The 54,846-nt window shown below is 68.2% G+C and carries 57 protein-coding genes and 1 tRNA gene (2 of these 58 only partly in view); 27 read left to right on the plus strand and 31 right to left on the minus strand.

The window, feature by feature from the left end; genetic code table 11:
* Positions 1–282, plus strand: partial view of an Lrp/AsnC family transcriptional regulator gene (locus G6N47_RS01300; protein WP_083129854.1) — the final stretch only. The gene continues 786 nt to the left of window position 1, outside the view; the window shows 282 of its 1,068 coding nt (coding positions 787–1,068); the start codon falls outside the window, past its left edge; it ends in the stop codon at positions 280–282.
* 78 nt (positions 283–360) lie between these two features.
* On the opposite strand, the gene G6N47_RS01305 is transcribed toward G6N47_RS01300, so the two are convergent.
* The gene (locus tag G6N47_RS01305) at positions 361–969 is read right to left on the minus strand and encodes a hypothetical protein (protein ID WP_083129855.1); all 609 of its coding nucleotides are present in this window, start codon (positions 967–969) and stop codon (positions 361–363) included.
* A 746-nt stretch (positions 970–1,715) separates the two neighbouring features.
* Between G6N47_RS01305 and G6N47_RS01310 the strand changes: the two genes are divergently transcribed.
* The gene (locus tag G6N47_RS01310) at positions 1,716–2,597 is read left to right on the plus strand and encodes an SDR family NAD(P)-dependent oxidoreductase (RefSeq protein ID WP_083129857.1); all 882 of its coding nucleotides are present in this window, start codon (positions 1,716–1,718) and stop codon (positions 2,595–2,597) included.
* A gap of 111 nt (positions 2,598–2,708) precedes the next feature.
* Here the strand turns inward: G6N47_RS01310 and G6N47_RS01315 are convergent.
* The 3 genes from G6N47_RS01315 to G6N47_RS01325 all read right to left on the minus strand — a co-directional run bounded on the left by G6N47_RS01315 (position 2,709) and on the right by G6N47_RS01325 (position 6,988).
* Positions 2,709–2,782 (minus strand) — tRNA-Met (locus G6N47_RS01315).
* A 140-nt stretch (positions 2,783–2,922) separates the two neighbouring features.
* Positions 2,923–5,907: a UPF0182 family protein gene (locus G6N47_RS01320; RefSeq protein ID WP_083129858.1), complete on the minus strand. Its 2,985-nt coding sequence runs from the start codon at positions 5,905–5,907 to the stop codon at positions 2,923–2,925.
* Between the two features lie 58 nt (positions 5,908–5,965).
* The gene (locus tag G6N47_RS01325; protein ID WP_083129859.1) at positions 5,966–6,988 is read right to left on the minus strand and encodes a YlbL family protein; all 1,023 of its coding nucleotides are present in this window, start codon (positions 6,986–6,988) and stop codon (positions 5,966–5,968) included.
* A gap of 64 nt (positions 6,989–7,052) precedes the next feature.
* On the opposite strand from G6N47_RS01325, the gene G6N47_RS01330 reads away from it, so the two are divergent.
* The 3 genes from G6N47_RS01330 (at position 7,053) to G6N47_RS01340 (ending at position 10,659) form a co-directional block, all read left to right on the plus strand.
* Complete coding sequence (locus tag G6N47_RS01330; RefSeq protein WP_083129860.1) at positions 7,053–8,417, plus strand: zinc-dependent metalloprotease; 1,365 nt, start codon at positions 7,053–7,055, stop codon at positions 8,415–8,417.
* A 69-nt stretch (positions 8,418–8,486) separates the two neighbouring features.
* Entirely contained in the window at positions 8,487–9,272 is a 786-nt protein-coding gene (locus G6N47_RS01335) for a cyclodehydratase (protein ID WP_083130461.1), read from the plus strand.
* Positions 9,273–9,315: 43 nt separating this feature from the next.
* Positions 9,316–10,659, plus strand: coding sequence for a macrolide-binding ATPase MABP-1 (locus tag G6N47_RS01340; protein WP_083129861.1), 1,344 nt, complete (start codon positions 9,316–9,318; stop codon positions 10,657–10,659).
* 69 nt (positions 10,660–10,728) lie between these two features.
* On the opposite strand, the gene G6N47_RS01345 is transcribed toward G6N47_RS01340, so the two are convergent.
* The 3 genes from G6N47_RS01345 to G6N47_RS01350 form a co-directional block, all read right to left on the minus strand.
* Positions 10,729–10,971, minus strand: a complete 243-nt coding sequence (locus G6N47_RS01345) for a WhiB family transcriptional regulator (RefSeq protein WP_083129862.1) — start codon at positions 10,969–10,971, stop codon at positions 10,729–10,731.
* 136 nt (positions 10,972–11,107) lie between these two features.
* Positions 11,108–11,248: a hypothetical protein gene (locus tag G6N47_RS29115; protein ID WP_169717231.1), complete on the minus strand. Its 141-nt coding sequence runs from the start codon at positions 11,246–11,248 to the stop codon at positions 11,108–11,110.
* Positions 11,249–11,343: 95 nt separating this feature from the next.
* Positions 11,344–13,422: an ATP-dependent DNA helicase UvrD2 gene (locus G6N47_RS01350; RefSeq protein ID WP_163659516.1), complete on the minus strand. Its 2,079-nt coding sequence runs from the start codon at positions 13,420–13,422 to the stop codon at positions 11,344–11,346.
* A 50-nt stretch (positions 13,423–13,472) separates the two neighbouring features.
* Here G6N47_RS01350 and mrx1 point away from each other — a divergent pair, with 50 nt between their 5' ends.
* Positions 13,473–13,715 (plus strand): mycoredoxin Mrx1, encoded by a 243-nt coding sequence (gene mrx1, locus G6N47_RS01355; protein WP_083129864.1) that lies wholly within the window; start codon positions 13,473–13,475, stop codon positions 13,713–13,715.
* 5 nt (positions 13,716–13,720) lie between these two features.
* On the opposite strand, the gene nudC is transcribed toward mrx1, so the two are convergent.
* Together nudC and G6N47_RS01365 are read right to left on the minus strand one after the other, a co-directional pair.
* Positions 13,721–14,638 carry an NAD(+) diphosphatase gene (nudC, locus tag G6N47_RS01360; protein WP_083129865.1) on the minus strand — a complete coding sequence of 306 codons (918 nt, stop codon included), beginning with the start codon at positions 14,636–14,638 and terminating at the stop codon, positions 13,721–13,723.
* Positions 14,639–14,640: 2 nt separating this feature from the next.
* Positions 14,641–15,714, minus strand: coding sequence for a potassium channel family protein (locus tag G6N47_RS01365; protein ID WP_083129866.1), 1,074 nt, complete (start codon positions 15,712–15,714; stop codon positions 14,641–14,643).
* Between the two features lie 33 nt (positions 15,715–15,747).
* Between G6N47_RS01365 and G6N47_RS01370 the strand changes: the two genes are divergently transcribed.
* Positions 15,748–16,137, plus strand: a complete 390-nt coding sequence (locus tag G6N47_RS01370; RefSeq protein ID WP_083129867.1) for a DoxX family protein — start codon at positions 15,748–15,750, stop codon at positions 16,135–16,137.
* Here the strand turns inward: G6N47_RS01370 and G6N47_RS01375 are convergent.
* The 4 genes from G6N47_RS01375 to G6N47_RS01390 are packed head-to-tail and all read right to left on the minus strand — an operon-like array spanning position 16,121 to position 24,323.
* Positions 16,121–19,327 (minus strand): ATP-dependent helicase, encoded by a 3,207-nt coding sequence (locus G6N47_RS01375; protein ID WP_083129868.1) that lies wholly within the window; start codon positions 19,325–19,327, stop codon positions 16,121–16,123. The two genes, G6N47_RS01370 and G6N47_RS01375, sit on opposite strands and share 17 nt — an antisense overlap.
* Entirely contained in the window at positions 19,324–22,407 is a 3,084-nt protein-coding gene (locus G6N47_RS01380; RefSeq protein WP_083129869.1) for an ATP-dependent helicase, read from the minus strand. Before G6N47_RS01380 ends, G6N47_RS01375 begins: the two co-directional genes overlap by 4 nt.
* 54 nt (positions 22,408–22,461) lie before the next feature.
* Entirely contained in the window at positions 22,462–23,154 is a 693-nt protein-coding gene (locus G6N47_RS01385) for a hypothetical protein (RefSeq protein ID WP_139799304.1), read from the minus strand.
* 38 nt (positions 23,155–23,192) lie between these two features.
* A complete protein-coding gene (locus tag G6N47_RS01390) occupies positions 23,193–24,323 on the minus strand; it encodes a hypothetical protein (protein ID WP_139799305.1) in 1,131 nt (376 codons plus the stop codon).
* 119 nt (positions 24,324–24,442) lie between these two features.
* Between G6N47_RS01390 and G6N47_RS01395 the strand changes: the two genes are divergently transcribed.
* On the plus strand, positions 24,443–25,231 hold the full coding sequence (locus tag G6N47_RS01395; RefSeq protein WP_372517513.1) for an alpha/beta fold hydrolase: 789 nt from the start codon (positions 24,443–24,445) through the stop codon (positions 25,229–25,231).
* A gap of 2 nt (positions 25,232–25,233) precedes the next feature.
* Positions 25,234–25,575, plus strand: coding sequence for an MGMT family protein (locus G6N47_RS01400; protein WP_083129874.1), 342 nt, complete (start codon positions 25,234–25,236; stop codon positions 25,573–25,575).
* A gap of 14 nt (positions 25,576–25,589) precedes the next feature.
* On the opposite strand, the gene G6N47_RS01405 is transcribed toward G6N47_RS01400, so the two are convergent.
* The 3 genes from G6N47_RS01405 to G6N47_RS01415 all read right to left on the minus strand — a co-directional run bounded on the left by G6N47_RS01405 (position 25,590) and on the right by G6N47_RS01415 (position 28,805).
* Complete coding sequence (locus G6N47_RS01405; RefSeq protein WP_083129875.1) at positions 25,590–26,444, minus strand: TIGR02569 family protein; 855 nt, start codon at positions 26,442–26,444, stop codon at positions 25,590–25,592.
* Positions 26,445–26,480: 36 nt separating this feature from the next.
* On the minus strand, positions 26,481–27,659 hold the full coding sequence (gene moeZ, locus G6N47_RS01410; protein ID WP_083129876.1) for an adenylyltransferase/sulfurtransferase MoeZ: 1,179 nt from the start codon (positions 27,657–27,659) through the stop codon (positions 26,481–26,483).
* A gap of 93 nt (positions 27,660–27,752) precedes the next feature.
* Positions 27,753–28,805 carry a DUF3152 domain-containing protein gene (locus G6N47_RS01415; RefSeq protein WP_372517492.1) on the minus strand — a complete coding sequence of 351 codons (1,053 nt, stop codon included), beginning with the start codon at positions 28,803–28,805 and terminating at the stop codon, positions 27,753–27,755.
* A 151-nt stretch (positions 28,806–28,956) separates the two neighbouring features.
* On the opposite strand from G6N47_RS01415, the gene G6N47_RS01420 reads away from it, so the two are divergent.
* Positions 28,957–29,613 carry a TetR/AcrR family transcriptional regulator gene (locus G6N47_RS01420; protein WP_083130462.1) on the plus strand — a complete coding sequence of 219 codons (657 nt, stop codon included), beginning with the start codon at positions 28,957–28,959 and terminating at the stop codon, positions 29,611–29,613.
* Here G6N47_RS01420 and G6N47_RS01425 read toward each other — a convergent pair.
* The gene (locus G6N47_RS01425; protein ID WP_083129878.1) at positions 29,600–29,842 is read right to left on the minus strand and encodes a DUF3107 domain-containing protein; all 243 of its coding nucleotides are present in this window, start codon (positions 29,840–29,842) and stop codon (positions 29,600–29,602) included. The two genes, G6N47_RS01420 and G6N47_RS01425, sit on opposite strands and share 14 nt — an antisense overlap.
* A gap of 180 nt (positions 29,843–30,022) precedes the next feature.
* On the opposite strand from G6N47_RS01425, the gene G6N47_RS01430 reads away from it, so the two are divergent.
* Positions 30,023–30,682, plus strand: coding sequence for an MmpS family transport accessory protein (locus G6N47_RS01430; protein WP_083129879.1), 660 nt, complete (start codon positions 30,023–30,025; stop codon positions 30,680–30,682).
* Between the two features lie 9 nt (positions 30,683–30,691).
* Here G6N47_RS01430 and G6N47_RS01435 read toward each other — a convergent pair whose 3' ends face one another.
* Positions 30,692–31,387 carry a ferritin-like fold-containing protein gene (locus G6N47_RS01435; RefSeq protein WP_083129880.1) on the minus strand — a complete coding sequence of 232 codons (696 nt, stop codon included), beginning with the start codon at positions 31,385–31,387 and terminating at the stop codon, positions 30,692–30,694.
* 313 nt (positions 31,388–31,700) lie between these two features.
* On the opposite strand from G6N47_RS01435, the gene G6N47_RS01440 reads away from it, so the two are divergent.
* The gene (locus G6N47_RS01440; protein ID WP_083129881.1) at positions 31,701–33,176 is read left to right on the plus strand and encodes a DEAD/DEAH box helicase; all 1,476 of its coding nucleotides are present in this window, start codon (positions 31,701–31,703) and stop codon (positions 33,174–33,176) included.
* Positions 33,177–33,199: 23 nt separating this feature from the next.
* Positions 33,200–34,414, plus strand: coding sequence for an Rv3212 family protein (locus tag G6N47_RS01445; protein WP_083129882.1), 1,215 nt, complete (start codon positions 33,200–33,202; stop codon positions 34,412–34,414).
* On the opposite strand, the gene G6N47_RS01450 is transcribed toward G6N47_RS01445, so the two are convergent.
* Positions 34,411–35,211 (minus strand): ParA family protein, encoded by an 801-nt coding sequence (locus G6N47_RS01450; RefSeq protein ID WP_083129883.1) that lies wholly within the window; start codon positions 35,209–35,211, stop codon positions 34,411–34,413. The genes G6N47_RS01445 and G6N47_RS01450 overlap by 4 nt on opposite strands.
* 119 nt (positions 35,212–35,330) lie before the next feature.
* On the opposite strand from G6N47_RS01450, the gene G6N47_RS01455 reads away from it, so the two are divergent.
* The 3 genes from G6N47_RS01455 to G6N47_RS01465 are packed head-to-tail and all read left to right on the plus strand — an operon-like array spanning position 35,331 to position 37,494.
* Complete coding sequence (locus G6N47_RS01455; protein WP_083129884.1) at positions 35,331–35,921, plus strand: acid phosphatase; 591 nt, start codon at positions 35,331–35,333, stop codon at positions 35,919–35,921.
* Positions 35,918–37,015, plus strand: coding sequence for an isochorismate synthase (locus G6N47_RS01460; RefSeq protein WP_083129885.1), 1,098 nt, complete (start codon positions 35,918–35,920; stop codon positions 37,013–37,015). Before G6N47_RS01455 ends, G6N47_RS01460 begins: the two co-directional genes overlap by 4 nt.
* Positions 37,012–37,494, plus strand: a complete 483-nt coding sequence (locus tag G6N47_RS01465; protein ID WP_083129886.1) for a GNAT family N-acetyltransferase — start codon at positions 37,012–37,014, stop codon at positions 37,492–37,494. Before G6N47_RS01460 ends, G6N47_RS01465 begins: the two co-directional genes overlap by 4 nt.
* On the opposite strand, the gene G6N47_RS01470 is transcribed toward G6N47_RS01465, so the two are convergent.
* Positions 37,446–37,868, minus strand: coding sequence for a hypothetical protein (locus G6N47_RS01470; RefSeq protein ID WP_232080095.1), 423 nt, complete (start codon positions 37,866–37,868; stop codon positions 37,446–37,448). The genes G6N47_RS01465 and G6N47_RS01470 overlap by 49 nt on opposite strands.
* 40 nt (positions 37,869–37,908) lie before the next feature.
* Between G6N47_RS01470 and G6N47_RS01475 the strand changes: the two genes are divergently transcribed.
* A complete protein-coding gene (locus tag G6N47_RS01475) occupies positions 37,909–38,883 on the plus strand; it encodes a diacylglycerol/lipid kinase family protein (RefSeq protein WP_083129888.1) in 975 nt (324 codons plus the stop codon).
* A gap of 237 nt (positions 38,884–39,120) precedes the next feature.
* The gene (gene whiB1 / locus G6N47_RS01480) at positions 39,121–39,375 is read left to right on the plus strand and encodes a transcriptional regulator WhiB1 (protein ID WP_023371700.1); all 255 of its coding nucleotides are present in this window, start codon (positions 39,121–39,123) and stop codon (positions 39,373–39,375) included.
* Between the two features lie 74 nt (positions 39,376–39,449).
* Here the strand turns inward: whiB1 and G6N47_RS01485 are convergent, their stop codons facing one another.
* A complete protein-coding gene (locus G6N47_RS01485; RefSeq protein WP_083129889.1) occupies positions 39,450–40,949 on the minus strand; it encodes a sensor histidine kinase in 1,500 nt (499 codons plus the stop codon).
* 26 nt (positions 40,950–40,975) lie between these two features.
* The gene (locus G6N47_RS01490) at positions 40,976–41,191 is read right to left on the minus strand and encodes a biotin/lipoyl-binding carrier protein (protein ID WP_045383610.1); all 216 of its coding nucleotides are present in this window, start codon (positions 41,189–41,191) and stop codon (positions 40,976–40,978) included.
* Positions 41,192–41,719: 528 nt separating this feature from the next.
* Here G6N47_RS01490 and G6N47_RS01495 point away from each other — a divergent pair.
* Positions 41,720–42,106 (plus strand): hypothetical protein, encoded by a 387-nt coding sequence (locus G6N47_RS01495; protein ID WP_163659518.1) that lies wholly within the window; start codon positions 41,720–41,722, stop codon positions 42,104–42,106.
* A 69-nt stretch (positions 42,107–42,175) separates the two neighbouring features.
* The gene (locus G6N47_RS30255) at positions 42,176–42,250 is read left to right on the plus strand and encodes a 50S ribosomal protein bL37 (protein WP_085976515.1); all 75 of its coding nucleotides are present in this window, start codon (positions 42,176–42,178) and stop codon (positions 42,248–42,250) included.
* Here G6N47_RS30255 and rsrA read toward each other — a convergent pair.
* Together rsrA and G6N47_RS01505 are read right to left on the minus strand one after the other, a co-directional pair.
* Complete coding sequence (rsrA, locus tag G6N47_RS01500) at positions 42,247–42,537, minus strand: mycothiol system anti-sigma-R factor (RefSeq protein ID WP_083129891.1); 291 nt, start codon at positions 42,535–42,537, stop codon at positions 42,247–42,249. The two genes, G6N47_RS30255 and rsrA, sit on opposite strands and share 4 nt — an antisense overlap.
* Complete coding sequence (locus G6N47_RS01505; RefSeq protein ID WP_163659757.1) at positions 42,534–43,184, minus strand: sigma-70 family RNA polymerase sigma factor; 651 nt, start codon at positions 43,182–43,184, stop codon at positions 42,534–42,536. Before G6N47_RS01505 ends, rsrA begins: the two co-directional genes overlap by 4 nt.
* 272 nt (positions 43,185–43,456) lie before the next feature.
* On the opposite strand from G6N47_RS01505, the gene G6N47_RS01510 reads away from it, so the two are divergent.
* Complete coding sequence (locus G6N47_RS01510; protein WP_083129893.1) at positions 43,457–44,305, plus strand: SDR family oxidoreductase; 849 nt, start codon at positions 43,457–43,459, stop codon at positions 44,303–44,305.
* Complete coding sequence (locus G6N47_RS01515) at positions 44,292–44,783, plus strand: YbaK/EbsC family protein (RefSeq protein WP_083129894.1); 492 nt, start codon at positions 44,292–44,294, stop codon at positions 44,781–44,783. Before G6N47_RS01510 ends, G6N47_RS01515 begins: the two co-directional genes overlap by 14 nt.
* On the opposite strand, the gene G6N47_RS01520 is transcribed toward G6N47_RS01515, so the two are convergent.
* The 3 genes from G6N47_RS01520 to G6N47_RS01530 are packed head-to-tail and all read right to left on the minus strand — an operon-like array spanning position 44,774 to position 46,925.
* On the minus strand, positions 44,774–45,526 hold the full coding sequence (locus tag G6N47_RS01520; protein ID WP_232080096.1) for a class I SAM-dependent methyltransferase: 753 nt from the start codon (positions 45,524–45,526) through the stop codon (positions 44,774–44,776). The genes G6N47_RS01515 and G6N47_RS01520 overlap by 10 nt on opposite strands.
* Entirely contained in the window at positions 45,523–46,329 is an 807-nt protein-coding gene (locus tag G6N47_RS01525) for an enoyl-CoA hydratase/isomerase family protein (RefSeq protein WP_276036674.1), read from the minus strand. Before G6N47_RS01525 ends, G6N47_RS01520 begins: the two co-directional genes overlap by 4 nt.
* A gap of 20 nt (positions 46,330–46,349) precedes the next feature.
* Complete coding sequence (locus G6N47_RS01530) at positions 46,350–46,925, minus strand: TetR/AcrR family transcriptional regulator (RefSeq protein WP_083129896.1); 576 nt, start codon at positions 46,923–46,925, stop codon at positions 46,350–46,352.
* A gap of 151 nt (positions 46,926–47,076) precedes the next feature.
* On the opposite strand from G6N47_RS01530, the gene G6N47_RS01535 reads away from it, so the two are divergent.
* Genes G6N47_RS01535 through G6N47_RS01545 form a run of 3 tightly spaced genes read left to right on the plus strand, consistent with a single transcriptional unit; the run spans position 47,077 to position 48,649 of the window.
* Positions 47,077–48,297, plus strand: coding sequence for an alkane 1-monooxygenase (locus G6N47_RS01535; RefSeq protein WP_083129897.1), 1,221 nt, complete (start codon positions 47,077–47,079; stop codon positions 48,295–48,297).
* Positions 48,297–48,470 carry a rubredoxin gene (locus G6N47_RS01540; RefSeq protein ID WP_083129898.1) on the plus strand — a complete coding sequence of 58 codons (174 nt, stop codon included), beginning with the start codon at positions 48,297–48,299 and terminating at the stop codon, positions 48,468–48,470. Before G6N47_RS01535 ends, G6N47_RS01540 begins: the two co-directional genes overlap by 1 nt.
* Entirely contained in the window at positions 48,467–48,649 is a 183-nt protein-coding gene (locus G6N47_RS01545; protein WP_083129899.1) for a rubredoxin, read from the plus strand. Before G6N47_RS01540 ends, G6N47_RS01545 begins: the two co-directional genes overlap by 4 nt.
* A 69-nt stretch (positions 48,650–48,718) precedes the next feature.
* Here G6N47_RS01545 and G6N47_RS01550 read toward each other — a convergent pair whose 3' ends face one another.
* The 3 genes from G6N47_RS01550 to G6N47_RS01560 form a co-directional block, all read right to left on the minus strand.
* Positions 48,719–49,882, minus strand: coding sequence for an NDMA-dependent alcohol dehydrogenase (locus tag G6N47_RS01550; RefSeq protein WP_139799307.1), 1,164 nt, complete (start codon positions 49,880–49,882; stop codon positions 48,719–48,721).
* On the minus strand, positions 49,879–51,426 hold the full coding sequence (locus tag G6N47_RS01555; protein ID WP_083130465.1) for an aldehyde dehydrogenase family protein: 1,548 nt from the start codon (positions 51,424–51,426) through the stop codon (positions 49,879–49,881). Before G6N47_RS01555 ends, G6N47_RS01550 begins: the two co-directional genes overlap by 4 nt.
* Before the next feature lie 67 nt (positions 51,427–51,493).
* Entirely contained in the window at positions 51,494–52,243 is a 750-nt protein-coding gene (locus G6N47_RS01560) for an SOS response-associated peptidase (RefSeq protein WP_083129900.1), read from the minus strand.
* Between the two features lie 87 nt (positions 52,244–52,330).
* Here G6N47_RS01560 and aroA point away from each other — a divergent pair, with 87 nt between their 5' ends.
* Together aroA and rsgA are read left to right on the plus strand one after the other, a co-directional pair.
* Positions 52,331–53,605: a 3-phosphoshikimate 1-carboxyvinyltransferase gene (gene aroA, locus G6N47_RS01565; RefSeq protein WP_083130467.1), complete on the plus strand. Its 1,275-nt coding sequence runs from the start codon at positions 52,331–52,333 to the stop codon at positions 53,603–53,605.
* Positions 53,602–54,582: a ribosome small subunit-dependent GTPase A gene (gene rsgA, locus G6N47_RS01570; protein ID WP_083130466.1), complete on the plus strand. Its 981-nt coding sequence runs from the start codon at positions 53,602–53,604 to the stop codon at positions 54,580–54,582. The genes aroA and rsgA overlap by 4 nt, the downstream gene beginning before the upstream one ends.
* On the opposite strand, the gene G6N47_RS01575 is transcribed toward rsgA, so the two are convergent.
* Positions 54,579–54,846, minus strand: the 3' portion of a protein-coding gene (locus tag G6N47_RS01575) for a type II toxin-antitoxin system death-on-curing family toxin (RefSeq protein WP_083129901.1). It continues 116 nt past the right edge of the window; only the last 268 of its 384 coding nucleotides appear in the window; its start codon lies beyond the right edge, outside the window; the stop codon is at positions 54,579–54,581. The genes rsgA and G6N47_RS01575 overlap by 4 nt on opposite strands.

Genomic DNA, 54,846 nt, shown 5'->3' on the forward strand with positions numbered 1-54,846 from the left:
GTAGCCGCCATTATCATGCTCCACGCCGAACGCGCGCGGATCGACGCCATCGTCAAGGAATTCACGGCGATGCCCAACGTGACGTTTGTCGCGGTCTGCCTCGGTAACTGGGATCTTCACGTCGGGGTTTTCGCCGCCGACGCCGCAGAGCTCATGGAAATCGTGGGTTCTCGCGTCCAAGCGGTCGACGGCGTACTCGCCGCGGACACACTGCTTCTCGTCGATATCGTTCGGATCAACCCGTGCCTGAAGCGCGTCAGCCCGTTCGACTCGATGGTCTAACCGCGCAGGCTCCTACTCACGGGGGCTGACGTCGAACACGACTGGTCAGAAGGCACTGAGCCGCAACGGATTTAGCCGCTAGTCACAAACGTGCGACCGTTCGATCTTGCTGCCCCAATGTTTGACTCGTTGCTGCGAAGGACCGTATATCCAGGCAGTGTTGCGGGCCCGGATGCCAACTCCAACGTTGGACAGTTCTTGCCATAACCGGTAAAAGGACTCGCCTTGGTAGAGCGGGAAGTACATGTCGCCGGCGTAATCCTGACTTATCGTGAGAGCCTGCGCGCGCGGGGTGAGGAAAGCGACGGCCTGCTCGACGTTCGTGGCCACGTTGTCGGCCTGCGCCTGGATGGTGCCGACCGTCCAGTCGTTGTTGGCCTGCAAGAGATTGAACCCGAATTGGTCCATCTGGTTCCGCAGGTCGCGGTATTGCGCATTGAACCACTGACACATTTCCCGCTCTGCGTTGACGTCGGCGGAGGTGACGTTCTTGCGCGTTTCGTCATAGGGATACGGGAACTGGGGAGAAAAGTTGCTGGCGGTCGGGACAAACTCGGGCAACAGCGGAGGAGGTGGATCTGACGGATCTGCACCTGCTCGACTCCCCACCGCGACGCACATCGCTGCCAGGACAGCGAGGCAGGAAAGCCCTAGGGACGCGCGGCGGGTTGCGTCGAGCCGCGTCATAGCTGGCCCCATTCGTAACCTCCGAAATCGACCTGCGCTAGCTGCAAGCGGCCGTGGGTAACTTGGTGTTCCAGCACGACCCAGCCTGGATGTCGAAACGGTTGTGGCGAAATCGATTTCATCCCCGTGCGACCAGCCTCCGTGCCACGTACGTCTGGGATCCGCCGAGAATCATCGGCAGGGCCTGAGAAGTTGGCAACGCAAGTCCGAGACCGCCGTCGTCGACGTAACGCGCCTGGGCGCCGTATGGTCCGACCGTCAATGCGAGCGTGCCGCCAGAGCCGCCCTCGCTCCGCTCAGACGGCTCCCGAAAGCACCACGTCCATGTGCCCGCGTCGGTCGCAAAGCACAACTCGATGAAGTCCGACCGAGCTGGACATCGGTGGAAGGACTGGAGGCTGGCCAGGACGAACGACCCGTCCTCCAAGCGTGAACCTGTGAAGCACTGGGGTTTCGTCATGCCTCACTCACTTCCTATTAGTAGCCGGTTCTTCACGCACGCTGTACGCGCGAACACGGCATCCGCTGGTCGTAAGGCACCGTCCAAATTGACATTCAGACATGTCAGATTATGTTCCTCGGCAAGTTCGCATGTCAAGCACATGACCCAGTCTGCTCTTTGCATCGCCCTATCCCGTCTGTAGGTCTGCGTTACCTCGCCGCCCCTGGCGTGGACGGGCCTGTGGGCCGGGATGGCACCCAACATCTGACACTATCTACTGTCAGATTGCTATATTGTGTCCGCTATGACAACGAACTGGCCAGCAGGACAAGCAGCTTTCGTTACCGGAGCGGCGTCAGGAATCGGACTCGGCATCGCGCGTGCGCTCGTCGCCGCAGGCGCGAAGGTGGCACTCGCCGACATCGACGGCGCACGGCTCGCCGACGTCGCCAAAGAATTGACGGATGCCGGCGGCACCGTGCTGGGCGTGCAACTCGACGTCAGTGACGCCGACCAGTGGTCGGCTGCGGCCGATCAGGCCGAGAAAGCACTCGGGCCAATCTCGATACTTTGCAACAACGCCGGCGTGAACGGAGGCGGACTCATCGATGAGACACCACTGGAGGTTTGGCGCTGGGTCTTCAAGATCAACACCGAGGCGCAGTTCATCGGCGTCTCGACCTTCCTTCCGCGCTTTAAAAGCCGCGGTGGTCGTGCCCACATCGTGAACACCGCTTCGATGGCAGGCATTGTGCCGATGACCCGCGTCGGCGCCTACTCCTCGTCGAAGTTCGCCGGCGTCGGGTTTTCGATGGTGCTCCGCGATGAGCTTCTCGGCACCGATGTCGGAGTCTCTGTGCTGTGCCCCGGAACGGTGGCCACTCGAATCAACGTGACCGCCGGAGAGGCGGAGGCCAAGCTCCTCGGCCAAGAGATAAACAGAGCCGCATTGGAGGGCAACGGCGCACTGCTGGGCCAGGGGGCGGATCCCGACCGTGTTGGCGAGCAGGTGGTCGAAGCCATGCAGCAACGGCAATTCCTGATCATCACCCATCGCGACTGGGAACCGCTCGTCGCCCGCGTGCACGGCGAGATCCGGCGCGCATACAGCGAGTTCGATGACCGCCACGGCCCGGACTACACCGCGCAGATCCTGACCCAAGGTACGAGCCCGGTGACGACGTAGCGGCAGCCCTGCTGCGGCGCACTACATGACTCCACTCACCCCGAAAACAAACTCGAGGTGTAAACCATGTCTCGGGACACCTGTCAACGATGTCCCGAGACATGACACTAGTAGCGGGGACAGGATTCGAACCTGCGACCTCTGGGTTATGAGCCCAGCGAGCTACCGAGCTGCTCCACCCCGCGACGGGTAAATGCAAGGTTACCGAACACTGGCGGCGGCCACCAAATCGCGGGTCAAGATGCCGCGAGCGTGCGCAAACCCGGCGATTTGGCCGGCGTGTCGCCCGGGGCCGCGCACACTCGCGGGGAAGGCAACCGCCCGCTTACTTGGCGTTGTTGAACTTGGTGATCGCGTCGTCGACCCGCTGGAGCGCAGCGCCGTACGCGGCGAAGTCGCCCTTCTTCTGGGCATCGCGCGCCGCGGCGATGGCCGCCTGGATCTCCTTCATCGCTGCCGCCTTGGCCGGCGACAACGCCCCGTTCGGCGACGGCGGAACCGCCGCGGCCGGCGGCGCGGGTGATGCCGGCACTGAGTCGGCGGCCGGCGGCGGCGTTCCCGCCGGCGGGCTGGCCGGCGCACCGGCATCGGTCGGCGCGATCTCCGTCGCGGTAGCACCCGCACCGGGCCCGAACAGACCCGTCAACGCATCACTGACGGTGGGCCCATAGCCGATCTTGTCGTTGTACATCATCGCGACCCGGATCAGCCGCGGGTACGACGACGCCGCATCACTGGAACCCGGTGAGGCATACACCGGTTCGACGTAGAGCAGCCCGCCCTGCGCCACCGGCAGCGTCAGCAGATTGCCCCAGCGGATGCGGTTCTGGTTGTCCCGGCCGATCACACCGAGGTCCTGGGACACCGCGGTATCGGTGGTGATCGCATTGTTGGCCAGTTTGGGCCCGTTGACCTGACCCGGGATGGTCAGCACCGTGATCTTGCCGTACGTCGCGGGATCCGAGCTGGCGCTGATGTAGGCGGCCAAATAGTCACGCTTGAACCTGTTCATCGCGCTGGTCAGCTGATACGACGCCGAATTGTCGCCTTTGGCAAGGTTTTTCGCGACGATGTAGTAGGGCGGCTGGTAGCTGCTGGCGGTCGGGTTGGGGTCCAGCGGCACATCCCAGAAATCCGACGTCGAGAAGAACGTCACCGGGTCGTTGACGTGGTATTTGGCCAGCAGCATCCGCTGCACCTTGAACAGGTCCTCCGGATAGCGCAGATGCTCGGCCAGCTCGGGAGTGATGTCGCTCTTGGGTTTGACCGTGCCCGGGAACACCTTCATCCACGCCTTGAGCACCGGGTCGGCCTCGTCCTGGGCATAGAGCGTGACGGTTCCGTCGTAGGCGTCGACGGTGGCCTTCACCGAGTTGCGGATGTAGGAGACCTGCTTGTCGGGCGCGAGCCGGTTGAACGCCACCTCGTTGGAGTCGGCGGTGGCCGACGACAACGACGTCAGCTCGGAATACGGGTAGTTGTCCAGCGTGGTGTAGCCGTCGATGATCCACACCAGCCGCTTGTTGACGATCGCCGGGTACACCGCGCTGTCGGTGGTCAGCCAGGGCGCCACCGCCTCGACCCGCTGCGCCGGATCCCGGTTAAACAGGATCTTGCTGTTGGAGCCGATCACGTTGGAGAACAAAAAGTTTCGTTCAGCGAACTTCGCGGCGAACACACTGCGCGACACCCAGCTGCCGATCGGCACGCCGCCGGCGCCGGTGTAGGTGTAGTTCTTGGTTTCGGTGTTGGTCTCGTAGTCGTATTCGCGGTCGTTGCCGTTCTTGCCGACGATCGCGTAGTCGGCCGGGGTGTTGGCGATGACCGGCCCGAAATAGACGCGCGGCTGATCCAGCGGTGCCGGACCGTCGGACACCACACCGCCGTTGGCGCCGACGACGTTGACCAGAAACTCCGGGTAGCCGCCGTTCTGGTTGGGGTCGTTGGCAATTCCGCGCACCGTGTTGGCCGGCGAGGCGATGAACCCGTTGCCGTGGGTGTAGACGGTGTGCCGGTTGATCCAGTCCCGCTGGTTGTCGATCAACCGGTCCGGGTTGAGTTCCCGCGCGGCGACGACGTAGTCGCGCAGGTTCCCGTCGCGGTCGAGGTAGCGGTCGATGGAGAGCTGGTCGGGGAAGAAGTAGAAGTTCTTGCCCTGCTGAAACTGCGTGAACGCCGGGCTGACGATCGTCGGGTCGAGCAGCCGGATGTTCGACGTGGTGGCACGGTCGGAGGCCACCTGCTCGGCGGTGGCGCGACCGTCGCCGCTGTAGTTGCGGTAGCTGACCACGTCGTCGGTCAGCCCGTAGGCTTGGCGGGTCGCGGTGATGCTCCGGCTGATGTATTCGCTTTCCTTTTGCGCCGCATTGGGTTTGACGCTGATCTGCTCGACGATCAGCGGCCAGCCGGCACCCACGATCAGCGACGACAACAACAGCAGCACCAAGCCGATCGCCGGAATCCGCAAGTCCCGCAAGACGATTGCGGAGAACACGGCCGCGGCGCAAATCAGCGCGATCGCGAGCAGGATCAGTTTGGCGGGCAGCACGGCGTTGATGTCGGTGTATCCGGCACCGGTGAACGGTTTGCCGGCCCGGGTGTGCGACAGCAGCTCGTAGCGGTCCAGCCAGTAGGCCACCGCCTTGAGCAGCACCAGCGCGCCCACCAGGCTGATCAATTGGATGCGCGCCGAACGGCTCAGCGCGCCCGTACGCCCGGACAGCCGGATGCCGCCGAAGATGTAGTGCGCCACCAGGTTCGCCACGAACGCCAAGAACAGCGCCACGAACAAGTAGCCGACCACCAGCCGGTAGAACGGCAGATCGAAGGCGTAGAAGCCGAGATCCTTGCCGAATTGCGGATCCCTGATGCCGAAGACGCCGCCGTGCAGGAACAGCTGGATACGCACCCAGTAGGTCTGCGCGATGATGCCGGCCAGCAGGCCGATCATCGCCGGGATTCCGATTCCGATCAGCCGCAGCCGCGAGAGCACCACGGTGCGATACCGCGCCACCGGATCGTTGCCGTTGCTGGGCACGAACACCGGACGAGTCCGATAGGCCATGGCCAGCCCGCCGAACACAATGCCGCCGACCAGCAGCCCGACCACCAAGAACACCACGAAGCGGGTCAGCAGCACGGTGCTGAAGACCGATCGGTAGCCCAGTTCGCCGAACCACAGCCAGTCGACGTAGGCGTCGATCAGTCGCGGCCCGACCAACAGCAGCACGATCACTATCAGTGCGATCGCGATCAGAATCCGGCTGCGCCGAGTAAGCTTCGGCATTCTCGCCGTGGGCCGCATTCCCACTACTTACGCTCCCTGGCCGTCCTCATTTGTATCGACGGTCACAACTGTACGCAGGGCGTCAGCAACTCGGCGGCTGCCCACCCGACGTCACCGCATGCAGCGCATCCACTGCCTGCCCGAGGGTGTCGACCTTCACCAACTGCAGTCCGGGCAGCTTGTCCGAACTGGCCTCGTAGCAGTTCTTGGCCGGCACCAAAAACACCGTGGCCCCGGCCGCGCGGGCGGCGTTCATCTTGTGCACGATGCCGCCGATGGGGCCCACCTTTCCCTCGGCGGTGATGGTGCCGGTGCCCGCGACGAACTTGGAGCCGGCCAGATCACCGGTGGTGAGTTTGTCGACGACGGCGAGGCTGAACATCAGTCCGGCGGAGGGGCCGCCGACGTTGGCGAGGTTGAAGTCGATGGCGAACGGCGCCCACGGCGCATCCAGCACCGATACTCCTAAAAAGCCGTAGCCGCGATCGGGGTTGGCGCCCAGCGTAATTCGCGCATTACCGGGCGGGGCGTTCTTGCGCCGGAAGTCGATGGTGACCGACTGACCGGGTTTGGTTTTCTTCAGCAGCGACGTGAACTGCTCCACATTCGCGACCGGCGTGCCGTCGACCGCGTCGAGCGCGTCGCCGTCGCGCAGCTTGCCCTTCGACGGGCCGGGGTCGCTCACCGCCGCAACGGTGACCGCCTGCGGGTACTTCAGATACCCGAGGGCGGCGTACTCCGCGCTGTCCTCCGACTGGCGGAAATCGGCGTTATTGGCCTTGTCGACCTCGTCCCGCGACTTGCCCGGCGGATAGACCAGGTCGCGCGGCACCAGCTGCTCCTGCCCGGACAGCCACAGCGTCAGCGCCTCCCCCAGGCTCAGGCCGTCGCGCTGCGACACCGTCGTCATGTTCAGATGACCCGTCGTGGGATGCGTCTGGGTGCCCTCGATGTCGACCACCTGTTTGCCGTCGACCTCGCCGAGCGTGTCGAACGTCGGACCCGGACCCAAAGACACGTATGGCACCGTCACCACCGCGAGCAGCACGCCGAAGGCCACAATCGGCACCAGCGCGACGATCAGCGTCAGAATCCGCCTGTTCACGTCGCCTACCCTAAGGTCCCGTTCACCCTCAGCGTGACGGCGGATCACCCGTCGCACTTCCCCGGTGAGTACCGTTGGGGGTATGGCTGACCTGCCTTTCGGCTTCTCCGCCGGAGACGATCCCGAGCGCGACAAGCCGGGCAAAGACGACTCGGGCTCCACCGACCCATTCGGAATGGGCGGCAATTTCGACATGGCCGACCTGGGGCAGATCTTCACGCGTCTCGGGCAGATGTTCAGCGGCGCCGGCACCGCGATGGCGTCGGGCAAGCCCTCCGGCCCGGTGAACTACGAACTGGCGCGTCAGCTGGCATCCAGTTCGATCGGTTTCGTGCCGCCGATCCCGGCTGCCACCAGTTCGGCGATCAGCGATGCCGTGCACCTTGCCGAGACCTGGCTGGATGGGGCGACCGCACTGCCGGCGGGCACCGCCAAGGCCGTCGCCTGGAGCCCGACCGACTGGGTCGACAACACGCTGGAAACCTGGAAACGGTTGTGCGATCCGATGGCTCAGCAGATCGCCACGGTGTGGGCGGCGGCGCTGCCCGAAGAGGCCAAGAACATGGCCGGCCCGCTGCTGTCGATGATGTCGCAGATGGGCGGTATGGCGTTCGGTTCGCAGCTGGGCCAGGCGCTTGGCCGGCTGTCCCGCGAGGTGCTGACGTCTACCGATATCGGTTTGCCGTTGGGCCCCAAGGGAATTGCCGCGCTGTTGCCGGCTGCGGTGGAATCCTTCGCCGACGGGCTGGAGCAACCGCGCAGCGAGATCGTGACCTACCTGGCGGCTCGTGAGGCTGCCCACCACCGGCTGTTCAGCCATGTGCCCTGGCTAGCCAGTCAGCTGCTCGGCGCCGTGGAAGCCTACGCCAAGGGCATGAAGATCGATATGGCCGGAATCGAGGAGCTCGCAAGGGATTTCAACCCGGCATCGCTGAGCGATCCGGCCGCGGTGGAAGACCTGTTGACGCAGGGCGTGTTCGAGCCCAAGGCGACGCCGGAGCAGACCCAGGCGCTCGAACGGCTGGAGACACTGCTGGCGTTGATCGAAGGCTGGGTGCATACCGTGGTGACCGCGGCGCTGGGCGACCGCATCCCGAGTGCGGCCGCGCTCGCCGAGACGCTGCGACGGCGCCGGGCCACCGGCGGGCCCGCCGAGCAGACATTCGCCACGCTGGTGGGTTTGGAGCTGCGTCCGCGCAAACTGCGCGAAGCCGCGGTGCTGTGGGAGCGCCTGACTCAGGCCGTCGGCGTGGACGCCCGAGACGCGGTGTGGCAGCACCCCGACCTGCTGCCCGAGGCCGAGGATCTCGACGAGCCGGCCGGCTTCATCGACCGGGTCATCGGCGGCGACACCAGCGGTATCGACGAGGCGATCGCCGAATTCGAACGCGGCGCCGACCCTGGCGACGACGGTTCTGTGGATAGCTGAGCGGGGCGTCGCGCCCGGCGTGGCACAGTCGCGACTGTGCCGAGCACGCTGTACGCGCTTGATCCGGCGATGCCGGTGCTGGTGCGTCCCGACGGCGCCGTCCAGGTGGGTTGGGATCCGCGCCGCGCCGTCTTGGTCCAGCCGCCGCGGGGCTTGACCGCGGTCGAGCTGGCGGCGCTGCTGCGCGGCATGCAGTCGCCGCTGCCGATCAGTGAGCTGCACCGGCAGGCGGGCGCGGTTTCCGCGCAGGACCTCGACGAGCTCGTCGCGCAATTGGTCGACGCCGGCGTTGCCACCCGCACTCGCCAGCTGCCCGGCCGGTCGGCGTCGATCCGGGTGCATGGCCGCGGACCGCTGTCGGACCTGCTGCTCGGGGCGCTGCGCTGCTCGGGGGCCCGGATCAAGCACAGCAGCCAACCGCATGCCGCGGTCACCGCCGACCTGGTGGTGCTGTCGGACTACCTGGTCGTCGACCCGCGGATGGTGCGCGAACTGCACAGCCAGCGCGTCGCTCATCTCCCGGTACGCGTCCGCGACGGCACGGGCCTGGTCGGACCGCTCGTGATCCCGGGGGTGACAAGCTGCTTGGGGTGTGCCGATCTTCATCGCCGTGACCGAGATGCCGCCTGGCCGGCCGTCGCCGCCCAGCTGCGAGATGCCGTCGGCACCGCCGACCGGGCGACGCTGCTGGCGACGGCGGCGCTGGCGCTCAGCCAGGTCAACCGGGTGATCGGGGCGGTGCGGGGCGCGGATGCGGACCCGCCGGCGGCGCTGGATGCCACCCTCGAATTCGACGTCCACGCCGGCTCGATCGTGGCGCGGCACTGGTCCCGCCACCCACTGTGTTCTTGTTGACATCACTTGTTGCCATATCGATGCGGGCGACCGCGGGGCCGTCATGGATGATGGTGATGTGACAGACATCAAACGGGGCCGCGCGTCGCGCAATGCGAAGCTGGCCGGGCTGTCGGTGAATATCGCGGGCCGGACAGCGCTCGGATTCGGCAAGCGACTGACCGGCAAGTCGCGAGACGAAGTCAATGCCGAGCTGATGGAGAAGGCCGCCCATCAGCTGTTCACCGTTCTCGGTGAGCTCAAGGGCGGCGCGATGAAAGTCGGCCAGGCGCTGTCGGTGATGGAAGCCGCCATTCCCGAGGAGTTCGGCGAGCCGTACCGCGAAGCGCTGACCAAGCTGCAAAAGGATGCCCCGCCGCTGGCGGCGCACAAGGTGCACCGGGTGCTCGACGCGCAGCTCGGCACCAAGTGGCGCCAGCGCTTCGTCGAGTTCGACGACACGCCCGTCGCCTCGGCCAGCATCGGTCAGGTCCACAAGGCGGTGTGGCACGACGGGCGCGAGGTCGCCGTCAAGATTCAGTACCCGGGGGCCGACGAGGCCCTGCGCGCCGACCTGAAGACCATGCAGCGCATGGTCGGCGTGCTCAAGCAACTCTCGCCCGGAGCCGACATACAGGGCGTCGTCGACGAGCTGATTGAACGCACCGAGATGGAGCTCGACTACCGGCTGGAGGCCGACAACCAGCGCGCGTTCGCCAAGGCCTACCAAGACCACCCGCACTTCGTGGTGCCGCATGTCGTGGCCAGCGCGCCGAAGGTGGTCATCCAGGAATGGATCGAGGGTGTGCCGATGTCGGAGATCATCCGCAACGGCACCACCGAACAGCGTGACCTAATGGGAACTCGGCTGGCGGAGCTCACGTTTGACGCGCCGCGGCGGCTGGAGATGATCCACGGCGACGCCCACCCCGGCAATTTCATGCTGTTGTCCGACGGGCGGATGGGGGTCATCGACTTCGGCGCTGTGGCTCCGCTGCCCGGGGGCTTTCCCATCGAGCTGGGGATGTCGATTCGGCTGGCGCGGGACAAGAACTACGACCTGCTGCTGCCGACGATGGAAAAAGCCGGCCTGATCCAGAAGGGCCAGCAGGTGTCGGTCCGCGACATCGATGACATGCTGCGCCAGCACGTCGAGCCCATCGAAGTGGAAGTGTTCCACTACAACCGCAAATGGCTGCAACGGGCGGCCGCGCACCGGATCGACCGGTCGATGGCGCAGATGAGGACAGTGCGGCAGCTGGATCTGCCGGCCAAGCTGGCGATGCCGATGCGAGTGCTTGCGTCGGTGGGTGCGATTCTGTGTCAGCTCGACGCGCATGTACCGATGAAGGCGCTGTCCGAGGAGTTGATCCCCGGCTTCGCCGAACCCGATACGGCGGTCGTCTAAGACGCCGCCAGAGTGCAACTAGCGACGCCGTCTCTCGGGAAATGCGTTGCCAGTTGCACTTTCGCGGGCCTAGGCAGCGACGCCGTCCTTGCGCGGACGTCCGCGGGGCCGCTTGCGGCTCACAATCGAGCCACGGTCGAGGATTTCACCGCCCCACACTCCCCATGGCTCTGCGCGTTCCAGCGCCGCGGCCAGACACTGGCTGCGGATTGGGCAGTCGGCGCACAGTGCTTTCGCGCGCTCCAAGTCGGCCGGGCTGTCGGCGAACCATAGGTCGGGCTCGCGATTACACGGCAGCTCCAGAGTCGACATGTGCTGGTCACCTGCTTCCTGGTCTGGGGGCGGTCTTTTCGAAAAGATCCGGACCAGGTGGCGGGATGCCGACCCGAAAACTATGGCCACGGATCTTGTTTCGAGTCCGTGGCCATCGGGGGGTGTTTCCTAGAACCTAGGTGGAGCCCCGATCCACGGACGCGTTGGTAGCGGCGGCGATACGGCGATGACGCGGCGCCGCCGATGCGGCCGCCGCAGCGGCATGGCGGGAACCAGCGTCGGCCAGGCCTACGCCGAACGCGTTCATGGTGATCATCGTGGCTCCCTCCTTCCGTGCGCTGCCGTAAGAATTGCGGTTCGAGGCTAGATCGTAGCAGGCAGGCGCGGCAAGCGATTTTCTGACCTGCAATTTCAGCCGCGGCTGCGAACCAGCTCCAGCACGTCCGGGCCGAACTGCTCGAGCTTGCGGGCGCCGATGCCCGGGATCGCGACCAACGCGGCGTCGTCGGCGGGCAGCATCTCCGCGATCGCGATCAGCGTGTTGTCGGTGAACACCACATAGGCGGGCACGTTGAGCTCTTTGGCGGTGCGCAGCCGCCAATCCTTGAGCCGCAGCAACAACTCGTCGTCGATGTCGGCGGCGCACGTCTCGCAGCGACGCAACATGATCGCCGCCGGGGTGGTCAGCGCCTTGTCGCAAATGCGGCACCGCGATGCAGTTCCGCGGTTGCGCCGCGGCTTGGCGGGCGCCGGACCGGGTTCCGTCTGCGGGGCGATCCCGTTGAGGAACCTCGACGGCTTACGGCTCTGCCGCCCGCCCGGCGTCCGCGACAACGCCCAACTGAGCGCCAAATGCGTTCGTGCCCTGGTGATTCCGACGTAGAGCAGCCGGCGCTCCTCTTCGACGGCTTCGCTGTCGGCGCCGTGCGCCAGCGCGTGGCTGATGGGCAGCGTGCCGTCGGCCAGGCCGACGAGAAACACCGCGTCCCACTCCAGCCCCTTGGCAGCGTGCAGCGAAGCCAGCGTCACACCCTGCACCACCGGCGGGTGGCGGGCGTCGGCGCGCACCCGCAACTCGGCGAGCAGACCGGGCAGATCCAGCGCCGGGCGGTGCGCCACCTCCTCGTCGACCAGTTCGGCCAAGGCGCTCAACGCCTCCCAGCGCTCGCGGGCCCGGGTGCCCGCCGGCGGCTGCGCGGTCAAACCCAGCGGTTCGAGCAACCCGCGCACCACGTCGGGCAACTCACCGTCGATGTCGCGACCGGCCGCCCGCTGCAATACCAGTAGCGCTTGTCGGATCTCCTGACGGCTGAAAAACCCCTCGCCGCCGCGCACCTGATACGGAATGCCGGCCTCGGTCAGCGCCTCCTCGTACACCTCGGACTGGGCGTTGATGCGGTAGAGCACGGCGATCTCGGCCGGCGGGGTGCCCGCCGCGACCAGCTTCGCGATGGCCTTGGCCACCGCAGTGGCCTCGGCGACCTCGTCGGGATGCTCGTGAAAGCTGGGCGCCGGGCCCGGGTCGCGCTGGCCCACCAGATGGAGCTTGCTGCCGGCCACCCGGCCGCGCGCGGCCGCGATCACCCGGTTGGCCAGCGACACCACCTGCGGGGTGGAGCGGTAGTCGCGTTCTAGGCGCACCACGGTGGCGTCGGGAAAACGTCGGGAGAAGTCGAGCAGGAAGCGCGGCGAGGCGCCGGTGAACGAGTAGATGGTCTGGTTGGCGTCGCCGACGACGGTCAGGTCGTCGCGCTCCCCCAGCCATGCCGAGAGCACTCGCTGTTGCAGCGGGGTGACGTCCTGGTATTCGTCGACGACGAAACAGCGGTACCGGTCCCGGAATTCCTCGGCGACCGCGGCGTCGTTTTCGATCGCGGCCGCGGTGTGCAACAGCAGGTCGTCGAAGTCGAGCAGCGCGGGTCCGTCACTGCGGGCCTTGAGCGACTCGTAGCCGGCGTACACCGCGGCGACCCGGGCGGCGTCCAACGGGATGTCGCGGCCGGCCTGGGCGACCGCCTCCGGATACTGCTCCGGCGAGATCAGCGACGCCTTCGCCCACTCGATTTCGCCCGCCAGATCCCGCACGTCGTCGGTTGAGAGCTGCTGGCCGGTCCGATTGGCGGCACGCGCGACGACGGCGAACTTGGTGTCCAGCAGTTGCCAGCCGGTGTCGCCGACCACCCGCGGCCAGAAGTAGCGCAGCTGGCGGTGTGCGGCCGCATGAAAGGTCATCGCCTGGACCCTGCCGATGCCCAGCGCACGCAGCCGGGCGCGCATCTCGCCGGCCGCGCGCTGGGTGAACGTCACCGCCAGCACCTGCCCGGCGGCGACGTGCCCGGCGGCCACCAGCGAAGCGATGCGATGCGTGATGGTGCGGGTCTTGCCGGTCCCGGCCCCGGCCAGTACGCAGACCGGCCCGCGTGGCGCCAGCACGGCCTCGCGCTGCTCCTCGTCGAGATCGGCAAGCAAGGCGTCCGCGATCACCGGCATGCCGTCCATCTTGGCAGTGGCCGCCGACAGACGCCGTATATAAACGACGTATGACCGCTGCGCTCACGATGTACACGACGCCCTGGTGTGGCTATTGCCATCGACTCAAGACGATGCTGAAGGCCGCCGGTATCTCCTACGACGAGGTCAACATCGAACAGGACGCCGCGGCCGCGGAGTTCGTCAGTTCCGTCAACGGCGGCAACCGAACCGTCCCGACCGTGAAGTTCGCCGATGGCTCGACTTTGACTAATCCCAGCGCCAACGAGATCAAGGCGAAGCTGGCCGGGTAAGCGGTTCAGCCGGCCGCCGCCCAGGATTCGATGATCACCCGGGCGATCGAAACCGAGCCTGGCAGAAGCAATTTCGAGTCGGAGCTGCTGCCCCAGTCACCGGCCGCCAGCGCGGCGCGGACCTCGTCGCGGGTGAACCAGGCCGCCTCGGCGATCTCGCCGTCGTTGAAGGAGAACTCCTGATCCGGGTCGGCCACGGCGTGGAAGCCGACCATCAGCGAGCGCGGGAACGGCCACGGCTGGCTGCCGAGGTAGCGCACGTCGCGCACCGTCAGGCCGATTTCCTCCCGGATTTCCCGGGCGACACAGGTTTCGAACGATTCACCGGCCTCGACAAAGCCGGCCAGTAGCGAGAACAACCGCATGGGCCACACGGTCTGCCGGGCCAGCACCGCGCGGTCGCCGCCGTCGTGGACAAGGCAGATCACCGCGGGGTCGATCCGCGGGAATTCCTCGTGCCCGGTCAGCGGGTTGACCCGCGCCCAACCCGCGCGGATCGGTTTGGTGGGCGCGCCGTCGACAGCCGAAAACCGCGCGCTGTCATGCCAATTCAGCAACGCCATGGCCGACGACACCAGCTGCGCGCTGACGTCGTCGAACAGTTGGCCGGCCCGGCGAAGATCGGCCACCTGAGCCGAACCGCCCTCGGGGGCTTCCAACGGGCCGCGGACGGCCCACACGTGCCGGCCGTCCTCGAGGCGGCCCAAAAACACGGCGTCCGAGGGAGGTTTGTCGGCCAGCGTGCGCGCCGCGCCGAGCACCACCCGGCCGTCGGCGACCAGCACCTGGTTGCGGTGGTCCACCCGCAGCAGCGCCGCGTCGGCCCAGCCGGCGGCGGCCGCGTCGACGTCGGTGCGCAGCTGGTCGGCGCGGTCGGCGCCGATGCGCGACAGTAGCGGGAGGCTTTGCAGCTGAAAATCCATTGCTAGCGGCCTACGTTGCGGATGTAGAGCAACCGGTCGTTGGCCTCGATGGCGTCGACCTCCGGCGCGTCGACCCGCAGCAGGTTGCCGTCGCGCACCACGCCCAGCACGATGTCGCTCAGGTGTCGCGGCGACCCACCGACTTCCGTCTGCTCCACCTCGCGTTCGGCGATGGCGAACCCGGCGTCGGGGGTCAGCAGATCCTCGATCATCTCCACCACGCTCGGGGTCGTGGTGGCGATGCCGAGCAATCGGCCGGCGGTCTCCGAGGACACCACGACCGAGTCGGCGCCCGATTGCCGCAGCAGGTGCTGGTTTTCGGCTTCCCGGATGGACGCGACGATCTTGGCTTTCGGCGCGATTTCGCGGGCGGTCAGCGTGACCAGCACCGCGGTGTCGTCGCGGCTGGTGGCGACGACGATCGACGCGGCATGCTGCGCACCGGCCAGCCGCAGCACGTCGGATCGGCTGGCGTCGCCGTGCACGGTGACCAGCCCGGCTGCGGCGGCGTGGTCCAACGCGGCCTGGTCGGTGTCGACGACGACGATGTCGCCGGCCGGTACCTCGTCGCTCAGCATCGCGGTGACCGCCGTCTTGCCTTTGGTGCCGTAGCCGACGACCACGGTGTGATTCCGCACTCTGCTCCTCCAACGCTGGATCTTCAGTGCCTGACGCGACGTTTCGGTGAGGACCTCCAGCGTCGTCCCGACCAGCACGATCAGGAACGCGACCCGCAGTGGGGTGATGATCGCGACATTAACCAGGCGCGCGGTTTCGGTGTACGGGGTGATGTCGCCGTACCCGGTCGTCGACAGCGACACCGCCGAGTAGTACAGGCAATCCACGAACGTGAGCGGATGATGGCCGTTCGCGTCGTGGTACCCGCCGCGGTCGAGGTAGACGATCACGGTCGCGACGAACAGCGCCACCGTGGCGATGGTCACCCGGCGGGTGATGACGCGGACGGGGCTGGCTTCGCTCCCGGGGATGCGCAGCACCCCGACAAGTGCGTAACTGGGCTGGGCGGTGAGCGTCTCGTCGAGACCTCTCCACCGCCGCCAGCTAGCGCTGGCCACGGTTCATCGGCTGGCGCACGACACAATGTAACCATGACCGCTACCACAGCTCACCCCGACGCCAGCGCGGCTCCCGCCTACCGCATGGGTGCCCTGCTCATCGGGACGGGTATCACGCATTTTCTGGCGCCCAAACCCTTCGACACCATCGTCCCGGTGGAACTGCCGGGCAGCCAGCGGTTCTACACCTACGCCTCCGGAGTGGCCGAGGTGGCGACCGGCGGGCTGCTGCTGGCCAGGAGCACCCGCCGGTTGGGCGCGCTGGCGGCGGCGGTGCTGTTCGTCGCCGTGTTTCCGGCCAACGTCAACATGGTGCGGCTGTGGTGGGCCAGGCCGTGGCCGCTGCGGCTGGTCGCGTTGGCCCGGTTGCCGTTGCAGATCCCGATGATCACCTCCGCTCTCAAGATCAGGCGGACTGCTTAGCCAGCAGCGCCGCCAGTTCGTCGTGCCCCGGCAAGGCGTCCGGGACGACGGTGACGCCGCTGCGTACGTAGTGAAAAGCGGTGCGCACCAACGACTCCGGGCAACCGGACAGTCCCGCCCAGGCCAGCCGGTAGACGCCCAGCTGGATCGCGGCGTGTCGCGCGGCCTCCGGGCCCCGCGGCGGCTCGCCGGTCTTCCAGTCGACGACGGTGGCGCCGCCGTCCGGTTCGGCGAACACCGCGTCGATGCGCCCACGCACCACGGTGTCGCCGACGGCCATCTCGAACGGCACCTCGACGGCGACAGGGGTGCGTGACGCCCAGGGTGAGGCGAGGAAAGCCGCCTGCAGCGCGGCCAGTTCCTCGGCGTCGGTCTGCGCGGTCTCGGTGTCGGCGGCACCGGGCAGGTCGGCGAGGTCGAATAGCCGCTCGGCGCCGTAGAGCCGCTGCACCCACTCATGAAACGCGTTGCCCAGCAAGGCATGCGGCTCGGGGCGGGTGGGCAGCCGGCGCGTCAACCGCTGCATCGCGGTGCCCGGGTCGCGGGACAGGTCGACGAGGCTGCTGACCGACAGCTGGTCGGGCAGGCTCGGTGGCGGTGGCGTCGCGGCGCGCGACCGTTCGGCCAGCAACGCGTCGACGTCGGGATCGGCGGGCGCCGGCTCCGCCGTTGCCATGGCGGCGGTCACCAGCGCCGCGCCGCGCTCCACGTCGGCACGTCGCGCACCCAGCGGGTCTACGGGCCAGACAGCTTTTATTGCTTTGTCGCGCAATGGGTTTGGTTCACCGTCGGCAGGCGCCGGCGCCCAGTGTTCGACCTTGCCGCAGCCGTGGCCTTCGATGACGTCCTTGAGCTCGCACAGGAAATCGGACGGGCCGCGCGGTTTGATCCCGGTAGCACCCCAGTGGTGGCCGGACAGCAGCAGCGTGTCCTCGGCGCGGGTGATGGCCACGTAGAGCAGCCGACGCTCCTCGTCCATGCGGCGTTGCTCGAGCTGGCGGCGATGCGCAGAGATGGTGTCCGACAGCTGTTTTCGATTGGTGACCGCCGAGGTGTCCAGGACCGGGACGCCGTGCGCGCCCAACGAGGCGCGATCGCCACGCAGCAGCGGCGGGAGTTCGGCGGCATCGGTCAACCAGGTGCGGGCCGACCCCGTCGACGGGAACACGCCGCCCGACAGATGGGGAACGGCCACCACCTGCCACTCCAGCCCCTTGGCGGCATGCACGGTGAGCACCTGGACCCGATCCCGGGCGACGGTGATTTGCGCCGGCGGCAAACCGTTTTCGACGTCGGCTGCGGCATCCAGGTAGGCCAGCAGACCCTCGGCCGACGGGTTACCGGCCCGCTCGGCGTAGCCCGCGACCACGTCGGCGAAGGCGTCGAGGTGTTCGGTACCGGTGCACCCAGAGATGACCGGCTGCGCGGCACGCACCTCGCAGTCGACGCCCAGCACCCGGCGTACCTCGGCGACCAGGTCGGGCAGCGTGTGGCCGAGATGTCCACGCAGCATGGTCAACTCGTCGGCAAGTGCGGTGATGCGCCGATACCCGGCCGGCGAATACTCGCTTTCCGGGCCGGGGTCGTCGATGGCGTCGGCCAGGCTGGCGGTGTCGGCGTCCGGGCCGGCCGACGCGGCGATCTGTTCGACGGAATTCGCCTGGCGTGCACCACCATCCAGGGCGACGGCACGTCGCCACAGCGCGGCGATGTCGCGGCCGCCGAGCCGCCAGCGCGGGCCGGTGAGCACCCGCATGGCCGCCGCACCGGCGGCCGGGTCGGCCACCAGCCGCAGCATCGCCACCACCTCGGCGACCTCCGGGACGGACAGCAGGCCGGCCAGCCCCACCACTTCCACCGGGATGCCGCGGGCCCGCAACGCCGCGGCCATCGGCGCGGCGTCGGCGTTGCGGCGCACCAGGACTGCGGCGGTCGGCGGCGCGACACCCGCCGCGCGGGCCCGCTCATAGTGTTGGTGCAGGTGCTCGGCGACCCACTCCCGTTCTGCGCATACGTCGGGCAGCAGCGCGCAGGCCACGGTCCCCGGCGCGGCGTTGGGCCGGGCCCGCAGCGGCCTTACCGCCACCGATCGTCGCCGAGCTTCGGCCGAGACCGCGTTAGCCACCTGCAAGGTCCGCGGCGGGTTGCGCCAGCTGGTGCGCAGCTCCAGCATGGGCGCCGGCGTGCCGTCCGGCCGGGGGAAATCGGTGGTGAACCGCGGCAGGTTGGTGGCCGAGGCGCCGCGCCAGCCGTAGATCGACTGGATCGGGTCGCCGACCGCGGTCAACGCCAGATCGTCGTCGACGCCGCCGCCGAACAGCGACGACAACACGACGCGCTGGGCGTGTCCGGTGTCCTGATACTCGTCGAGCAGCACCACCCGGTAGCGGCTCCGCAACTCCTGCCCGACCTGGCCGAACGTCGTCACCAGCCGTGCGGCCGCGGCCATTTGCATGCCGAAGTCCATCACCTTCTCGGCCCGCATCCGCGCATGCAGCTCCTCGATCAGCGGCACGAGCTCGGCGCGCTCGGTCTGGGTGGCCAGCATCCGCAGCAGCCACTGGCTGGGGCCGCGCTCTCGCTGGTACGGGCCGGCCGGCAGCGCGTGCACCAGCCGTTCCAGTTCGACGTGGGTGTCGCGCAGCTGCGCGGTGTCGACGAGATGCTCGGCGAGCTGGCCGGACAGCCGCAGCACCATCGAGGTGACCGCGGCCGGAGTCTTGTCGGTGCGCAGCTCGCCGCGGTAGCCGTTGACCACCTCGAACGCCAGCTGCCACAGCTCGGTCTCGGACAGCAGCCGGGTGTCCGGCTCGACACCGAGCAGCAGGCCGTGGTCGCGCAGCAGCTGCCCGGCGAACGCGTGGTAGGTGCTGACCACCGGTGCACCCGGGGGTTCGCCGGTGATCAGTCCGGCACCGGCCAGCCGGCCAAGCCGGGACCGGACCCGCCGCAGCAGCTGCCCGGCCGCCTTGCGGGTGAACGTCAAGCCGAGCACCTGGTCGGGTCGCGCGTAACCGTTGGCGACCAGCCACACCACCCGCGCGGCCATGGTCTCGGTCTTGCCGGCGCCGGCGCCGGCGATGACCACCAGCGGCCCCGGCGGCGCGGCGATGACCGCGGCCTGCTCCTCGGTCGGTTCGAAAAGCCCGAGGCTGCAGGCTAATTCGGCAGGGGTGTAGCGGGGTGTCATGTCGCGATCCCGTCTGTGTGGGCCGGGCAGCTGGGCCGCAGCGGGCAGTGCGGGCAGCCGTCGTTGACGCGGGCGACGAACTGCGGCCCGGCGGTGGCGGCGGCCGCCTGCCGGATCAGGTTGCGCCACTCTTCGCCCGCTGCCGGTGTCAGCGGGTCCTGCTCGCGTTCGGTGGCTCCCCCGGCCGTCGTCCTACCGGGGTACACCAGCCGGGCGCCGCCGGGCTCGTCGCCGTGCGGCAGCAGGCCCCCGGCCACCGCCAACTGGTAGGCCGCCAGCTGGGCGTGCCGCTGCGCGTCGTCCTTGCTGACCGGTGTCTTGCCTGTCTTGACGTCGACGATGACCAGCCGGCCCGCCGCGTCGCGCTCGAGCCGGTCGACCCGGCCGCGCAGTCGCACGCCGTCGACCACCCCGTCGACCTCGACCTCGACGCCCACCTCGGTGAGCGCGTGCCGGGTCTGGGCCCGCCATTGCAGAAACGTCTGCAGCATCGCGCGGTGACGGGCCAGCTCGTTGGCCGCATACCAGCGCGATCCGAACGGCAGATGTTCCCAGGCCCGGTCCAGCGCGGCCATCAGCTGCGGCTCGCTGGCGGCCGACTCGGCGATCAGCGCGTGCACCACCGAGCCGATGGCCGACGGCAGGTCGCGGGGGTCGGTTCCGCCGTGGCGTTCGGCCAGCCAGCGCAGGGGGCAGTCGGTCAGCGTCTGCAGGCTCGACGGCGTCAGCGTGACCACGTGGTCGTCGCCGCTCCACAGTGGCTCGGCGGTGCTGACCGGGGTCATGCCGTACCAGTCGGTCGGGTCGGCGCCCGGCACACCGGCCTTTGCGAGCCGTGCCAATTGCGTTGCTGCGCTTGCTCTTTCGGTCTCACTCACCGTGCCGTCGGCTGCGCAGACCGCGCCGCGCAGCCGGCCCACCACCGCGGCCGCCGACAACACCCGCGGCGCGGTGATCGGGGGCAGCGGTTCAGCGTCGGTGGCCCACTGCGCGATCTCGGCGAAGAACGGGGACGGCAGCGCGCTGTCGCAGCCGGTCTGGCCGCCGTCCCCGTCGACGGCAGTGACCAGCAGCCGCTTGCGAGCCCGCCCCATCGCCGCGACCAACAGGCGTCGTTCCTCGGCAAGCAGCGGCGCCCGTAGTGACACATCTTCGCCGACCCCGTCGAGGACGTCGAGCAACCGCTGGGTATTCAGCACTCCGCCACGCGGAATTGTGTTGGGCCACAACCCTTCCTGCAGGCCGGCGATGACCACCAGGTCCCACTCATGGCCGAGTGCGGCGTGCGCGCTGAGCACGCTGACCTGTTCGGCTATGCCCGGCTCGGGGCGTGTCGCGGGCAGCTGCAGCGCACCGACGTGGTCGAGTAGCCCGCGCAGCGATGCACCGGCGGTGCGCGACACGTATTGGTCGGTGACCTCGAACAGCGTCGTCACCGCGTCGAGGTCGCGGTCGGCCTGGGCACCGGCCGCGCCGCCGCGCTCAGCCGCCGCCAGCAAGCGACGCTGCAGACCCGAGCGCTGCCACGCCGCCCACAGCGTGTCGCGCGGATCCTGGCCGTCGCGATGGCAGCGGGCGGCGGCGTCGAGTACCGCGCGGACCCGTCGCAGCGGGCGGGCCTGCGCCGCGGACAGTGCCGGCAGATCCCCGGTCAGCGCCGACACCAGCAGGTCGTCGACGTCGCGCTCGGGTGCGCTGCGGCGCAGCGCCCGGCGCAGTTGGCGAAGCGTCACCGGGTCGACCCGGCCGATCGGCCCGGTCAGCAACGCCAGTGCGTGCCCGCCGTCCAGCCCGTCGACGGTGGCTGCCAGCACGGTCAGCAGCGCCCGCGCCGCGGGCTGTTGCCACAGCAGGCCGCCGGAAGTCGGCATGGCCACCGGGACGCCGGCCCGGGTCAGCGCATGCGCCAGCCCCGCCGCGGCGCGCGGCACCGATCTGACGATGACCGCCATCTGTGACCACGGCAGCCCGTCGACGAGGTGGGCGCGCCGCAGCGCGTCGGCGATCAGCGCCGCCTCCGCATGCTCGGAGGCGGCCAGGCGCACGGTCACCGAACCGGGATCTGTTGCGGCGGAGTCGATTTCGCTGCCACCGGGGAGCCGGCCGGCGATCCCGGAGACGGCGCGCGCCACCGCCGGCGCACAGCGGTGCGACGACTTCAACGTCACCGCCGGCCCGTCGTCGCTCTGCAGCAGGGCGCCCGGGTCGCCGCCGCGGAAGCCGAACACCGCCTGGTTGGGGTCGCCGGCGATCACCGTCACTTCGGCGCCCGCGGCCAATGTCCGCACCAGGCGGGCGGCCTGCGGGTCGAGTTGCTGGGCGTCGTCGATCAGCAGGACCCGGATCCGGGCATGCTCGCCGGCCAGCAACTCCGGGTCGACGGCGAAGGCCTCGAGGGCGGCCCCGACCAGTTCGGCGGCGCCCAGCGCCGGCGTGGTGGCCTGCGGGGCCGCCGTCCCGACCGCGGCGCGCAGCAACATCACCTGTTCGTACTGGCGCGCGAACCGGCCCGCCGCCGCCCATACCGGGCGCCCGTGCAACCGGCCCAGCCGCTGCAGCTCCCGCGGGTCGACACCACGTTCGGCGCAGCGCGCCAACAGATCCCGCAACTCGGCGGCGAACCCTGCGGTACTCAGTGCGGGACGCAGTTCGGCGGGCCACGCCGTCGAACCGTCTTGCAGGTCACCGGCGAGCAGCTCGGCGATGATTGCGTCTTGTTCGGCGCTGGTGACCAGCCGCGGAGGGGGCCCGCCGGCGCGCTGCGCGGCCAGCCGCAGCACAGCGAAGGCGTAACTGTGCACGGTGCGCACCAGCGGCTCGCGAATCACGACGGTCCCGGCAGCGTCCCTCCGCGACCGCAACAACTGCGTTGTCAACGCGCTGCGCGCGCGGCCGGCGATGCGGCCCGAACCCGTCAGCAACAGAACCGATTCCGGGTCGGCACCGTCCGCGATGCGCGCGGCCGCGGCGTCGACCAGCAGGCTGCTCTTACCGGTGCCCGGGCCTCCGAGTACCCGAATCCGGCCGCGCAGAGCCGGATTCAGTACCGTGCGCGCCTCGGGACCCCACCGATCTGCCATAACGGCATGAGATCACGAGGGTCCGACAAGTCGGTCCCGCCTGGTTGGCGACGGTCACACCCGCCGAGCGAGGTCCTCCCCGCCGCCCTCGTGGCGGGGCTGCTCGTGCGGGAACACAGGCGGCGGCGTCAAGCCGTGCCGGGTCTCGCCGGGGCCGGCCTGTGGTCCGGCCATCGCCTGGTCGTCCCGGTCCGCGTTGTGCTGCGGCTGCGGCTGCGCCTGAGCCGGGGCCTCGTCGTCGCGTCCTTGCTGCTGGGTCCCGGCCATACCGCCCGGAACCTGCCCGACACCGGCACCGCCGCCGCCCGCACCGGGTGCGCCGGGTGTCTGGCCCTGCCCGCCGTGCCCGGCGCCTTGGAACACCTGCATCATCGGCTGCATCAGCTGACTGAACTGACCGCCCATCTGGCCGAGCATTTGCCCCGGCGCACCGGCCATTTCACCCATCTGGCCGGCTTGGCCCGCCATCTGGCCCAGCATCTGCACGATCTGCATCACGCCCTGCTCGCCCGACTCCTCGGAACCCTGATAGGCCACGTTCGAGGCGGCCACTTTGCCGGAGAACATTGTTTCCTTGCCCTGCAGCATCGCCATATTGGCTTCCAATGGAGCGGCCAGCGTCGGCAGGGCCGCCGAGATCGTCTGGCTCATGAGGTCATCGCCGGGCGGAATCGTCGGCATCGGTGGTAGCTGGATTCCCGACGCCGGATCCCAGGACTGGGGCCCGGACCTCTCAAACGAGCTCATAAGACCGCCTCCTCGTCATGCTTCGCCGCCCACCAGGCTCACCAGTCATCGTCGCCCTCATCCTCGGAAAGATCGTGGTCGAGCGGCGTCGGAACCGCCAGCCCCGCCCGCGTGCCCCCGCTGGTCTCGCGGTGGCCCATCATGCCCATGCCGCCCATGGCGCCGCCGGCAGCCACCGGTGCCGCCCCAGCGGTTGCCGTGCTACCCGCAACCGCGCCCTCCTCCACCGCAGTCGGCGAGACCGTGGCGTGCTTGTCGACCAGTTTGGCCATCAGCGGGGTCCGTGGCGAGCTGCCGCCGGAGCCGGGCACCGACGCCCCATGCATCAGACCTCCACCGGCCCTCGGGCCGGAACCGCCCGCCGCCGGGTGGTTGCTGAAAGCGGCAAACGGCGCCGCGCCCGCTCCGCCGCCTCCGCCACCGCCGCCTTTGCCGAGCTGGCCGAACATCGACGAGATCTGCTGCAACGGCTGGGTCAGCTGCTGCAGCCCTTGTCCGCTGACCATCTTGCTGAGCTGCTGCGGGACCTGCCCGATCTGGCCGACCATCCCGCTCATCATCTGCATAATCTGCTGCCCGCCCTGGCCACCGGTCTTTCCGGCCTCCTGCGCATCTTTGCTGGCCTGCCCTGCCCCGGGCACGCCGCCGGGCGGGATGGGTATCCCGGCCGGATTCACCGCAGGCACGCCGAGCTGGCTGGCGAGCTCGCCGGTGCTGGCCGACACGTCGGCCATGTTCTGCGATTGACCCAATTTGATCGCGCTTTGCAGCAGCTCTTCCTTGTTCTGGATCGGCATGGCCTCGATGGCTTCGCACATGTGCTGAATCTCTTGTGCGGTCGCATTCACCATCGCCTTGGTCTGGGTCACGGCGGCCGCCATCGCGTGCAACTGCATCGCAATCGCCTGTGCCTGGGCGGCGTTCATCTCGTGGCCGCTGATGATCGTGCTGGCCTCGCCCAGCGCCGCCGTCGCCGCGGTACCCGACCAGCTGTTGGACATGTTGGTCCACTGCCCCTGCAGCTGCGGCACCACGGTTCCGGTCAGATGCATTGCCAGCTGCTCGTGCTGCTCCGCTGCGGCCGTGAGTTGTTCCTCATCGACGTTGGGCCACGCAGGACCCATCAACGTCTGTGACCCGTACGGGCTGCTGTCAGGCGGGACGCCCATCACGCGACCTCTCTCGGAGTGTGCCGGGTGTGCAGATCAACATTACTGCCCAGCTCACCAGCTTATTGACACATTTTTGGGGGCAGGCGCATTCGGGGCGGTTGTGGCCGGCTGGCACCATTCGACAGGTGAGCGAGCTGCACGTACATCGCTACGGCCCGCCCGGGCCGGTGCGGCTGCTGGCGATCCACGGTCTGACGGGTCACGGGCGGCGCTGGCAACCGCTGGCGACGCAGCACCTGCCGGAGGTCGCCGTGGCCGCGCCCGACCTGCTCGGGCATGGCAGGTCGTCGTATGCCGCGCCGTGGAGCATCGACGCCAACGTCGCGGCGCTGGCCACGCTGCTGAAGGAGCAGGCCGACGCCCCGGTGGTGGTGGTCGGGCATTCCTTCGGCGGCGCGGTCGCGCTGCATTTGGCCGCCGCGCACCCCGACCGGGTTGCGGCGCTGGTGCTGCTCGATCCCGCGATCGGTCTGGACGGCGCATGGATGCGCGAGATCGCCGACGCGATGCTGGCCTCCCCCGACTACCCGGACGCCGCGGAAGCCCGCGCCGAGAAGGCGACGGGTTCATGGGCGGATGTGGACCCGGCGGTGCTCGACGCCGAACTCGAGGAGCACCTCGTCGCGCTGCCGAGCGGACGCTACGGCTGGCGGATCAGCTTGCCGGCGATGATGTCCTACTGGAGTGAGCTGGCCCGCCCGATTGTGTTGCCGCCGAAAGGGATAGGCACGACGCTGGTGCGCGCCAGGTGGACATCGCCGCCGTATGTCGGCGACGAGCTCATCTCCGGCCTGCGTGACCGGCTGGGACCCGAATTCCGGCTGGTCGACTTGGACTGCGAACACATGGTGGCGCAGGCCAAACCGGCCGAGGTCGCCGCACTGGTTCGCGAACGGATGCGTTGAGAATGGCGAAGGTGAGCGACGAACAGGTCGAGCGGGTGCGGGCCCTGGTGGCCGCAATCCCGCCCGGGCGGGTCGCCACCTATGGTGATATCGCTTCTGCCGCAGGCCTTTCCAGCCCACGGATTGTCGGCTGGATCATGCGCACGGATTCCTCCGACCTGCCCTGGCACCGGGTGATCACCGCATCGGGCCGGCCCGCAAGACATCTGGCCACTCGGCAGCTGGAACTGCTTCGCGCCGAAGGGGTTCTGGCTGACGATGGGCGGGTCGCGCTGGCGGACGTCCGACATGAGTTCCCGCGAGAGTGCACTAGCGACAGCCCCTCTCGAGAAACGCGTCGGTAGTTGCACTTTCGCGGTTAAAGGATGAGCCGGACCAGCGCCGCGGTGCGGGCCAGCCCCGGAAAGGCCTCCGCTGTCGAACGCGGGTGCAGCGCGTGGACGGCGAGCCGAAATATCAACGCCCGCAACAACATCTGCGGCCACTCCGGCAGGGCATTCCAGCGCTCGATGAGCCCGTCGTCGGCTTCGCCCCACGACAGCGCGTCGACGACCACCACTCCCGCGGCCCACGACGCCGGCCGCCAATAGGGGGTGATGTCGGTGATTCCCGGCGCGGCCGCGCCCGCGAAAAGCACCGTCCCGTAGAGGTCGCCGTGCACCAGCTGACTCGGGCTCTTGGTGCGTCGCCGCAGACCGGCCAGCTGCTGGATCAGTTCGATCGATCGCTGCCCGTCAGCCGACGGCGGCGCGATCCGCGCGTTCGGCGGCACCGACGCCAGCGGCCGGTCTTCCCAGGCCGCCCGGTCGGCGGCGATGAAGACGTCGACGTCGGCCCACGGCGCGGTGGGACCTTGGGTCAGGAATCGTGGACGTTCGAGTTTGCCGGTGGCCTCGTGCAGCCGGACCGCCGCGGAAACGACCTCGTCGTGCCGGGGCTCGGGTACGCCGGCCACGAACGTGTCGGCGCGCCACCCGGCAACCACGTAGCGCCCGTCGGTCGACCGGACGGGACGGGCCAGGCGTATCCCGTCGACGAACAACGTTTCGCGAACCTTTGCCGACCACGCCGCGCGGGCATGGTCGGCCACCATCGACAGCACGACTTCGCCGCACCGCCAACCGCCTTCCCAACTGCCGCCCAGCGGCACCGGACGCACACCGCTCACACCGAACGCCGCCAACACATGCTCGGGCGGCGGTTCGACAGTCACGCGACCAGCCTAATCGCCGTGAGCTGGGGTTCTCGGTTAGTACATGACCATGTCGGGCTGCATTTGCTGCGCCCAGGCGACGATGCCGCCCTGCAAGTGAACGGCGTCGGAGAAACCGGCCTTTTTCACCGCCGCCAACGCCTCGGCCGAGCGCACACCCGTCTTGCAATACAACACCGGGATCCGGTCCTGCGGCAGCTGGGCCAGGCCCTCTCCGGAGTTGATCAACGACTGCGGGATCAGCTGGGCACCGTCGATGTGGTTGATGTCCCACTCCACCGGCTCGCGCACGTCGATGAGCGCAACCTTCTTGCCGGAGTCCAGCAACTCGCGCAGCTCGCGCGGGGTGATCGTGGCCTCGGCGGCGGCGTCGGCGGCCTCATCGGACACCACGCCGCAGAACTGGTCGTAGTCGATCAGTTCGGTGATCTTCGGTGTCGACGGGTCCTTGCGGATCGAGATCGTGCGATAGCTCATTTCCAGCGCGTCGTAGACCATCAACCGGCCCAGCAGCGGCTCGCCAATCCCAGTGATGAGTTTGATGGCCTCGGTGCCCATCACCGATGCGATCGACGCGCACAGGATGCCCAGCACACCGCCTTCGGCGCAGGACGGCACCATGCCGGGCGGCGGGGGCTCGGGGTACAGATCGCGGTAGTTGAGGCCCCGGCCGTCGGGGGCGTCCTCCCAGAACACCGACACCTGGCCCTCGAAGCGGTAGATCGACCCCCACACGTAGGGCTTGTGCGCCAGCACGGCGGCATCGTTGACCAGATACCTGGTGGCGAAGTTATCGGTGCCGTCCAGGATCAGGTCGTACTGCTCGAACAGCTCGACGGCGTTGTCCGGCTCGAGGCGAACCTCATGCAGCCGCACCTCGACGAGCGGGTTGATCTCGGCGATCGAGTCGCGCGCGGACTGCGCCTTGGAGCGGCCGATGTCGGACACACCGTGAATGATCTGGCGCTGCAGGTTGGATTCGTCGACGACGTCGAAGTCGACGATGCCGATGGTGCCTACCCCGGCGGCCGCCAGGTACAGCAGCGCCGGTGCGCCCAGTCCGCCCGCGCCGATCACCAGGACCCGCGCGTTTTTGAGCCGCTTCTGCCCGTCGACCCCCACGTCCGGAATGATCAGATGCCGGCTGTAGCGCGCGACTTCCTCCCGCGTCAGCTCGGCGGCCGGCTCAACCAGCGGTGGCAACGACGTCGACACCGATATCTCCTAGCGTTGCTTTTCGATTGCTGTCTATTAATCACAGCAGGTGCCCGGATCAACGGCAAACAGCGGCAGAAGCTTCCCGGCCGCTCAGGCAATCGGATAGGGCCACGGATTGAATCGGCAGGTCTTACCGTCGGGCTTGACCCACTCCGGGTCGAACTTCGCGGCGTCGTTATCCGACGTGGAAAACGTCTGCTGCATCATCACCGGGGCCAGCCCGCCCTGCGCGTCACACGACTCGTGACGCAGATAGCCGATCGCGTGGCCGACCTCGTGGTTGATCACGTACTGCCGGTAGGAACCGACGTCGCCCTCGAACGGCACGGCGCCGCGCACCCATCGGGCTTCGTTGATGAATACTCGCGGCTGTCCCTCGGGACCGTACGACGGGTTGTAACAGGATGTTTCCAACGGGAATTCGTAGCCGCAGCCCTCGCGTACCGTCATCGGAGAGCTCAGCGAGATTCGGAAGTCGGGGCTGCCCGGGGCGCTTGCGTCGATCCGGATGAAGGCGAATTGCGGATTGTGCGTCCAGCTCTTGGGATTGGCCAATGTCTGGTCGACCATGCGGGCGAACGCGTCGTCACCGCCGAACGCGGCCGGATCGATCCCGTTTTCGACCTCCACGGTGTAGCGAAACACCTTTGCCGCGCCCTGCCCGATCTGGGGTGTGGTGCCCGCAAGGACACGCCACGTCTTGTCCCCGGCCTGAGTGAACGCGCCGCCGTCCGGCAGCATCCCCGTGGGCAGATTGGCGTCGAACACGGTCAGGCCCCGCGGCGGCGCATCGATGATCGCCGTACCCACCGACCCGATCGCCGGGGGGCCCTGCGCCGGATCCTTCGATGCTGGAGGCGGCGCGCTGGTCCCGGTCGCCGTCTGGTACAACACCACCGCGGTCAGCGCCGTCAGCGCGGGCAGCGCATAGGCACGCCAACCGTAGGTCGACACGAACCGGCCCAGCCAAGTTTGTTTGCGCCACTGGCGCGGCCTGTCCCGGTTGGAACGAGTCCGCCCGGAGCTCCAGGCGAGCGGATCCCGCTGCGCGCGCAGCGGTTCTCGCCAGTCGTCGCGGAGGACCGGTACCGGACCGCCCCCACGCCGCTCCGAGTCGTAAGTCATCGCCTCAGGATCGCACATTCCCTGCTGAGGATGCCGCTAGCAGGGACTCTTGGCGTGCCCGGAAAAGCGTCGGCAGCATCAATAACAAGCCTGCGGAGGTACGGGTAGTAGTGTCGTTGCGACGAACGTGGCCGACGATACGTGGCCAACCAAGCAGATTGAGGACTTGATGAGCGATCTCGCCAACGCAGCCGCAAGGCGGACGGCGGACTCTGTCGCCCCCGCCAGGCGTGGTAATCGGCTGCCCCGTGACGAGCGTCGCGGCCAATTGCTCGTCGCTGCCAGCGAGGTTTTCGTCGACCGCGGCTATCACGCGGCCGGCATGGACGAGATCGCGGACCGAGCTGGAGTCAGCAAACCAGTTCTCTACCAACACTTTTCGAGCAAACTAGAGCTGTATTTGGCGGTGCTGCAGCGGCATGTCGAAAATCTGGTGTCCGGCGTGCGGCAGGCCCTGCGCACCACGACCGACAACCGGCAGCGCTTACGCGCAGCGGTACAGGCGTTCTTCGACTTCATCGAGCACGACGGCCAGGGCTACCGGCTGATCTTCGACAACGACTACGTCACCGAGCCACAGGTCGCCGCCCAGGTGCGGGTGGCCACCGAGTCGTGCACCGACGCGGTGTTCGACCTCATCAGCGCCGACTCCGGGTTGGATCCGCATCGGGCCCGGATGATCGCCGTCGGCCTCGTGGCGCTCAGCGTCGATTGCGCCCGGTACTGGCTGGACACCGACCGCCCGATTTCCAAGGAAGAAGCGGTGGAGGGCACTGTGCAGTTCGCCTGGGGCGGGCTATCGCACGTGCCGCTTACCCGCTCCTAGCGGCGCCGATCCCGAAGCCGACGCGGCGCGCGTCGGCAACCCCGATTTCGACGTAGGCGATCTTGGCGGTCTGGATCAGGAAGCGACGGCCCTTCTCGTCGGTCAGGCTCAGCACCTCGGAGTCTTTTCGCAGCGCGGCGCTGACCAGTTCTTCGACCTCGCTGGGCGTCTGCGCACTGGTGAAGACCAGCTCCCGCGGGCTGTCCGTGATACCGATCTTGACCTCCACGCCGGCCCCTTCCCTGTAGACGTTCTCAGCATGCAGGCTAGTGGACGGTCCAGGGCGGTCGTGAAAGCCGGTCGGCGCCAAGCGTTCGCGAGCATGAGTGTCGCCAAATCGTGACCAACACACCGGCGCCGCCCGGCACCCGGGTCCGCCAGCATCGATAACATCTGCACCATCAGCACCATGAATCACTTGGATACCGAGATCCAGGACTACCCAGACGAGCTGGTCTACGAGACCTACCCGGACGACGATCTGGTCGAGCCGGCCGATCAACGCTGGCGTCCGGTGGCCGTGATCGCCGCCGCCGTGTTCGTGCTGGCCGTGATCGCCACTGTCGTGATCCTCAACGGCGGCGACAGCACCTCGACGACGGCCACGGTGGCGCCGCCCACCCGCACGGTGATCGCCACGCCGCGGCCGACGTCACCGCCCAGCGCGTCGCTGCCACCGGAGACGGTCACCACGGTGACGCCGCCCCCGCGGCAGCCCAGCGTCACGGCCAGCCCCACCGAGGCGCCCACCACGGCGCCACCGCCGGAGGCCGCCCCGGCGCCATTACCGCCGGCGAGCCCGAACACCGTCGTCTACCGGGTGACCGGCACCAAGGGGATGCTCGACCTGGTCAACATCGTCTACACCGACGAGCAGGGCCTGCCGCGCACCGACCTGAACGTGTCGTTGCCCTGGTCGAAGGCCGTGGTGCTCAACCCCGGCGTGCAAACGAAATCCGTTGTGGCGACCAGTCTTACGGGTCGGCTCAACTGCGAGATCACCGACGCGCAGGGTCAGCCGGTGGCTGTTTCAGCCAACAACACGATCATCGCGACCTGCGCCCGTTAGGCCGGCTCGCTAAGCGAGACCCAGTTCGCGCATCCGTTCGTCGTGGGTGTGCTGCAACCGGTCGAAGAAACCCGTCAGCTGCGTCAATCCGTCGGTCCCCGAGACCACCAAGTCGACCAGCTCGTCATGGTCGGCCAACACGTACTGCGCCTGCGTGATTGCTTCCCCGAGCAGCCGGCGCGACCACAACGCCAGCCGGCTGCGTTGTTTGGCGCTGCTGTTCACCGCTGCGCGCACCTCGGCGACCACGAACTGCGAGTGCCCGGTCTCCGACAGCGTCGCGCGCACCACGTCGGCCACCTCGTCGGGCAGGCCGTCGGCGATTTCGAGGTAGAGGTCGGCAGCCAGCGCGTCGCCGACATAGGTCTTGACCAGCGCCTCCAACCACGTGCTCGGCGTCGTCAGCCGGTGGTAGTCATCGAGCGCGGAGGCGTATTTGGACATCGCCGATACGACGTCGACGCCACGCCGTTCCAGGGCTTCGCGCAGCAGCTCGTAGTGCCCCATTTCCGCCGCCGCCATGCGGGCCATGGAAATCCGGCCACGAAGGTCCGGCGCCATCCGCGCCTCGTCGGTGAGCCGGTAGAAAGCAGCGACCTCGCCGTACGCCAGCAGCGCGAACAATTCGTTGACCCCGGGATGATCGGCCGGAAGTCGTGGCGGGGGCGGATCGGCCAATTCGTCGGCGCGCGACAGCGAGGACATGGCAACACTGTAGGCCCGTAGGTGGCGACCCGCCGCGCCCGGCATTCGCCGCGCTTGCGATCGCCACGAGGCCCCGTAAGTGGCGACCCGGTGCGTCCGGCGGGAGTCCGCGGCCGACCAGCTATCATGGACATCGGTGGTGGCGGTAAATCCTTACCGCCGCTACCCGCGAAATGTGCGTGCACGCAGTCGGCCCGCCTGTGAAAGAGCAGGGCCCCGCGAACCGGCATCGGATTCGACACTCAGCTCGTGCGCGCGTGACCCGCAAAACGACCTGATCGAAACCGATACCGAGAGGCACACCCGCATACGCATGACTCCCGTTACTCACGCACCTCACCTCACGTTTGCCAGCCTTGGAGTTCGCGACGAAATAGTGCGCGCACTCGCCGAAGAAGGCATCGAACACCCCTTTGCTATCCAGGAGCTCACGCTGCCGCTGGCGCTTGCCGGCGACGACGTGATCGGCCAGGCCCGCACCGGCATGGGCAAGACCTTCGGCTTCGGCGTGCCGCTGCTGCAGCGCATCACCGACCCCGATACCGACCGCCCACTGAGCGGCATCCCGCGGGCGCTGGTCGTCGTACCCACCCGCGAGCTGTGCCTGCAGGTCTCCGGCGACCTGGCGACCGCGGCCAAACACCTGCACGCCGACGGCGGCCGGCGGCTGTCAGTGGTCTCCATCTACGGCGGTCGCCCCTACGAGCCGCAGATCGAGTCGCTGCGCGCCGGCGCCGACGTGGTGGTCGGCACGCCGGGCCGGCTGCTCGACCTGGCCCAGCAGGGCCACCTGCAGCTGGGCGGGCTGGCGGTGCTGGTGCTCGACGAGGCCGACGAGATGCTGGACCTCGGCTTTCTGCCCGACATCGAGCGCATCCTGCGCCAGATCCCCGACGACCGGCAGTCGATGCTCTTCTCGGCGACCATGCCGGACCCGATCATCACGCTGGCCCGCACGTTCATGAACCAGCCGACCCACATCCGCGCGGAGGCGCCGCAGGCCTCGGCGGTGCACGACGCCACCGAGCAGTTCGTCTACCGCGCGCATGCGCTGGACAAGATCGAATTGGTGAGCCGGATACTGCAGGCCCGGAGCCGCGGCGCCACGATGATCTTCACTCGCACCAAGCGCACGGCCCAGAAGGTCGCCGACGAGCTGGCTGAGCGCGGATTCGCTGTCGGCGCCGTGCACGGCGATCTCGGCCAGATCGCAAGAGAAAAGGCGCTCAAGGCATTTCGCGCCGGCGGCATCGACGTGCTGGTTGCCACCGACGTGGCCGCCCGCGGTATCGACATCGACGACGTCACCCACGTCATCAACTACCAGTGCCCCGACGACGAGAAGACCTATGTCCACCGCATCGGCCGCACCGGACGAGCCGGGCGCACTGGCGTCGCCGTCACTTTGGTGGACTGGGACGAGCTGGCCCGCTGGGCGATGATCGACAAGGCGCTCGACCTGGGCTGCCCCGACCCGGCCGAAACGTACTCCAGCTCGCCGCACCTTTACACCGAGCTGGACATCCCGACCGAGGCCCGCGGCACGGTCGGAGCGCCCCGCAAACAGCAGGCCAAGAAAGCCGCCGCTAGCGAGGACAAACCGGCCCGCAAGAGCACCCGGTCACGGCGACGCACCCGCGGCGGCAAGCCGGTAACCGGGCACCCCGTCGCCGCCACCAACGGTGACGCGCCGGCCGAAGCTCCCGCCGGCGAGGGCTCGCACAGCGGCCGCCGCCGTCGGCGCCGTCGGCCCCGCAAGGCGGCGGAGGTCGCCGCCAACGCCGGCTGAGTCGGCGCGCCGCCGGCCGCCCGATGGTCAAACCCGAACGCCGCACCAGGGCTGACATGCTGGCCGCCGCCGCGATCGTGGCGGCGATCGCGGTGGTCGCAGCACTGATCTGGTGGACCAGCGACGCACGCGCCACCAGCAGCCGACCCGCAGCAGTACCGATACCCGCCCCAAGCACGGCTCGCGAGGTGCCCGCGTCGGTCAAGCAGCTCTGGACCGCGCCCAGCGCTGCGACCAGCCTTCCGGTGGTGGTCGCCGGGGCTGTGGTGACTGGCGACGGGCGGTCGGTGCAGGGGCGTGATCCGGCCAGCGGCGACGTGCGCTGGAGCTACTCGCGAAACCAGCGGTTGTGCGCGGTGTCCTGGGTCTACCGCTACGCCGTCGCCGTCTATCCCGACGGCCGGGGCTGCGGCCAGGTCAGCACCATCGACGCCTCCACCGGCCGCCGCGGGCCCGCGCGCAGCAGCTACGCCGACAAGCACGTCGACGTCTCCTCCGACGGCACAACCGTGTTGTCGGCGGACAAGACACGGCTGGAGCTGTGGCGCTCGGACATGGTCCGGATGCTGTCCTACGGCGAGATCGACGCCCGGGTGAAGCCGTCGTCGCAGGGTTTGCACACCGGATGCACGCTGACATCGGCGGCGGCCAGCTCGTCGGCCGTGTCGGTGCTGGAGGCCTGTCCCAAGCAGGCCGATCTGCGGCTGACGCTGCTGCGGCCGAGCAAGGAAGAAGACGAACCCGAGCAGCGGTATGTGCCGGAGCAGGGTATCGGCGCGGGGTCGGGCGCTCGGGTGCTGGCCGTGTCGGACACCAGCACGGCCGTCTACCTGCCGTCTCCCCAGCCCCGGGTCGAGGTGGTCGACGCGTCCGGTACCACCGTGGCGAGCACGGTGCTGCCCAAGCAGCCGATGCCGTCGAACGTGGTGTCGCGGCTGGGCAACCTCGTGAGCTGGTGGACCGGCGACGCGGTGCTGGTGTTCGACGCGGCGACGCTGACGTATCGCTACACGGTTGCGCCCGACGGTCCGGCGGTACCGGTGGGTCCCGCGACGATCATGGCGGGGCGGCTGCTGGTCCCGGTCGACGGAGGGGTCGGTGTCTACGACCCGGCCACCGGCGCGCACGAACGCGATATCCCGGTCGCCCGTCCGCCGGGTACGGCGCCGGTGATTCCCGCCGTATCGGGCTCGCAGATTCTCGAGCAGCGCGGGAACACCGTCGTCGCGTTGGGCTAAAGCTCGGGCGTGAAGGTCGGCAGCGGCTTGCCGGACTTCCAGTGCTTGAGCAGCGCATGCGCCAGCTCTCGGTAGGCGACGGCGCCCTTGTTCTTGCGTGCGGCCATTACCGACGACCCCGACGCGCTGGCCTCTGCGAAGCGCACCGTGCGCGGGATCGGCGGCGCCAGCACCGGCAGGTCGTAGCGGTCGGCGACGTCGAGCAGCACGTCGCGGGTGTGGGTGGTGCGCGGGTCATACAGCGTCGGCAGCGCACCCAGTAGCCGCAGGTTCGGGTTGGTGATCTGCTGCACGTCGGCGACCGTGCGCAGGAACTGCCCGACGCCGCGGTGCGCCAGCGTCTCGCACTGCAGCGGAACCATCACCTCGTCGGCGGCGGTCAGCCCGTTGAGCGTCAGCACCCCCAACGACGGTGGGCAATCGACGACCACCACGTCGAACTGGTCGGCGAGCTTGTCCAGTGCGCGCTTGAGCGCGTACTCGCGGCCGGCCCGCATCAGCAGCATCGCCTCGGCACCCGCCAGATCGATGTTGGCCGGCAGCAGCGTCATGCCCTCCGCGGTGTCGACCAGCGCGGCGTTGGGCTCCACTTCACCGAGCAGCACCTCGTGCACCGAGACCGGCAGCTTGTCGGGATCGTGGCCCAGCGAGAACGTCAGGCAACCTTGCGGATCGAGATCGACGAGCAGTACGCGCCGCCCCTTGTCCACCATCGCCGCTCCCAGCGAGGCCACCGTCGTCGTCTTGGCTACCCCGCCCTTCTGGTTGGCCACCGCCAGTACCCGGGTCTCTGCCATAGGCGCCGCTCCTCCTGTCCGCTTTGCATCGTCGCCGGCGCGGCCACACGGCCATCCTGGCATCTTCTCCATCCTGCCCGCGCGTCAATGGCGATGCGTTTCAGGCAGAATCGATCGGCATGGGCGCAGAGAACCATCGACTGGTACTGCTGCGCCACGGCGAAACTGAATGGTCGAAGTCCGGCCAACACACCAGCCGCACCGATCTCGAGCTCACCGACGAGGGACGCCGCCAGGCCGCCGCCGCGGGCCGGGCACTCGCCGAACTGCACCTGGATAGCCCCCTCGTGATCACCAGCCCCCGCCGGCGGGCGGTGACGACCGCCGAACTGGCTGGGCTGGCCATCGAGGAGAAGTCGCCACTGGTGGCCGAATGGGATTACGGATCCTACGAGGGCCTGACGACCGCTCAGATCCGCCAATCGGACCCCGAGTGGCTGGTCTGGACGCATGGCTGCCCCGGCGGCGAGAGCGTCGCGCAGGTCACCGAGCGCGCCGACGCGGCCGTCGCGCTCGCATTCGAACACATGGCGACGCGCGACGTGCTGTTCGTCGGGCACGGCCACTTCTCCAGGGCGGTGATTACCCGCTGGGTCGAGCTGCCGCTGCGCGAGGGAATCCGATTCGGCATGGACGCCGGCTCGATCGCGGTGTGCGGCTTCGAGCATGGAGCCCGGCAGCTCGCCGCGCTCAGCCTTCCGCGGCCATGACTGCCGAGCCGCCGTTCGCGCTGTGCGGCCCTTCGGGGGTTCTGGTTGCCGACGGCGTGCGGGCGACCTATCACGATGTGCCCGCCGCGCAAGCCGCGCTGCGCTCTGGTGCAACGCCAATCATCTTGGGCGCGTTGCCTTTTGACATCACTCAGCCAGCCGCATTGATGACGCCGCGAGCCGTGCGGCACTCCGACACGCTGCCCGCCTGGCCCGCCGGCCCCATGCCGAGCGTCCACATCGCCGGCGAGGTGCCCGCACCCGAGGAACACCGTGCCCGGGTGCGACGCGCCTGCGAGCAACTAAGCGCACCGGGCAGCAGCCTGCACAAGGTGGTGCTGGCCCGCGCGTTGCGGTTGGTCGCCGACGGCCCGCTGGACGCCCGGGTCATTCTGCACCGGCTGGCCGCGAAAGACCCTGGCGCCTACGGCTATCTCGTCGACTTGACGCCCGCGGGCAACCGGTTTGCGGGCATGGCGCTGGTCGGCGCGAGCCCCGAGCTGCTGGTGGCGCGCGACGGCGACCGGGTGACGTGCCGGCCGTTCGCCGGGTCGGCGCCGCGTTCCGCCGATCCCGGGCTCGACGCCGCCGCCGCTGCCGCCCTGGCCGATTCGGGTAAGAACCGCCACGAGCATCAACTGGTCATCGACGCGATGGCCGAGGCGCTGCGGCCGCTGTGTACCGAGCTGACGATCGCGCCCACGCCGCAGCTGAGCCGCACCGCGGCGCTCTGGCACCTGAGCACACCGGTCAGCGGTCTGCTGCGCGATACGTCCACTACCGCAATGGATTTGGCGCTGGCGCTGCATCCCACTCCGGCGGTCGGCGGTGTGCCGACCGATGCCGCTGCCGCACTCATCGGCGAACTGGAAGGCGACCGCGGCTTTTACGCCGGCGCGGTCGGTTGGTGCGATGCCCGCGGCGACGGGCGGTGGGTGGTGTCCATCCGCTGCGCACAGCTTTCTGCCGACCGTCGTAGCGCACTCGCCCACTCCGGCGGCGGCATCGTGGCGGAGTCGGATCCCGACGACGAACTCGCCGAAACGACAACCAAATTCGTCACGATCCTGACCGCGCTGGGAGCTCAGCCGTGACCACACGCATCCGCCGGGCCGCGCCTGCTGACGCCGCGGCGATCACCGCGATGATCCACGAGCTGGCTGACTTCGAGCACGCCGCAGATCAGTGCACCGTAACCGAAACACAAATCCGCACAGCGCTTTTCGGAGATCCGACGACGCTTTGTGGGCATGTGGCCGAGGTGGACGGCGACGTGGCCGCGACAGCCTTGTGGTTCCTCAACTTCTCCACCTGGGATGGTGTTGCGGGTATCTATTTGGAGGACTTGTACGTTCGCCCGGAGTATCGCCGTCGCGGGTTGGCCCGCGCGCTGCTGTCGGCGCTAGCGCGCGAATGCCTCGACAACGGCTACAGCCGGCTGTCGTGGGCGGTGCTGAACTGGAACACCGACGCGATCGCACTGTACGAGGGCATCGGCGGCCGGCCGCAGTCGCAGTGGACCACCTACCGGGTATCGGGTCCGGAGCTGGCCGAGCTGGCCGGGCCACGCTGATCCCCGGAGATCCAGCGCAGGGCAGGCGGACTGAACAGCAACACCAACACTGCCAACGCCACAACGCCCAGCGAAATCCCGGCCAGCGGCCGGTGTGAGCCGACCGCGAGATACCACGCGACTGGCAGCAACAGCAATTCGGCGAACACCGAAGGTCCGCGGCCCCAGCGCCGACCGACCAGCAGGGCACAGCCCGCGGCCAGCACCCCGCCACCGATCAGCGCGAACCACAGCGCCGTACCAAAGCCGTTGACCGCGCGCTGGTCGGCGCCGCCGAGACCGCGCAGCAGAAGCACCGCGGCCACCACGAGCGCCGCCGCGCCCTGCAGCGCCACGATCAGTCCCGCGCCACGCACGCCTGCCGGAGCACTCACAGCGTCAGCGTAGCCATCTACTCCCGTAGGCTTTTGCGTCATGCGCGCCGCGCTGATCGTCAATCCCACTGCGACGTCGACGACCCCGGCAGGGCGCGACCTGTTGGCGCACGCGCTCAAGAGTCGTCTGCAACTGCGCGTCGAGCACACCACCCATCGAGGCCACGGCGGCGAGATCGCGCAAGCCGCCACCGAAGAGGGAGTCGACCTGCTCGTCGTGCACGGCGGCGACGGCACAGTGAGCAACGTGGTCAACGGCCTGCTCGGGCGCCCGGGCAGGTTACCGACGGGCCATGTCCCGGCGGTGGCCATCGTGCCGGGCGGCTCGGCCAACGTGCTGGCCCGCTCGTTGGGGATCTCGCCGGACCCGATCAACGCGACCAACCAGCTCATCGGGCTACTCGACCAGTACGGCCACCAGCAGAACTGGCGGCGGATCGGGGTGATCGACTGCGGTGAGCGGTGGGCGGTACTCAACGCCGGGATGGGAGTCGACGCCGAGGTGGTGAAAGCGGTCGAGGCGCAGCGCGACAAGGGCCGCAAGGTCACGGCGGCCCGCTACATCCGCGCCGCCGTGCCGGCCGCGCTTGCCACCACCCGCCGCGAGCCGACGCTGACCCTGCACTTGCCGGGCCGCGAGCCGGTCTCGGGCGTGCATTTCGTGTTCGTGTCGAACGCCAGCCCGTGGACGTATGCCAACAACCGGCCGATATGGACCAACCCGGACTGCAGGTTCGAGACCGGGCTGGGGGTATTCGGCGTCACGAGCATGAAGGTGATCCCGACCTTGCGGATCGTCCGGCAGATGTTTGCCAAGCGGCCCAAGATGCAGGCCAAGCAGCTGGTCCGCGACGACGACGCGGCCTGTGTGCGGGTCACCTGCGACGGGCCGCCGATCGCCAGCCAATTCGACGGCGATTACCTGGGTGAGCGGGAGGAGATGACGTTCCGGGCCGTCCGCGACGCGCTAGCCGTCGTCGCACCACCCGCGAAAACCCCGCCTGACCTGCGTTAACCGCAACAGCAGCGGAACAAAATGCCCTGCCATAGTAGTACACCGGGTTAAGGGATTTGGTAACAGATCCTCAAAGTGAGATTGCCCACGGACCAACGCACGCTATTGACATCTGTTGAGCCTGTGAAACGATCGTGTAATCGCGTGCAAAGGTGCGGAAATTTTCTTGTGCCCGCGTTAACAGCCGAAGAAAAAGCCGGTGCGCTGTGCTGCGCACTTAGTGAGGAGTAACGACGTATGGATTGGCGCCACAAGGCGGTCTGTCGCGACGAGGACCCGGAGCTGTTCTTCCCGGTGGGGAACAGCGGACCGGCGCTCGCCCAGATCGCTGACGCGAAACTGGTCTGTAACCGCTGCCCGGTGACCACCGAATGCTTGTCCTGGGCACTGAACACCGGCCAGGACTCCGGCGTGTGGGGCGGAATGAGCGAAGACGAACGCCGCGCGCTGAAGCGCCGCAACGCCCGGACGAAGGCCCGCAGCGGAGTCTGACGGAAAACCCGGTTTAACCCTCGCGGCCCCGACGGTGTCGGGGCCGCGAGTTTGCGTGCGGGTCGGCACGCGACCTATTGCACGAGCCTGGCGCGACGGCCGATCGGGACACGCAGCACAACGTCGGTGCCGCCGTCGGCGGCGTCGTGCATCCGCAGCGACCCGTCGAGCTCGGCGGACACCAGTGTCCGCACGATCTGCAGGCCCAGCCGGTCCGATTTCTCGACGCTGAACCCGTCGGGCAGTCCGCGGCCGTTGTCGTGGACGACCACGTCGAGCCAGCGGGCCGAGCGCTCGGCGCGAATGGTCACCGACCCTTGGGCCGCTTCCGGCTCGAAGGCGTGCTCGATGGCGTTCTGCACCAGCTCGGTGATCACCATGATCAGCGCCGTTGCGCGATCGGAGTCCAGTACGCCGAGCATGCCCACCCGGTTGATCCGGATCGGCGTGTCGACGGTCGCCACGTCGTTCATGATCGGCAGGATCCGGTCGATCACCTCGTCGAGGTTGACCTCCTCGTCGACCGACATCGACAGCGCGTCATGGACCAACGCGATCGACGACACTCGTCGCACCGACTCGATCAGCGCCTCCCGCCCTTCGGGGTTGGTCGTGCGGCGGGCCTGCAGGCGCAGCAGCGCCGCCACGGTCTGCAGGTTGTTTTTGACCCGGTGGTGGATTTCGCGGATCGTGGCGTCCTTGGACATCAGGGCACGATCCCGGCGCTTGACCTCGGTCACGTCGCGCACCAGCACTGCCGCACCCGCCGCCGCGCCGTGCACCACCAATGGCAGCGTGCGCAGCAGCACCGCCGCGCCGCCGGCATCAACCTCCATCCGCATGCTCGCCCCGCCGGCCAGCGAGTCCTGCACGTGGTCGGCGAGTTCCTGCGCCTCGAACGGGTCCGAGATCAGCGGCCGGGTGACCTCGATCAGGTTGTGGCCCTCCAGTTCGGAGGTCAACCCCATCCGGTGATACGCCGACAGCGCATTCGGGCTGGCGTAGGACACCACGCCGTCGACATCCAGCCGGATGAAGCCGTCGCCCGCCCGTGGACTGGAACGCGACATCGCCACGTCACCGACGTTCGGAAACGTCCCCTCGGAGAGCATGTGGACCAGATCCGCCGCGCAGTCGCGGTAAGCGGTCTCCAACGGGCTGGTCTGGCGGTCGTCCGAAACCGCCGTCTGGTGGCTCAGCACCGCCACCACCCGCTCGCCGTAGCGCACCGGGACCGCTTCGACGTTCAGTCCGGTTTGTAGCCGCGAATCGTCTTGCACCGCAACGTTTCCGCGTTGGATCGCGCCGGATTCGAATGCCGCGACAACCAGCGGCACCTTCTCAGGGGGAAAGACGGTGCCGACGGCGTCGCGCAGCAGGACCGTCGGCGCGGTATTGGGCCGGCATTGCGCGACGCACACCACCGCACCGTCGTCGCGGCGCACCCACATCAGGTAATCGGCGAAGGACAGGTCGGCCAGCAGCTGCCACTCCCCGACCACCGCATGCAGGTGGTCGACGGCATTACCCGGAAGGACGGTGTGTTCGGCGAGCAGGTCACCGAGAGTCGACATGGCTCACTCCCGGCTTCGACGGAGCCCTAGCTGATGACGGCGATGAGGTCGCCGGCCTGGATGACATCTCCCACCGACACGCTGACTTTGCTGACTGTTCCGGCGACTTCGGCCAGGACCGGAATCTCCATCTTCATCGACTCCAGCAGCACCACGGTGTCGCCCTCGCTGACCTGGTCGCCCTCGTTGACCACGACTTCCAGCACGCTGGCCACGATCTCCGCGCGGACGTCCTCGGCCATCATCACCCCGTTCGTCACACAGCCGGTCGCAATTCTGTCGCCTTATCGAACCACAACGGGCTGACGGCGGTGCGTCGAGAGTGGCCCGGCCGCGAAGACCATCCGGATAAGCAAATCCCAAGATTCGTAAGCAAATCCATAGAGTCCGATCCGTGATCGTGTCGTGTTCCTTTTGTGACTATTGAATACCAGTGTTGCCTGAGTGACTTGAGTGTCTGAAGCGCTTAGGGTGCCTCAGTTGAGTGGAGGAGTAATTCTGTTGTCCGCGAACGTGTTTGCAATTCCGACGTCTTACGACCCACTGGTTCGAGCAGCCGCCGGCGCTGGGCTCGCGCTGGCGGCATTTGCGGCGATCGGCTGCGCCAGCGGGATTGCGGGGGCGACTCCCCAGCAACCTGTGCTCGTCGACGACCCGGTTCCCGCGCCCGCCCCGCCGTATCCGGCAACGGGGTCAACATCGCCAACGCGATCTTCGGTGAGCTGGGAAATCTGCTGAACGCCGTCTTGCCCGGTAGCGGTTCGCTGTTCATGCCCGCGACCTCCGACCCGAGCCTGCTTTCGCCGGGAGGGGCGCTGCCCAGCACGGTATCGCCGGGGACGACGGTTCCCGGGACGCTCGGAACAATGCCTCCTGGGACTCTCGGCACCCTGCCGCCGGGCACGGCCGCCCCCGGCACGGCGCTGCCCGGCCAGACCCCGGCCTTGCCGACCAGTCCCGGCACTCTCACCCCGGGCCAGACCCCGGCCCTGCCGGCAACTCCCGGCACCGCCTTGCCCGGCCAGACCCCGGGCCTACCGACGACCCCTGGCGCGCTCACGCCCGGCCAGACCCCGGGCCTGCCGACCTCGCCCGCCATCCCGGCCCCGGCGGCGACCAGCCCGACGGTCCCGGCTCAAAACGTCCCGGTGGTGTAGCCCGGCCGGCGGGCTACAGCGGCCGCATGAAAGACTGACCTGCCGATACAGCTGCAAGGAGGATCAGTCATGGCCAAGCGTGGCCGGAAGAAGCGCGACCGCAAGCACAGCAAGGCCAACCACGGCAAGCGGCCCAACTCCTAGCGCTGCCGGCTCCGGATGATCGTGGTGCGGCTGATCTCGAGCCGTAGCCGCTCACGAAGGCCCTCCGGGGCCTTCTCGCCCCGGCATTTCATGGCGATCAGCGCCTTGATGCGCTCCTCGAGGCCGTAGTGCCGCAGGCATCCCGGGCATTCCTCGAGGTGCTGGCGCAGTTTCTGTCGAGTCTCCGGCGTGCATTCGCCGTCGAGGAGCGTCCATACCTCCGCGAGCACTTGCGCGCAGTCGACATCCGAGCTGGTAGCACCGGAATCGCAGGAGAAGTCGGTCACGACGACACCTCCTCCGGCGCTTGGTCACCACGCAGGAACCCCCGCTCCTTGGCGACATCTGCCAACAAACCCCGCAGCTGGCGTCTGCCGCGGTGCAACCGCGACATCACTGTCCCGATTGGCGTGTCCATGATCTCGGCGATCTCCTTGTACGGGAAACCTTCGACGTCTGCGTAGTACACCGCCATCCGAAAGTCCTCGGGCAAGGCCTGCAGTGCTTCTTTGATCTCGGTGTCCGGCAGCGACTCCAGGGCCTCGACCTCGGCGGAGCGCAAGCCCGTTGAGGAGTGCTCAGCGGTGGCAGCCAGCTGCCAATCGGTGATCTCGTCGGTCGGGTATTGGGCTGGCTGGCGCTGCTTTTTGCGGTAGTTGTTGATGTAGGTGTTGGTCAGAATGCGGTACAGCCACGCCTTGAGATTGGTGCCGGGCGTGAACGAGCGAAAGCCGGCGTAGGCCTTGACCATCGTTTCCTGGAGCAGGTCTTCAGCGTCGGCGGGATTGCGCGTCATGCGCAGCGCGCCACCGTAGAGCTGGTCCAGCAGAGGAATCGCGTCGCGTTCGAAGCGTGCCGTGAGCTGCTCGTCCGTCTCCTCCGTGGGATCTGGTGCGGGCGCCTCGGGCCCGGTCGCGGCATCGCTGTCGGCCATCTTGGTTAACACAGTCCCTTCTGTCGGGGCATCACCGGACAGCCCGGGCACCAACACCGAACGCTCGAGCAGGCACATCGCCGTTGACACCAGACTCCCCTTCTGCCCAATCTAGAGGCTGCGACCGACAAGTGTCTTTCGGGTTTCTCCGGCCTGGTTGCTACTGACCGCGGAACCGCATGTGTCAACAGCATCAACCATCCCGCTATTTCCGGTGGCCGTTTTGCCGACCGCAATCCCGGGCCAGTGCGCCCAGCGCTAATGTGACGGCCATGTCTTTGAACGGCAAGACCATGTTCATTTCCGGTGCCAGCCGCGGAATCGGTCTGGCGATCGCCAAACGCGCCGCCCGCGACGGCGCCAACATCGCGCTGATCGCCAAGACCGCCGAGCCGCACCCCAAGCTGCCCGGAACGGTCTACACCGCGGCCAAGGAACTCGAGGAGGCCGGCGGCCAGGCGCTGCCGATCGTCGGGGACATCCGCGACGGCGACTCGGTCGAGGCGGCGGTGGCGAAGACCGTCGAGCAGTTCGGCGGCATCGATATCTGCGTGAACAATGCGTCGGCGATCAACCTGGGCTCCATCACAGAGGTGCCGCTGAAGCGGTTCGATCTGATGAACGGCATCCAGGTGCGTGGCACCTATGCGGTGTCGGCGGCCTGCATTCCGCACATGAAGGGCCGGGAAAACCCGCACATCCTGACACTGTCCCCGCCGGTGCTGCTCGAACCGAAATGGCTCAAGCCGACGGCGTACATGATGGCTAAATTCGGAATGACGTTGTGCGCGTTGGGAATGGCGCAGGAGCTGCGCGACGACGGGATCGCGTCCAACACACTGTGGCCACGCACCCTGGTGGCCACCGCCGCGGTGCAGAACCTGTTGGGCGGCGACGAGGCCATGGCGCGGGCACGCAAACCCGAGGTCTACGCCGACGCCGCCTACGTGATCCTCAACAAGCCCGCCACCGAATACACCGGCAACTCGGTGCTGTGCGAGGACGTGTTGGTGGAATCCGGGGTTACCGACCTGTCGGTGTACGACTGCACGCCGGGCGGCGAGCTCGGGGTCGACCTGTGGGTGGAGTCCCCCAACCCGCCGGGGTATGTCCAGCGCTAAAGCGACGCCGGCGCTGGCCGCGCTAGCCGCTGCGGGTGTGCCGCACGAGGTGGTGAAGTTCGGCCACGATGCGCGAGAGGGGTCGTTCGGCGACGAGGCCGTCCGCGCGCTGACCGAGGCGGGCGACGTTGCGGCCGAACAGATTTACAAGACGTTGGTGATTGCCGGTCCCGACGGGCTGGCGGTTGCGATGCTGCCGGCGCTGGCGCGGTTGTCGTTGAAGGCGGCCGCGGCGGCGTTGGGTTTTTCGCGCGCGACAATGGCCGACCGTGCCAGCGCAGAGCGGGCGACGGGATATGTGGTGGGCGCGGTGTCGCCGTTCGGGCAGCGAAAGCGGTTACCGACCGTCGTCGACGTAGACGCGCTGGGCTGGGATCGCGTGTTTTGCAGCGCGGGCCGGCGCGGCTGGGACGTCGCCGTCGCGCCGAGCGAGCTGATCCGGCTTACCGGCGCGGTGACCGCCGCCATTCAAGCCTGATCCGAAACGACAAGCCGATAGCCAAGGTCGAGCTCCCGCTGGTCGAGAAGGTCGGCGTGGCGATGTGTCCACTCACCACTGTCCAGGTCGGCACTTAGCCGTGACAAGCCTTGCTGCAGTTGAGGTTTCGCTGTCAGTGCTAGCATCGAGATGCCGGCTCTGACCGTCGGGTCAAGGTAGGCGTGCGGGCGACGCCAGTAGGCTCCACCGAATCCGTCGACGCAGTCGTGCGGAATCGCGACCGTCCGGACCGACGCATTGCCCAGCAGTGACACCAATTTGGTGATCGGCACCGCCAGACGCGCGTCGGTTTCCGCCGCGGCCGGCAGATATTCGCGCAGCAGCCAGAATTCGCGAAAGACGGTGTCGTCCCAAGTGAAAATCACCACGCGGCGACGGGCGACGCGGACCATCTCGGCCACCCCGGCCACGACGTCGGACCAGTGGTGAATGGTCAGGATGGCGAGTGCGGCATCGACAGCGTCGGTGCGGATCGGCAGACGTTCGGCGACGGCGCGGATTATCGGGGCCACGACGGCGCGGCGTTGGGCAATCATGACCCCGCTTGGTTCGACCGCGACGACCGTGTTGGGCGGTTCGTAGGAGCCGGCCCCGGCTCCGATATTCGCGACGGTAGCCATGCCTTGCAGTGCCTCGTTGATTACCGCAGCGATGCGTGGATCGGGTTGGCGGGTGGCCGAATACGACTGCCCAACCCGGTCGTAAGTGGCGCGCTCGCTCACCGGGCCAGCATGGCATGCACACTATCGGCGAACGCGGCGGTGGTGAAGCAGACCGGTTCGGCGAACTCCTCCATCGTGAGCGCGTCGTGCCAGCCGGCGTCGGCCGCGGCGCGCAGCAGCGGTTTGGTCATCGCCACCGCATGCGCGGGCATCGCGGCCACTCGCGAGCACCACTCGTCGGCCGCCGCGAGAAGCTGGTCGTGCGCGACGACCTGCTGCACCAGCCCGAGCCGTTGCGCGGTGTGGGCGTCGATGTGCTCGCCGCGCAGGTAATAGGCCAGCGCACCCTGGTAGCCGAGGCAGCGCGTCAGCGCCCAGCTGGTGCCGACCTCCGGGATCAGGCCGAGCCGGCCGAACGCGGGCACGATCACCGCACGTTCACTGGCGATGGTGATGTCACAGGTCAACGCCCACGCCAAGCCGACGCCGGCGGCAGCACCGTTGAGCGCGGCCACAAAGATGGTGTCCGACCCGGCGATAAGCCTTGCGATACCGCCGAATTCGCGGCGGATCCACCGCCACACATCGGCGACGCCCTCGGGCTGGGTCAACTGCTCGGTCGCCGTGCGCATCATCTTCAAGTCGCCGCCGGCGGAAAAGCCCGGGTCGGCGCCGGTCAGCACCACGGTGCGAACATCGGGGTCTGCGGTGAGTTCCTCGAGGGCACGCCGCAGTTGCCGAACCAGCGGCGCGGACAGCACATTGAGCCGGTCGGGCTCATCGAGCGTCACCACCGCGCGGTCACCACGGTGGTCCACCCGGATCCGTTGCGGTGCTTGCGGATCGTCGCCGTCGGCGACCATGCCGTTATAGAGCGATTTTGTCACTTGCCGTCCTCCTTTGTGCTCAACACCATCCATGCGGCGTCGGCGAACTCTTTGATGACCGCATCCGGCATTTTCGTCTCCTGCCCGGAGATCCAGTGGCGGCTGAATTCCTGTGCGGGACCGAACCACAACGCGGCGGTGATACCGGGTTGTATCGGCCGCAGCACGCCGTAGGCGTGATGTGGGCGCCACCAGTCGTGGATGGCGGTGAAGAATTCGCGATTGGAGTCACGCAGGGCGGGGCTCTCAAGTCGGTCGCCGAGCAGTAACGCCGCCTCGGCCCGGTTGGCCGCCACCCACCGCAGGTGATGGGCGACGCCGCCGCGGATTCCGCCCTCGGCGGTGGCGTGTTCGCGCAGCATCGTGATGAAGCCCGCTTGGTATTCCCCCATCACCTGGGCGTAGACCGCGGCGGCCAGCGCCGCCTTGTCCGGGAAATGGTGATAGAGCGCTCCGACACTCACGTTCGCCTCGCGCCGGACCTCGTCCAGCGTCGCGGCCAGCGCGCCGTCGGCGGCGAAGCGCCGCCGCGCCACTGCCAGCAGCTTGCCCCGCGCATCTGGCCTCGGCACGAGAAATAATCTAACAGAACAGAGGAATCCTCGGTAGACCTTTGGCCTCCGAAGACAAGGCCCCCGCGGAAGTTGAGCGGTTGAGGACGTCGTCGCGCCGCTGCGCCGCTGCCAGAGTGAACGGCACGTCCCTTGCAGAGAGGTAATCCCTATGACAACGCAAATCCACCCCGACGGCGACGTCGCTGTGTGGCGCGACAAGAAGCGCTACCTGTGGCTGCTGGGCCTGGTCGTGCCCACCATGCTGTTCCTGATCCTGCCCATCGTGTGGGGTCTCAACAGGCTCGGCTGGCACACAGGATCGCAGCTGCCGTTCTGGATCGGGCCGATCCTGCTGTACGTGTTGCTGCCGACGCTGGACCTGTGGGTCGGGTCGGACGGCCAAAACCCGCCGGACGAGGTGATGCAGGAGTTGGAGAACGACAGGTTCTACCGCTACTCGGTCTACGCCTACATTCCGTTCCAATACGCCAGCACCATCCTGGGCGCTTACCTGTTTACCGCCTCGGATCTGAGCTGGCTCGGGTACAACGGCTCACTGGGATGGCTGGGCAAGCTCGGCGTGGCGATGACGGTCGGCGTCGTGGGCGGGGTCGGCATCAACACCGCGCACGAACTCGGCCACAAGAGAGACGAATTGGAGCGGTGGCTGTCCAAGATCACCCTGGCCCCGGTGTGCTACGGGCACTTCTACATCGAGCACAACCGCGGGCATCACGTGCGGGTGGCCACCCCTGAGGACCCGGCGTCGTCCCGGTTCGGTGAGACGTTCTGGGAGTTCTTGCCGCGCACCGTGTTTGGTAGCCTGCGCTCGGCGTGGAGCCTGGAGGCGCAGCGGTTGCGCCGGCTCAACAAGAGCCCGTGGCATCTGTCCAACGACGTGCTCAACGCCTGGCTGATGTCGGTGGTGTTCTGGGCGGTGCTGCTCGCGGTGTTCGGCCCGGCGCTGATCCCGTTCGTGATCATCCAGGCGATCTACGGCGCGTCGCTGCTGGAGTCGGTGAACTACCTCGAGCACTACGGCCTGGTGCGCCAGAAGCTGGACAACGGCCGCTACGAGCGCTGCACGCCGCAGCACAGCTGGAACTCCGACCACATGGTCACCAATTTGTTCCTGTATCACCTGCAGCGCCACAGCGATCACCACGCCAACCCGACCCGGCGCTACCAGACGCTGCGCAGCATGGAGGGCTCGCCGAATCTGCCGGCCGGTTACGGCTCGCTGATTGCGGTGACGTACTTCCCGTCGGTCTGGCGCAAGCTGATGGATCACCGGGTGCTCGAACACTACGACGGTGACATCACCAAGGCCAACATCCACCCGCGCGTGCGTAACAAGGTGCTGGCCCGCTACGGGGCGGTGGCGGCCTGATGGCCGCCTACCGCTGCCCGGGCTGCGGCTACGTCTACGAGGAAGCCAATGGCGCTGCCCGCGAAGGCTTTCCGCCGGGCACACGTTGGGACCATATTCCCGACGACTGGTGCTGCCCCGACTGTGCAGTCCGAGAAAAGGTCGACTTTGAACCGATGGAGATAATGCAATGACCGACTACAAACTGTTCGTCTGCGTGCAATGCGGCTTCGAGTACGACGAGGCCAAGGGCTGGCCGGAAGACGGTATCGCCCCGGGCACGCGGTGGGACGACATCCCCGACGACTGGAGCTGCCCCGACTGCGGCGCGGCCAAGTCCGACTTCGTCATGGTGGAAGTCGCCCGAGCCTGACTGCGAAAAGACGCTAAAGTCCCCGAAACAGCGCGGTTTCGGGGACTTTGCGTCTGTCCGCGTCAACTCTTAGTCGAATTCGATGATGCCGCGGATGTTTCGGCCCTCCCGCATATCAGTGACCGCGTCGTTGATCTCCTCGAGCCGGTAACCCCGCGACACCAGTTCGTCGAGTTTCAGCTTGCCGTTCTGGTACATCGACAACAGCATCGGGGTGCTCGCGCGCGGGTTCATCCCGCCGTAGATCGTGCCCTTCAACTGCTTGTGGAACAACGTCATATCGCTCAACACCAGCGGCACCAGCATCTCGCTGTACGGCGTCATCCCGGTCAGCACACAGTTGCCGCCCTTGCGGGTCAACATCATCGCGGGCGCGATCAGGTCGGCGTGCACCACACCGGCGGTGATCACCACCCGGTCGGCCATCACACCCAGCGTGAGTTCCCGCACCAGCGGCAGCGCCGCCTCCACTGACTCCGCGGTATGGGTGGCGCCGAATATCGCCGCCGAATCACGCTTGAAAGCAACCGGATCCACGCCGACGATGTATTTTGCGCCGGCCGCGCACGCGCCCTGCAGTGCGTTCATCCCGACGCCGCCGATACCGATCACGACGACGGTGTCGCCCGGTTCGGTCCCGGCGGCCACCGTCCCCGACCCCCATCCGGTGGTCACGCCGCAGGACACCAGCGCGGCGGCGTGCATCGGAATCGCATCGTCGATCTTGATGACCGACTTCTCCGACGCCACCACGTATTCGGCGAACGTGCCCAATTGCATGAGCGCCAGCAAGTCCTCGTCGTCGACGTGGCGGCGCGCCGTGCCGTCGGTCGTCATCTCCCTGGCGAACATGGCGGCGCCCACGTCGCACAGGTACGTCGCGCCCGACACACACCATCGGCAGGCCCCGCAGGCGGGAATGAACGACATCGACACCCGGTCGCCGGGCTGCACCGAGTGAACCTCCGGACCGACCTCGGCCACGACCCCAGCGCCCTCGTGACCGCCCAGCAGCGGAAAGATCTCGGGAAACTCGATCCCGTTGGCGCGCATCATCTCCACGATTTCCGGGCCCGGAACGAGGTCCCCGGTGGCGAAGTGGTCGTCGGAATGACATAACCCGGCGACCGACATCTTCACCAGCACCTCGCCGGTCCGCGGCGGGTCCAGGGTGATGTCGCAGATCTCCCAGTCCTTGCCGATGCCGCGCAGCACCGCTGCCCGGCACTTCATCGGGCCGCACCCCTCGGCGCGATGCCCAGCCGCCGCACCCCTCGAGCGGCGGATGCGCGCAACAGGCCCAGCGCGAACTTGACCCGGCGCGACGACACCGGATACCACAGCAGCTCCTTGGCGGGTGTCGGCACCCGCGGCGCCGTGATCGCTTGGGGGCGGCAGTATTTGAGCAGTCCGGCAGCGCCGCCCATGCGGGTGCCGACACCGGAATGCTTCCAGCCGCCCATCGGGATGTCGTAGGCGAACGCATTCGAAATGGCGTCGTTGATGTTGACCGCGCCGACGTCGAGCTTACGGGCGACCCGGTCGCCGCGTTTCAAGTCGGCGGTCCACACCGTGGCCGACAACCCGTACACCGAGTCGTTGGCCAGCCGGATGGCCTCGTCCTCGTCGGCGACCTTCACCACCGGCAGCGTGGGTCCGAACGTTTCCTCGGTCATGCACGACATCGACTGGTCGACGTCGACGAGAACCGTTGGCTCGAAAAAGGTTCCGGTTCCGGTGGGCTTGCCGCCGGTCACCGCGCGGGCACCGGCCGCCACCGCTTCGTCGACGTGGCATTGCACGATGTCGCGTTGTCTGCTGGTGGCCAGCGCCCCGACGTCGAACTTGAAATTGCGATCGTCTTGACCCTGCCGCAGCCGGCGGACATTCTCCGTGAGCTTGGCCACGAACTCGTCGTACACCGGCTCCTCGACGTACACCCGCTCCACCGACACGCACACCTGGCCGGAGTTGTACATTCCGCCCCAAGCGATTCCGTTGGCGGCCCGGTCGAGGTCGGCATCTGCCAGCACCAGCGCCGGATCCTTGCCGCCGAGCTCGAGACTGTAGGGAAGCAGCCGCTCCGCGCAGGCCATCGCCACCTTCCTGCCGGTTGCGGTGGATCCGGTGAACTGCACGAAGTCCACATTGGCGATGACCGCGGCGCCAGTGTCGCCGAAGCCCGTCGCCAGCGCGAGCACCGGCGGCGCGCCGATCTCAGTCCAACCATGGACGAACTCGACCGCCGACAGCGGCGTCACCTCCGAGGGCTTGAGCAGGACCGCGGCGCCAGCCGCCAAAGCAGGTATGGTGTCCAACCCCGGCATGACGAACGGGAAGTTCCACGGGGTGATAACGCCCACCACCGGGTATGGCCGGTAGGTGGTGGTGAGTTTCTTCGTCATCGCAAGCGGATTGAAGGACCGGGGATGCTCGTCGGCGAGGAATCGCTCGGCGTGACTGGCCCAATACTGGATCAGGCTGGCCGTGATCGTCGGCTCGCTGCAGGCATCGGCCCGGGTCTTGCCGGTCTCGGACTGCACCACGTCGACGATGTGCTCGGCGTTGTCCAGCACCCACTCTTGGTACTTGCGCAGCCAGCGCTCGCGGCCGCGCGGGCCGAGGGCTTCCCATTGGGGCTGGAACAGCCGCAGCTCACGGGCTTTCGCGGCGACCGTATCGGACGTCTCGATAGGCACCGCACCCACGACGTGCCCGTCGGCGGGATTGCGAACGATGATTGTCGACGCGTCTGTCTTGTGTTCGGTCGCGGTCACCGGGGAATCGTGGCGCCGCACCGCGCGAGCCGCCTAGAGTAGCCGACTACCTCAGTTTCGCCCGCTTCTACAGCAGCGTCGCCTGTTCGGGCTGCGCCTCGACCGGCTCGATCAGCTCCGGCCCGTTGTTGCGCACGTTGTTCACCAGCGTCGAGATCTCGCGCATCCGGATCCCGCGCACGTCGGGCGGGCCGGCCAGCAGTTCCTGGTCGGGTGGGGCGTCGGGATCCAGCCAACGGTCCCAATCCTTTTCGGCCACCACTAAGGGCATCCGGTCGTGGATCTCGGCCAGCTCGCCGACCGCGTCGGTGGTGATGATCGTGCAAGTCAACAAAGGCGAGGCATCGTCGGCGGGCTTCCATACCGACCACAGCCCCGCCATGAACAGTGGCTCGCCGTCCTCGCGGTACATGTAGAACGGCGTCTTGCGGCCCTTCTTGCCCTCCGGGTTCGCCCGCCACTCGTAGTAGCCGTCCATCGGAACGAGGCACCGCTTGGATTTGGCGCTGGCACGAAACGCCGGCGAGGTGGTGACCTTGTCGGCGCGGGCATTGATCAGCTGCGGGCCCTTGGACGCCGGCGCGCCGTCGGGTCCGGCCTTGGCCCACGGCGGCACCAGCCCCCAGCGCATCAGCCGCACCCGCCGGGTGGGCTCGTCGTCGGGCTCGTCGTGGTGGCGGACCACGGTGGTGATCGTCGTGGTGGGTGCGACGTTGTAGTTCGGCGCGGCGCTCTCCGCCGCGCGGGCTTCGTTGATCGCCTGAATCTTCTCGGCCAGGGCAGCGGGGTCGGTGGTGACCGCGAATCGTCCGCACATACCTCCATGGTGCCGGAGGGGATCGGCGGCGACCCGCTACGCCCGGCTTCGCCGCGCTTGCGATCGCCGCTGCGCGATGATGGATGCATGAGCACCTGGCCGGCCCCGACCATGCCGTCGCCCGTCAAGGCGACGGTGAGCGTGCCCGGCTCGAAATCGCAGACCAACCGGGCGCTGGTGCTCTCGGCGCTGGCCAGCGGCGTTTCGACGATCAGTGGCGCGCTGCGCAGCCGGGACACCGACCTGATGATCGGCGCGCTGCAGAGTTTGGGGCTGCGCGTCGACGGGGCCGACTCGGAGCTGACGGTCAGCGGGCAGATCGCACCACCGCCGGATGCCCGGATCGATTGCGGGCTGGCCGGCACCGTGTTGCGGTTCGTGCCGCCGCTGGCCGCGCTGGGCACGGCGACCGTCACCTTCGACGGCGACGAGCAGGCCCGCACCCGGCCGATCGCGCCGTTGCTGGACGCGCTGCGCGGCCTTGGCGTCGACGTCGACGGCGACCGCATGCCGTTTCGGGTGCGCGGCGCGGGATCGGTCAGCGGCGGCACGGTGGCCATCGACGCGTCGGCGTCGTCGCAATTCGTCTCCGGGCTGTTGTTGTCCGGGGCGTCGTTCACCGAGGGATTGACCGTCGAGCACACCGGCGCGGCGCTGCCGTCGGCCCCGCACATTGCGATGACGGTGGCGATGCTGCGGCAGGCCGGCGTCGACGTCGACGACTCCACACCCAACCGGTGGCGGGTGCCTCCCGGCCCGATCGCCGCCCGGCACTGGGACATCGAACCGGACCTGTCCAACGCCGTCCCGTTCCTGGCGGCGGCGGTGGTCAGCGGCGGCACGGTGCGCATCACCGGCTGGCCCTCGGCGGCCATCCAACCCGCCGCCGCCATCCTTTCCATCCTGCGGCAGCTGGATTCGGTTGTGAGTCAAGCTGATTCGTATCTCGAGGTGCGTGGGCCGGCGTCCTTCGACGGGTTCGACGTCGATCTGCGCGACGTCGGCGAGCTCACCCCGGCCATCGCGGCGCTGGCGGCGCTGGCCACCCCGGGCTCGGTGTCACGACTGAGCGGCATCGCCCATCTGCGCGGCCACGAAACCGACCGGCTCGCCGCGTTGAGCACCGAGATCAACCGGCTGGGCGGCAACTGCCGCGAGACCCCGGACGGTCTGGAAATCACCTCTACGCCACTGCATTCCGGCGTCTGGCGTTCTTACGCCGATCACCGGATGGCGACGGCCGGCGCGATCGTCGGCCTGCGGGTGCCCGGCGTCGAGGTGGACGACATCGCCACCACCGCCAAGACGCTGCCGCAGTTTCCGCGGCTGTGGGCCGACATGGTCCGGGAGTCTCGCGGTTGAGGCCGGGCGACTACGACGAATCCGACGTCAAGATCCGGTCCGGGCGCGGCTCGCGCCCGCGAACCAAGACCCGCCCCCGCCATGCCGACGCCGAGACCGCCCTGGTGGTCAGTGTCGACCGCGGTCGCTGGGGTTGTGTGCTCGGCGGCGACCCCGACCGTCGGGTCACCGCGATGCGGGCGCGCGAGCTGGGCCGCACCCCGATAGTCGTCGGCGACGAGGTCGACGTGGTGGGCGATCTGTCCGGCCGCCCGGACACCCTGGCGCGCATCGTGCGGCGCGGGCCGCGCCGAACGGTGTTGCGCCGCACCGCTGATGACACCGACCCGACCGAACGTGTGGTCGTCGCCAACGCCGATCAGCTGCTGATCGTGGTCGCGCTGGCCGATCCGCCGCCACGCACCGGCCTGGTCGACCGGGCGCTGATCGCCGCCTATGCCGGCGGGCTCACGCCGATTCTGTGCCTGACCAAGACCGACCTGGCGCCGGCCGAGCCGTTCGCCTCGCAGTTCGCCGACCTGGATCTCACGGTGGTCACCGCGGGCCGCGACGACCCGCTGGACGCCGTCGCTCCCCTGCTGACCGGGAAAGTGACCGTGCTGCTGGGTCATTCGGGGGTCGGCAAGTCGACGTTGGTGAATCGCCTTGTGCCGCAAGCGGGTCGAGCGGTAGGCGAAGTCACCGAGATCGGCAGGGGACGGCACACGTCGACACAGTCGGTGGCGCTGCCGTTTGGCGGCTCCGGCTGGGTGATCGACACCCCGGGGATCCGCTCGTTCGGGCTGGCCCACATCGAACCCGACGACGTGGTGTTGGCGTTTTCCGATCTGGCCGAAGCGGTTTCGGAGTGCCCGCGCGGCTGCGGGCACATGGGGCCGCCCGCCGACCCAGAGTGTGCGCTGGACATGTTGACGGGGCCGGCTGCCCGCCGGGTCGCCGCCGCGCGGCGGCTGCTGGCCGTGCTGCGGGAAAGCTAGCCGTCCTGGTAACTCCACGCGCGTAACTGTCCGGCGATCTTGTCGACATCGGGAAGCGCACCGGTGGCGACCTGGATGACGAATTCGAAGCGGTCGTCCTCCGGTGCACTAATCCACCGGCCGTTGATGGCGAGGAACGTCCGGCATGCTGTCCACGCCAGTCGCTTGTTTCCATCTACCAACGCATGGTTTCGCGCCAGGGAGTGCAGCAATGCGGCGGCCTTGAGATGCAGATCCGGATAGGCGTCTTGGCCGAACACCGAC

Source organism: Mycobacterium branderi (assembly GCF_010728725.1).
Classification (GTDB): domain Bacteria; phylum Actinomycetota; class Actinomycetes; order Mycobacteriales; family Mycobacteriaceae; genus Mycobacterium; species Mycobacterium branderi.

What these genes read in the sequence shown, in the direction of transcription:
- G6N47_RS01525 (WP_276036674.1), bottom strand. Translation starts at nt 46,329, where the DNA reads ATGGTCGCCGACGGCGACGATCCGCAAGCACCGCAACGGATCCGGGTG.
- G6N47_RS01340 (WP_083129861.1), top strand. Translation starts at nt 9,316, where the DNA reads ATGGATGATGGTGATGTGACAGACATCAAACGGGGCCGCGCGTCGCGC.
- G6N47_RS01455 (WP_083129884.1), top strand. Translation starts at nt 35,331, where the DNA reads ATGGGCGCAGAGAACCATCGACTGGTACTGCTGCGCCACGGCGAAACT.
- G6N47_RS01485 (WP_083129889.1), bottom strand. Translation starts at nt 40,949, where the DNA reads ATGTCGACTCTCGGTGACCTGCTCGCCGAACACACCGTCCTTCCGGGT.
- G6N47_RS01550 (WP_139799307.1), bottom strand. Translation starts at nt 49,882, where the DNA reads ATGAAGTGCCGGGCAGCGGTGCTGCGCGGCATCGGCAAGGACTGGGAG.
- G6N47_RS01415 (WP_372517492.1), bottom strand. Translation starts at nt 28,805, where the DNA reads ATGTGCGATCCTGAGGCGATGACTTACGACTCGGAGCGGCGTGGGGGC.
- G6N47_RS01335 (WP_083130461.1), top strand. Translation starts at nt 8,487, where the DNA reads ATGCCGGTGCTGGTGCGTCCCGACGGCGCCGTCCAGGTGGGTTGGGAT.
- G6N47_RS01390 (WP_139799305.1), bottom strand. Translation starts at nt 24,323, where the DNA reads ATGGGCGTCCCGCCTGACAGCAGCCCGTACGGGTCACAGACGTTGATG.
- G6N47_RS01475 (WP_083129888.1), top strand. Translation starts at nt 37,909, where the DNA reads ATGCGCGCCGCGCTGATCGTCAATCCCACTGCGACGTCGACGACCCCG.
- G6N47_RS29115 (WP_169717231.1), bottom strand. Translation starts at nt 11,248, where the DNA reads ATGATCACCATGAACGCGTTCGGCGTAGGCCTGGCCGACGCTGGTTCC.
- G6N47_RS01400 (WP_083129874.1), top strand. Translation starts at nt 25,234, where the DNA reads ATGGCGAAGGTGAGCGACGAACAGGTCGAGCGGGTGCGGGCCCTGGTG.
- whiB1 (WP_023371700.1), top strand. Translation starts at nt 39,121, where the DNA reads ATGGATTGGCGCCACAAGGCGGTCTGTCGCGACGAGGACCCGGAGCTG.
- G6N47_RS01490 (WP_045383610.1), bottom strand. Translation starts at nt 41,191, where the DNA reads ATGGCCGAGGACGTCCGCGCGGAGATCGTGGCCAGCGTGCTGGAAGTC.
- G6N47_RS01385 (WP_139799304.1), bottom strand. Translation starts at nt 23,154, where the DNA reads ATGAGCTCGTTTGAGAGGTCCGGGCCCCAGTCCTGGGATCCGGCGTCG.
- aroA (WP_083130467.1), top strand. Translation starts at nt 52,331, where the DNA reads ATGAGCACCTGGCCGGCCCCGACCATGCCGTCGCCCGTCAAGGCGACG.
- G6N47_RS01510 (WP_083129893.1), top strand. Translation starts at nt 43,457, where the DNA reads ATGTCTTTGAACGGCAAGACCATGTTCATTTCCGGTGCCAGCCGCGGA.
- G6N47_RS01460 (WP_083129885.1), top strand. Translation starts at nt 35,918, where the DNA reads ATGACTGCCGAGCCGCCGTTCGCGCTGTGCGGCCCTTCGGGGGTTCTG.
- G6N47_RS01560 (WP_083129900.1), bottom strand. Translation starts at nt 52,243, where the DNA reads ATGTGCGGACGATTCGCGGTCACCACCGACCCCGCTGCCCTGGCCGAG.
- G6N47_RS01305 (WP_083129855.1), bottom strand. Translation starts at nt 969, where the DNA reads ATGACGCGGCTCGACGCAACCCGCCGCGCGTCCCTAGGGCTTTCCTGC.
- G6N47_RS01370 (WP_083129867.1), top strand. Translation starts at nt 15,748, where the DNA reads ATGACCGCTACCACAGCTCACCCCGACGCCAGCGCGGCTCCCGCCTAC.
- G6N47_RS01545 (WP_083129899.1), top strand. Translation starts at nt 48,467, where the DNA reads ATGACCGACTACAAACTGTTCGTCTGCGTGCAATGCGGCTTCGAGTAC.
- G6N47_RS01345 (WP_083129862.1), bottom strand. Translation starts at nt 10,971, where the DNA reads ATGTCGACTCTGGAGCTGCCGTGTAATCGCGAGCCCGACCTATGGTTC.
- G6N47_RS01495 (WP_163659518.1), top strand. Translation starts at nt 41,720, where the DNA reads ATGCCCGCGACCTCCGACCCGAGCCTGCTTTCGCCGGGAGGGGCGCTG.
- G6N47_RS01445 (WP_083129882.1), top strand. Translation starts at nt 33,200, where the DNA reads ATGGTCAAACCCGAACGCCGCACCAGGGCTGACATGCTGGCCGCCGCC.
- G6N47_RS01310 (WP_083129857.1), top strand. Translation starts at nt 1,716, where the DNA reads ATGACAACGAACTGGCCAGCAGGACAAGCAGCTTTCGTTACCGGAGCG.
- G6N47_RS01540 (WP_083129898.1), top strand. Translation starts at nt 48,297, where the DNA reads ATGGCCGCCTACCGCTGCCCGGGCTGCGGCTACGTCTACGAGGAAGCC.
- mrx1 (WP_083129864.1), top strand. Translation starts at nt 13,473, where the DNA reads ATGACCGCTGCGCTCACGATGTACACGACGCCCTGGTGTGGCTATTGC.
- G6N47_RS01505 (WP_163659757.1), bottom strand. Translation starts at nt 43,184, where the DNA reads ATGGCCGACAGCGATGCCGCGACCGGGCCCGAGGCGCCCGCACCAGAT.
- nudC (WP_083129865.1), bottom strand. Translation starts at nt 14,638, where the DNA reads ATGGATTTTCAGCTGCAAAGCCTCCCGCTACTGTCGCGCATCGGCGCC.
- G6N47_RS01420 (WP_083130462.1), top strand. Translation starts at nt 28,957, where the DNA reads ATGAGCGATCTCGCCAACGCAGCCGCAAGGCGGACGGCGGACTCTGTC.
- G6N47_RS01380 (WP_083129869.1), bottom strand. Translation starts at nt 22,407, where the DNA reads ATGGCAGATCGGTGGGGTCCCGAGGCGCGCACGGTACTGAATCCGGCT.
- G6N47_RS01435 (WP_083129880.1), bottom strand. Translation starts at nt 31,387, where the DNA reads ATGTCCTCGCTGTCGCGCGCCGACGAATTGGCCGATCCGCCCCCGCCA.
- G6N47_RS01515 (WP_083129894.1), top strand. Translation starts at nt 44,292, where the DNA reads ATGTCCAGCGCTAAAGCGACGCCGGCGCTGGCCGCGCTAGCCGCTGCG.
- G6N47_RS01350 (WP_163659516.1), bottom strand. Translation starts at nt 13,422, where the DNA reads ATGCCGGTGATCGCGGACGCCTTGCTTGCCGATCTCGACGAGGAGCAG.
- G6N47_RS01450 (WP_083129883.1), bottom strand. Translation starts at nt 35,211, where the DNA reads ATGGCAGAGACCCGGGTACTGGCGGTGGCCAACCAGAAGGGCGGGGTA.
- G6N47_RS01430 (WP_083129879.1), top strand. Translation starts at nt 30,023, where the DNA reads ATGAATCACTTGGATACCGAGATCCAGGACTACCCAGACGAGCTGGTC.
- G6N47_RS01535 (WP_083129897.1), top strand. Translation starts at nt 47,077, where the DNA reads ATGACAACGCAAATCCACCCCGACGGCGACGTCGCTGTGTGGCGCGAC.
- G6N47_RS01440 (WP_083129881.1), top strand. Translation starts at nt 31,701, where the DNA reads ATGACTCCCGTTACTCACGCACCTCACCTCACGTTTGCCAGCCTTGGA.
- G6N47_RS01375 (WP_083129868.1), bottom strand. Translation starts at nt 19,327, where the DNA reads ATGACACCCCGCTACACCCCTGCCGAATTAGCCTGCAGCCTCGGGCTT.